Raw genomic sequence first — 54695 nt, forward strand, 5'->3', positions numbered from 1 at the left:
GGCGCACGGCCTCTTCGATGGCGATTTCGTCAAACGGGTTCATGCTCATCTTGACGTTGGCGATGTCTACCCCGCTGCCGTCCGATTTCACACGGACCTTGACGTTGTAGTCCACCACGCGTTTGACCGCGACGATTGCTTTCATGCACTTCTCCAAAAATGGGGGCGCCAAGGCGCAGGGAAGGGCGCCACACGGGCGCCCTGCTTGTTGCTATTCAAAAATTGATCAGGAACGGGGCTTGATGTTCTCGGGGTCGTACAGGGCGCCGTAGCCCACCGCTTCCACCGTGACCGGATAGATATCCTCAAAGTACTGGACTTGCAGCTCACGTCCCACCTGGCAGTATTCATGTGGCAGGTAAGCCAGGGCAATGTTCTTGCCGATGGTCGGGCCAAAGGCGATGCTGGTGGTGTACGAGCGCCGTCCCTGGGAGTCGATCAGCGTGGCGCCGGCTGCGGGGTCCATCACCGCCAGGTTGCCCAGCGGATAGCGCGCAACACCTTGGCTGTCGATGTTGTGCGTCATGGTGAGAGTACAGAGCGTGGCGGGCTGGTGTTCGCGCTCGCGGAAGGCTAGGTGGGCGGCCTTGCCATGGAAGTCGGCGGCCTTGACCTTGGGGCGGGCCAGGTCGGCCTCATACAGGTTGTACTCGGTCAGCAGGTCCCCGTTTTGCAGGCGCAGGCTCTTCTCCATGCGGCGGCTGTTGGCGTAGGTTTCCACGCCCACGGGCGTTACGCCCAGGGCATACAGCGCGTCCCACAGGGCCAGGCCGTCTTCGTACTTGAAGTGCAGCTCCCAGCCTTGCTCGCCCACATAGGAAATGTGGAAAGCCAGCACGGGCACACCGGCCAGCTTCAGATTGCGCAGGGCCGCAAACGGGAAGGCCTCCGAGGTCCAGGCCTCGGGCTCGTCGGCAATCTTCTGGATGGTGGTGCGTGCGTTGGGGCCCCACACACCCAGGCAGCCGTAGGCGGTGGTGGTGTCGGTGACGGTGACGTTGGAGCCGCGGTCCTGCGCCATGCGGCGCACCCAGGTGAAGTCGCGGTGGCCGGCATCGGCGCCGTCCACAATGCGGTAGTGGTCCTGGCCCAGACGCAGCACCGTCAGGTCAGCGCGCACGCCGCCCTTGGCGTCCAGGAAGTGGGTGTACACGCCCTTGCCCACGGCGGTGTCGCCACCCACCTTGGCCACGCAGATGTATTCCAGCAGGTCGGCCGCATCCGGCCCCACCACATCAAACTCGGCGAAGTGCGAGACGTTGATCATGCCCACGTCTTCGGTCATCTTGAGATGCTCGGCGTTCGAGACGCGCCAGAAATGGCGGTTGTCCCACTCGTTGGCACGCACTGGCACCTTGTCGCCATAGACTTCCAGCAGGTGTTCGTTGCTGGCATAGCCATGCGCACGCTCCCAGCCGGAGAGTTCCATGAAGTAGGCGCCCAGCGCTTTTTCGCGCTCGTAGAACGGGCTCTTGAAAATGCCGCGCCCGGCGCTGTAGGGCTCGCGGTTGTGCACCGGCGGGTTGTAGATCTTGAAGGCGCCTTCGTAGCAACGGTCGTGGATGTACTGCTCTTCCTGTTGGTAGGGGTAGAAGCGGGCCACGTCGATGCGGGCATGGTCCAGATGGGTGGTGCCGTCGGTCATCCAGTCGGCCACCAGCTTGCCCACGCCAGGGCCGTCTTTTACCCACACGGCTTCGGCGTACCACAGGCCGCGCACCTTGCTTGATTCTCCAATCGAGGGGTTGCCGTCGGTGGTCACCTGCAGCAGGCCGTTGAAGGAGTATTTGTCGTCGTAGCCCAACTCGCCCAGGATGGGCGTGAGCTCCATGGCGCGCTCCAGCGGCTCCATGATTTGCTCCAGTTCCAGGTCGCGCTGCGAAGGCGACAGGCGCGCCTGCTCTTTTTCGAGCAGATCGCGCGGGTGGCACATGCGCGGGTTCTTCTCTTCGTAGTAGCCCCATTCGATCTGGCCGCCTTCGGGGGTTTTCGGATCCCCGGTGTCGCGCAGATAGGCCGAGTTGCCCTGGTCGCGCAGGAGCGGGTAGCCGATGTCCTTGCCGGTGCCGGCAAATTCCAGATAGGGTTTGAAGAAGGTAAGCGGGTGGTCCACCGGCATGATGGGCAGGTCTTCACCGGCCATGCCGGCAATCAGGCGGCCCCACAGACCGGCGCAAACCACCACATAGTCGGCGGCAATATAGCCGCGTGTGGTTTCCACGCCCTGGATGCGGCCGTTTTCTATGCGCAGGCCGGTGCAGGCCGTGTTGGCAAAGGATTGCAGCTTGCCCGAGGCCACAGCTGCATCGACCAATTCACCGGCCACCATTTGCGAGCGGGGTTTGACCAGGCCCGCATCCGGGTCCCACAGGGCGCCCTGGATCATGCTTTCTTCGAGCAGCGGGAACTTGGCCTTGGCCTCGGCGGGTGTGATCATCTCCACCCGGTTGCCAAAGGCCTTGCCTGAGGCCACGCGGCGCTTGAGCTCGACCATGCGCTCGTCATCGCCCACGCGGGCGACTTCGATGCCGCCAATGCGCTCGTAGCGGCCCATCTTGTCGTAGAAGTCGATGCTGTACTTGGTGGTGAAGATCGTCATCTGGTCATGCATCGTGTTGAAGCAGAAGTCAGATGCGTGGGCGGTGGAGCCCACATCGGTGGGGATGGCCGATTTGTCGATGCCGACAATGTTGTCCCAGCCGCGTTCGATCAGGTGGTGCACCACCGAGGCGCCAACGATACCGCCTTGGCCGATGATGACGACCCGGGCTCGTTCAGGAAAAGTGGCCATGGTTGCGCTTGCTCCTAGGGGGAAATGGGGGTAACAGAAAGATGGGAAGAATAAAAGAAAGTGTATTCACCCTTTGGGGTGTCGGCACCGTAATTGCGACTGCCGTTTGCGCAATAACGGCCAGAAATTTTTAAGGCTGCATGTGCCGCAGCAGGCTGCGCAACTTGGCCGGGCGCACGGGCTTGTGCAAGAGCGGCAAATCGGCCGCTTTGACCTCCTGCAAAAAGTCCTCATGCGTCTCGCCGCTCATCAGGCAGGCGGCGATCTGTACCCCGGCTTGCCCCCGCAGCGCAGTGATGCAGGCGATGCCGGTCTCGGATGCGCCCAGGTGGTAGTCACTCAGGATGACATCGGGCACCCCATGCTGGTGCAACTGCTGCAGCGCCTGCACCTGGTTGGCCGCCTCCTGCACCTGGCAGCCCCAGGACAGCAGCAACTCCCTCACGGCTTCGCGGGCTTGCGTGTTGTCCTCGATCACCAGCACCTGCAGGCCGCTGATGTCGCCCAGGGCGGGTTGCAGGCTTTCGCCAGTGTGTTGCACCAGTGGCGTGCCCGGCTCGCACCGCGCCAGAACGATGGAGAAGCGGGTGCCACAGCCGACCTGGGAGCGCAGCGTAATCCCGTGGCCCAGCAGGGCCGCGCTGCGCTGGACGATATTCAGGCCCAGCCCCAGGCCAAAGTTGCGGTCGCCGGCGCGGTTGGAGAGCTGGTAGAACTCCTTGAAGATGTCCTCATGGTGCTCGGCCGGTATGCCGATGCCGCTGTCGCGCACCTCTATGCATACGCTGCTGCCATCGTCGCAAGGCCTGCAGGCCACCAGCACGCCGCCCTGCTCGGTGTAGCGAATGGCATTGATGACCAGATTGAACAGCATGCGCTGCAGCAGCAGTGCGTCGCTGGTGGCCCATAGCGTGGTGGGGCGCACACGCAGGCGCAGGCCCTTGGTTTCGGCCGAGCTCTCCAGTGCGCTGCGCACCGAACCCAACAGGTCGTTCAGATCCACCGGCCCCATGCGCACCTGCACATTGCCCGAGTCCAGGCGCGACAGGTCCAGCAGGCCGTCGAGCAAATCCTGCATGGCCTGCACCGAGAGCTCCAGGTTGTCTACCAGCTGGCGCATCTGGGGCTGCATAGGCAATTGCCCCAGGCGTGCCACAAACATGCCCAGGGCATGCGAGGGCTGGCGCAAATCGTGGCTGGCCGCCGCCAGAAACCGCGACTTGGCGAGCGTGGCACTTTCAGCCTGCTCTTTTTTGCGACGCAGCTCCAGCGTGACCGACTCCACTTGCCGCTCCAGATCGTCACGTCCCCAGGCCAGCCGCTTGGCCATGAGGTTGAGCGAGACCTGCAACTCGCGCAGGGGGTCATCCGGCAAGATGTCCTGGCTGGTTGCGAAGTTGCCCTGGCCAATGCGTTGCACCATCTGCGACACGCGCAGCATGGGGTTGACCACCCGGTCACCCAGGCGGTAAGCCAGCAAGCCGCCCAGCAGGATGCCGGACAGGCCCACCCAAAGTGCGGTCAACAGGGCCGAGCGCTTTTTGCCATCCAGCGCCTTGCGCGACACCTCGACGACGGCACTGCCCAGGGCCACGGTCGCCTTGAAGGTTGGAGTCTCCTGCGGCGAGAACATGTCTTCCACGGGCACCACCGAAGGCAGTATGGGCTGGGCGAGCACATCGATTTGCAGTGCGCGTTGCCGCTCGACGTACTGCAGGGCTTCCAGGTCGGCAAAGCGGCGCAGGGCAGAGGTGCCGCTGCTGGCAACGGCCCGGCCTTCGGCATCAAACACCTGGACCGAGATGACGCCGGGCTCTCTCTGCATTTCCTGCACCAGGCTTTGCAGGCTGGCGGTATTGCCTGAGAACAGGCCATAGGCGCTGAACACCGCCGCCTGGTGGACCAGCAGGCCCACGCGTTGCTGGTGCGACGCTTCCAGGTCCTGCACCCGGCCCTGCCAGAAGATGCTGACAATAGTGATCACCACCAGCAGCACCGGCAGTATGGAGGCCTGCGCCATGCGCGCGCGTATGGCGCGACCCATCATGGCCGCTTCTCCAGCTTGTGCAGGCGCTCGGACAGGGCTTCCGCATCCAGCGACAGTCCCAGTGAACGCGCCACATAGGCATTCACACTGACGCTGAAATCCGCTGGGTATTGGCTGGCCGGCAGGTTGCCGGTCTGCAGGTAGTGGCTGGCCACAGACGCCACCTTCAGGCTCGCTTGGGCTGCCGTGGTGTGCACCGAGAGCAAGGCGCCGGCCTTCACGTAGGCCGGTGAAAACGCCAGCACCGGTGTCTTGGCGCGGTAGCTGGTCAACAAGATATTGGAAACACTGGAGGCGTTGTAGACATTGCCATCGGCCACGGCCAGCAGCACATCGGCATCGGCCAGGGCCGAGCGCAGCGGGCCTATCAGGGGCTGGCCTTCGGTGATCAGCCCCTCGGAGAGTTCCAGTCCGCGCCCCTGCAGGGCTGCCGTCAACAGGGCCTGCTGCGTGATCGATTCCGGTCCCCACAGCACACCGACACGCCGAACCGCAGGCAGTGCCAGGCGCAGCAGGTCAAGCTGACGGGTAAAGGGTTGGTCCAGGTACAGCGCCGACACATTTGCCTGGTTTTTCCGGTTGGACTCGGAGAGCACGCGCTCATAGCTGATGCGGGGAATCAGGGCCGCAATCAAGGCGGTCTTGCTGTTTTGTGCGGTGACCTGTCGAAACGCGTCCGTGCCCAGGCTGACGATGAGCCTGTGGTCCAGCGCATGCAGGCTGGCCTCGAGAAATTCGGCGGTGGTGAGCAGTTGTATGTCCTGGCGTGCCATGCCGGTGCGCACCAGTTCCTGAACCAGGCTGTCGGAGGCCTCCTGGATCGCGGGGGTCTTGTCGTTGTAGACCACGGTGACCAGATGCGCCAGGACCGGCTCGCCGGCACAGACCAGGCAGGCCCAGAGCCACAAGCGGATGCACAGGCGGTAAAGACGCATGGAGACGGCTGTCAGTGTTCGATCTTGAGGGTCAACATGGCCCGGCGATTGAAGTAGAACTTGTGGTCTCCGTCCTGGTACGGACTCTCCAGGTTCTGCACCGTCAGGCCCAGCTCGGCCTTTTGGCCAGCCAGGCGGAAGTCCTTGGCCAGACGCAGGTCGGTACGCTGCATCCCGTACAGCCATTGGTTGTCGGAGATGGACATCAGTGCCACATCGTCGGCTTGGCTGTGCAGGAGGGACATGTGCCATCCCGTGTCAAAACTGTGCAGGAGGGCCAGGCTTGCGGCATAGCGCGGTGCGCCATGCGCCGTGCGGAACGCCGACTCCACCCCGGTTGCGGTCTCCATCTGTATCGTCGTCCATGTTTGCGAGAACAGCAGCCGGGTCGCGGCTACGGGCTGCCAGTTGATTTGCCACTCCACGCCACTGATCTCGTCCCTGGTGCCATTCAGATTGAACTGGGGCCGGCTGCCCGGCACGATGGCCGTCTCGGTGTGCGAAATGCCATCACGAATCTGCTCGCGGAACACCCGCACATCGCTGTTGACCAGCGCGTCCAGCGGCGCAAAGTAATAGCCCAGCTCCTGCGAAAGCAGTTTCTCCGGCACCAAGGTGCCGTTGTTGTATGTGTAGTAGCCGGTGAGGTTCTGCCCGCTGGTGTCACGGTACTGCACCTGGCCCCATTTTTCGTAGGCACTGGGGGGACGGAAGGCCGTGGACGCACCGGCCCGCAGGGTGTGGCCTGGGGCGATGCGCCAGTTCAGCATCAGCCGCGGCGACAGTGAGTCGCCGTCGGAATCACTGTGCTCTGCCAGGGCACCTGCGTTGAGCAGCAAGGCCTCCGTGATGCGCCATTCGGCACTGCCAAAGAGGCGGTAAAAGTTGGTGCTCACGCTCCCCAGTGTGTCAAACAGCGGTGGTGATACGACCCTCTCGCGGCGGAACTCTGCTCCCCACACCGTGCGCAGTGTGGGGCTCAGGCGCATGGTGTGCTGGGCCGTTATGGTGTCCACATATTCCTTACCGCTGAAGTCCACAGTGGCGCCGTAGAAGTCCACGGGGCCGGTGTGTGTCAAGTAGGCAAATCGGTCGTTGTTGGTGTGTTCGGTATGCGAGGCGCTGATGCTGAGGTCTTGCGTTTCGCCCAGGCTGCGGCGCCAGTCGGCCTGCACAAACTGCGAGCCCAGGGACCAGCGGCGTGCCGGGTTGCCTGCGATGTTGCCCACCTCGCCGCGCCCGGCATAGATGCCCAGGCCGCCCAAGCGGAGGTCCAGCTCCGCACCATGCTCCAGGGCAAAGTGGGAGGTGAAGTTCACCCGTTCGGTATGGTTCTTGCCAAAAGCACCCTGCAAGCCTTCATCGCTCACGCTGTCGGTGCTCAGGCGGAAGTTGGCGTCCAGGGCATTCCAGCCGATGCTGGCAGCTACATCGGCAATGCCGTTCTCGCCACGCGTCACCGAGGCTGCAGCCCCCAGGGTCTCTCGCACATCGCGCGAGACAATATTGACCACGCCCAGAAAGGCCCGGGCGCCATAGCTGGCGGAGTTCGAGCCGCGCAAGATCTCGATGCGCTCAATGTCGTCCAGCGCCAGCGTCTGCCAGCCAATGCCGGCCGAGCCCTGCAGCAGACCGGAGTAGACCGAGCGGCCGTCCACCAGCACCTGGATGCGGTTGGCCCAGTCGTCATTGCGGCCATGGTAGGTGGCCATGGGCGCGTCGGTTTCAAAGGATGTGGTGGTCTGGAAGCCTGGCACAAATCGCAGCACGTCGACCACGTTGCGGGCACCGGTCATGCGGATGAACTGGCGGTCCAGAATGGTGACCGCGCCCGGTGTGTCTTCCAGGGTCTGGGCCAGCCGTGATACCGATATGACAGTGGGTACATCGGCCAGGTAGTCGCTTTCCGAAACGGCTGCGCCGGCTGTCTGGGTCAGCAGGCAGGCAAGGCAGCACAGTAATTTGGAAACCATCGATCACACTCCCTGACAGCTGCCACAAGGGTCCATGGCAGCGGAATTTGTTGAGGCCTATTACAACATCAGGCTGTGTCTGTGTGTTTGGGTGTCAAACGCTGACGGACCTCAATGCCTGCTGGCGAAGGCCTGCATATGAAACGCCGCATGTTCAGGGGTGTAACGCTGCCCTGCACCCACCGGGCAGGCGCGCCGTGCCAGACAGCCGCCTTGCATGCAGGCCTCACCCTGGCCGGAGTGCAAATGGCCGGCGCAGGCCTGCAGCACAAAGGCTTCGCCGGTGTAGGCCTGCACCGGGCAGGCCTGCAGGCAGGGCTGGCCGCTGCAGCTGGCGCACAGGTTGGTGACGCAGGGTGCTGCCGATGCGGATTGGACTGGCGTGATGCTGCCGTTGTTGGCGCTTGCCACAGAGCCCGGCAGGGCCAGTGCAAAACGGTAGGCATGCCACAGGCCGTGCGCAGGGTGGATGCGCAGCATCATGCGGCTGGCCTGGGTGGCCTCGGCGCGGTCGGCCCAACGCTGGAACGGGTGGTAGGGCGGGCCGTCAAACGGGAACAGGGCCACACCGCCCAACCGTGCTGCCAGGTCTTCGCCGATGGCGCGGCTCCAGCGGTCCAGCGGGTCTGGCAGGCCGTCGCTGTAAAAAGCCGAGGCCTTGAAATATGGCCAGAAGGCCGAGCCCACTACGCCCACCATCCAGACCACGCCGGGCTGGCTTCCATCCGGCAGGGCGGGCAGGGTGTCGCCATCTTGCGGCTGCCAGCATCCGCGCAGACGCAGGCCGTGGGCGGCCAGAGCGGTCTCCAGGACCTGCTGGGTGATTGCCTGGATGGCCATGGTGTGGTGCTTCAGTGGGCTCGGATGCAGGGCTTGCCGCTGGCCGTGGCGGTGACGATGGCTTCGAAAAACATATTGCCGTCGATGTCGTTGTTCACCGTGTTGTCGGTCTGGCTGAAGTCCACGCGCACGCCATCGGCACCTGCATCCAAGGCGTTTTGGGTAGCCTCTGCGGCGGCCAGTTCCCGGGCTTGCGCGATGGCCGCGTCCACTCCGGCAAAGTCCTTGGGGCCGCTCTTGGTGAAGACGCGGAAGGTGCCGCGCACCGGCTGGGTAACGGTGATGTGGATGCGCTGCGACACCTCGCCCAGCACCGCGCCCACGGCATTGGCCACTTCGGCAAAGGGCGGCACCTTGAGCGCCATGCCCAGGCTGTGGGCGACTGCGGGGTAATAGCTCGAGGCCGGTGCGCCCACGGCCACCAGTGGCATGTCGGGGGCGAAGCGCAGGGCGAAGACGGAAGACGTCGCGTGCGTTGCAGGGCTTGTGCCAGGGTTCGCCGCCGTGGCAGTAGAGGCACCTCCGTCGCCGTGTCCCGCCGCTTTGCCGTTGCCCCCCTGCAAGGCCATCTGCGTCAGCAGCGCGGCCATATTGCTGGCGCGGTCCTCATTCATCTGCCCGGCGTCGTTCAGGCCGGCCTCAATGAGCTTCTGGCAAATCGTGGACAGCACCAGGTCCACCACCTGGCGTGAGGGCGCCACGGCGTCGCCCAGCGTCCAGGTGCCCAGGCCGTACATGTAGCGCATCTGGCGCGCCCAGACGCGCGCGCCCAGCGTGGCAGCGTCCTGGCTCCAGTGCGTGGCCATGCCCAGCACGTGCGCCGCATCACTGGGCGTGAAGCCGCTGTAAATGGCCAGGCCCTTGCGCTCCAGTCGCGCCAGGGCGCGCGAGAGCGGCCGGTCTTCGATGTTGCTGCGCTCCAGGTCCACCGGGCCTTTTGCCAGGCGTTCCCAGGCGCGCAGCTCGTCGTCGGGCAGGCGGTTAATCAGCGCTTCGTCGCTTTGCAGGCGCAGCGCAAAGCGGATCTGGCTGCCATGCGGTGATTCGTTTTGCTGGCGCTCCAGCACCGGCAAGACCTCGGGGTGCTCATGCGCCAAGAGGCTGATGGGCACCACGCGGCGCGGCCCAATGGCCAGACCCTTGCCCCCCAAGAAACGCACCTCGCTGTCTCCCCCTAAGCCAATCGAATACACCTTCACCGCTTCCACCATGGGCCGCCAGTCGCCAATCAGCGCGCCGTCCACACTCAGCTCGGGTTTGCCATTGCGCACCACCGCAATGTCGGTGGTGGTGCCGCCCATGTCGGCCACGATGGCGTTGGCCACGCCGCTGAGCGCACAGGCGCCGATTACGCTGGCGGCAGGGCCACTCAGCACGGTGCCCACGGGCCGGTCCAGCGCGCTCTGCGCATTGATCAGCGTGCCGTCGCCCTTGACGATCATCAGGGGCGCCTCAATGGCGCGGGTGTGCAGGGTGCGCGTGACCGAATCGATCAGCGCCTTGACATGGCTAATCATTCGCGCATTGAGCGCAACCGTCATGGCCCGGCGCGGCGCGCCCAGGCTGCTGGCCAGTTCATGCCCACAGGTGACCGGCTTGTCTGTGAGCGCCTTGACCCAGGCGCGCAGCTGCAGCTCGTGCGCCGGGTTGCGCACCGCAAAACTGGCCGAGATGGCAAAGGCGCTCACGCGCGGCGCGTGTTTCAGGATGGCCTCTTTGCTGGCCTCCTCGTCGAGCTGCGTGATGGCGTTGCCCCCGGCATCGTGGCCACCGGGCAGCGACACAATGGCCTCAGCCCCCAGCAACTCCACCATGCCACTGGCCTTGATCTGCGCAGCGTCATACCCGGCCAGCAGCACGCACACTGGCGAGCCCTTGCCCTCGACCACCGAGTTGGTGGTGAGCGTGGTGGAGAGTGATACCAGCGCTACGCGCGTGAGTGCTTCCTGCGGCAACTTGTCCAGCGCCCCGCCAATGCCCACGGCCAGATCAAAGCGCGTGGTCAGGCTCTTGGCCGCGGCGATGACCTGCTTGCGGTCATCGAGCAACACCGCATCGGTGAACGTGCCGCCGGTGTCAATGCCGAGGAAATAGTGGGAGGACATGCGTGTGGCGTCTGGTGGTGAAACGAGATGCACAGCTTAGCGCCTGTGACCACTCTCCAAACAACGCGCACGCGACAATTTCAAACCCATTCGCGATGTGCGCGATAGCTGTAGTGCGAAGGGAAGCCCCGCCCCCAGCCACGCGCAGCACGCGGCTATTGGCTATCCCGGCTTGCAGGCCAACAGGCCCGCAAGCCAAAGACAATTCAAAGACCTAAGACCCGGCCTCGCACAGCCACTTGAACAGGTACTCCGCAAAGCTGCGTCGCACCGTGACCTCGTAGCTCTGCTCGGCCTGCAGGCAATACAGAACCACATTGGCCTTGGCGATATGGCTTTGCGCCAACGATCCGGCCGGGAAGCTGCGCGCATGCAAATCGAGCGGGCAACCGCGCGAGAGCAAATCGGCGGCCGCAGGGCCTTGCACGGACAGCGTCGTGCTGCCCGCCCCCATGGACACCACGGAGAAATGCTTGCCCGCCAGTGCCGCACGCAAAGCCGCCTCTACCGCTTCACCCGTGCCGCCCGGCAGCTTCAACAGCCACTCATCCGGCCCCAGCCAAAACAGCTGGCGGCCTTCACCCACACTGGCGGTATTCGCCACCACCGGCAGAGCCAGCCCGGTCGCTGCCAACACGGCCGAAACAAAACCGGCATCCGTGGCATCGCCACGCAGCGTCAGCATGTCCAGCAAGGCAATCTCACCGAGCAGGCAGCTGCGGCCGTCCACCGTCAGTTCGCGTTTGCCAAGTCCTGCAATACCCACCAGGGGGCTCTCAAGGGTCACATTAGTCATGGTGGTGTTTTCCTTCGGGGTCATAGAACACCGGGCTGGTGATGGTGGCGGCTACATGGCGGCCGTCGACCAGCGCGGCATAGACTTTTTGGCCCATTTTTTGTTGGCCGTCGCGTACCACGGCCATGGCAATAGAGCGGCCCAAAGTGGGGCTGAAGTAGCTGGAGGTCACGTGGCCAATCATGGGCACGGGGTTGGCCACCGTGGGCGCATGGATTTGTGCCAAGGCCGTGAGCTGCGCGCCTTCGGGCAACACGGTTTGCGCGTCGTCGGTCAGCAGGCCCACCAGCTGTTTGCGGTTGGCACTGTTGGTGTGGCTGCGGGTCAGCGAGCGGCGGCCCAAAAAGTCCTTGGTCTTGGAGACCATGCCGCCCATGCCCAGGTCATACGGGGTGATCGAGCCGTCGGTGTCCTGGCCCACGATGATGTAGCCCTTCTCGCCGCGCAGCACGTGCATGGATTCTGTGCCGTAGGGCGTGATGTTGAAGGCTTCACCGGCCGTCATCAGTGCCTTCCACACGTGGGCACCGGCGCTGCTGGGTACGTTCACCTCAAACGACAGTTCGCCCGAGAAGCTGATGCGCATGATGCGCGCCTTGACTCCGGCCACCGTGCCTTCGCGGTAGCTCATGAAGGGGAAGGCGGCAGCGGACAGGTCCACGTCCTGGCACACCTTCTCGACCACGGCGCGGCTCTTGGGGCCCACCACAGCAAAGGTGCTCCACTGGTCGGTGACGGTGGTCATGTAGACCTTCATCTCCGGCCACTCGGTCTGCACCCAGCGCTCCATCCAGGTCAGCACGCGGGCCGCGCCACCGGTGGTGGTGGTCATCAGGAAACGGTCTTCGGCCAGACGCACGGTGACACCGTCGTCAAACACCATGCCGTTTTCGTCCAGCATCAGGCCGTAACGGGCCTTGCCTACTTCGAGCTTGAGCCAGGGGTTGGTGTAGAGCCAGTTCAGCAGCTTGGCCGCGTCCGGTCCCTGGATGTCGATCTTGCCCAGGGTCGACGCATCCATGATGCCCACGCTGCTGCGCACAGCCAGCACTTCGCGGTTGACTGCGGCGTGCATGTCTTCACCGGCCTTGGGGAAGAACCAGGGGCGCTTCCACTGGCCCACGTCTTCAAACGGCGAGCCCGCAGCCACATGGTGGGCATGCGCGCTGGTCTTGCGCTCGGGGTCAAACAACTCGCCGCGCTCCAGACCCGCAAACAGGCCGAAGCTGATGGGCACGTAGTTGGGGCGGAAGGTGGTGGTACCCACTTGCGGAATGGTCTTGCCCATGGCCCGTGCAGCCAGCGCCATGCCGTTGATATTGCCCAGCTTGCCCTGGTCGGTGCCAAAGCCCATGGCGGTGTAGCGCTTGATGTGCTCGATGGACTCAAAGCCCTCGCGGATGGCCAGTTCGATGTCGGCCGCGCCCACATCGTTTTGCCAGTCCACAAAGGCCTTGGCGCGGCGTGACACTTTCTCGCCGGTCTCGGCAATCCAGAACGGAACGATGGCCTCGTTGGAGGGCTCCACTACGGTGTAGCGTGCCTCGGCAGCGGCGAAGCCAGCTTGCGTGGCAGCTGCGCTACCGGCGTGGCTGGCTTCCGCCATGGTGTGGTTCAAGGTGCCAGTGGCATTGCAAGCGCCCACGCTGTATTGGTTGGGCATGGAGGCGCCCGGCTTGAAGCATTCCAGCGCGTCGCTCCACAAGGCTTTGCCGCCGCTGTGCGAATACAAATGAATAGCCGGGTTCCAGCCGCCGGACATGCCCACGGCATCCACGCTCAGGGTTTTGCGTTGGCCATTGGCCTTGTCGCCCACCTGCTGGACCACGGTCACGGAAGTCACCATGGCGCCGCCGTCGGCCTGCACCGGCACATAGCCGCGCAGCACTTCTATGCCAGCGTCGTGCGCCTTTTGCGCCAGGCCGCCCACCACCGAATGGCCGGCGCGCACGTCCACCACCGTGACGGAAGCGCCCGCGGCCTTGAGGGTGAGCGCGTCGCCATAGGCGGTATCGTTGTTGGTGAGCAGCGCAATCTTCTTGCCCACCAGCACGCCGTAGAGCTGCGCATAGTCGGCCAGCGCGCTCGACAACATGATGTTGGGCAGGTCGTTGTTGCCAAACACCATGGGGCGCTCGTGCGCACCGGTGGCCAGCACCACCTGCTTGGCGCGCACACGCCACAGGCGCTCGCGGAAACCTTTTCGGTCTGCCAGCGGCAAATGGTCGGTGAGCGATTCGCGGATGGTCAGAAAGTTGTGGTCGTGGTAACCGAAGACCACGCTGCGCTTGAGGATCTTGACGGTGGGCAGGTTGGCCAGTTCGGCCTCGGCCTTCTTCACCCAGTCCACAGCCGGCATGCCATCAATCGTGCCCTGCAGGCGGTGGGCGGTGCCGCCCAGCGTGCATTGCAGCTCGGCCAGAATCACCCGCGCACCGCTGCGGCCCGCAGCCAATGCGGCTGCCAGGCCAGCCACGCCGCCACCGGCCACCAGCACATCGCAATGCGTGTTCTGGTGGATGTAGCGGGCGGTGTCTTCCACCTCGGGCGCCGCACCCAGGCCACCGGCCTTGCGAATGAAGCGCTCGTAAAACATCCAGGCCTTGGCGGGCCACATGAAGGTCTTGTAATAGAAACCGGCCGGGAACAGGAAGGAGAAATTGCGGTTGATGCTCAAGGCGCGGCTGAGCGCATTGGGCCAGGCGTTGACGGCCTCGCTTTGCAGGCCTTCATAGAGCTCCACCTCGGGCATCTTGGCGTTCGGAATCGTGTTCTTGCCACTCTCCAACTGCACCAGGGCCGAGGGCTCCTCGATGCCGCTGGTGATGATGCCGCGCGGGCGGTGGTATTTCCAGGAGTGCGAGAGCACGCTTTCGCCCGCGGCCAGCAGGGCCGAGGCCAGGGTGTCGCCGGCAAAGCCCGCGTAGCTGCGGCCGTTGAAACTGAACGAGACCTTCTTGGTGCGGTCAATGCGCGCACCCAAAGAGTTAATACGGCTGGCGCTCACGCTTGGCCTCCTGTCGTGTTTGCGGGTGCGTCGGGATTTTCACCAACCTTGTAAAACTTGCTGAACACATAGCTCACGGTGTGGCGCTCGGCATTGAACCAGCGGCGGCATCCGGCCACATGGTTCCACTGCTCGCGGTGCACGCCCTTGGGGTTCTTGCGCATGAACAGGTAGTCGCCCCACTGTTCATCGGTGAGGGCATCGGTGTCCAGCGGGCGGGCGATGTGGGCTTCGCCACCGCAGGAGAATTCGCTTTCGGCACGTGGGCCGCAATAGGGGCAGGTAATTTGTAGCATAGTAATTTTCAGTGCGCGACGGCAGCGGCTCCGTGTTCGTCGATGAGGTGGCCGCTGGTGAAGCGGTTCAAGGCAAAGGCGGCGTTGAGCGGGTGCGGGTTGTCCTGCGCAATCGTGTGCGCCATGACCCAGCCCGAGCCGGGTGTGGCCTTGAAGCCGCCGGTGCCCCAGCCGCAGTTGAAGTACAGGCCCTTGATGTGGGTCTTGCTGATGATGGGGCAGGCGTCCGGTGACACGTCCACAATGCCGCCCCACTGGCGGTTCATGCGGATGCGGCGGAAGATGGGGAACATCTCGCAGATGGCCTGCAGGGTGTGCTCTATGACGGGGAAGCTGCCGCGCTGGCCGTAGCCCACATAGGAGTCGATACCGGCGCCAATTACCAGGTCGCCCTTGTCGCTCTGGCTGACATAGGCGTGGATGGCGTTGCTCATCACCACGGTGTGGATGATGGGTTTTACGGGCTCGGAAACGAGGGCCTGCAGCGGGTGGCTTTCCAGCGGCAAGCGGATGCCCGCCATCTCGGCCAGCACGCTGCTGTGGCCAGCGGCCACCACACCGATCTTCTTGCTCTTGATGGTGCCGCGCGTGGTCTCGATGCCCACAATCTGCTCACCCTCGCGCTGGAAGCCCACCACTTCGCAGTTCTGGATGATGTCCACACCCAGGCGGTCCGCGGCGCGGGCAAAGCCCCAGGCAATTGCGTCGTGGCGGGCCACGCCGCCGCGCGGCTGGAAGCTCGCGCCCATCACGGGATAGCGCAGGCTGGTCTGGTTCATGATGGGCACAATGCCCTGCACCTGTGCGGGGGTGAGCACCAGGCCGTCCACGCCGTTCAGGCGGTTGGCGTTCACACGGCGCTCGATGTCGCGCATGTCCTGCAGGGAGTGGCCCACGTTCATCACGCCGCGCTGGCTGAACATGGTGTTGTAGTTCAGGTCCTGCGACAAACCCTCCCACAGCTCCATGGCTTTTTCATACAGGTGGGTGGCTTCGTCCCACAGGTAGTTGGAGCGCACGATGGTGGTGTTGCGTGCCGTGTTGCCGCCACCCAGCCAGCCGCGTTCGACCACCGCGATGTTGCGCATGCCGTGTTCCTTGGCCAGGTAGTAGGCGGTCGCCAGGCCATGCCCGCCACCACCCACGATGATGGCGTCGTACTCGCGTTTGGGGGTGGGGCTGCGCCACTGCTTTTGCCAGTCCTCGTGGTAGGACATGGCGTTGCGGGCCAGGGAAAAAATAGAAAAGTTGCTCATATGATTTTGCTTAGCATTCGATTACGTTGACAGCGAGGCCGCCGCGCGAAGTCTCTTTGTATTTCGTCATCATGTCCCGCCCGGTATCGCGCATGGTTTTGATGACCTGGTCCAGTGATACAAAATGCGTGCCATCGCCGCGCAGGGCCATGCGCGCGGCGTTCAGGGCCTTGACGGAGCCCATGGCGTTGCGCTCGATGCAGGGGATTTGCACCCGTCCGCCCACCGGGTCGCAGGTCAGGCCCAGGTTATGTTCCATGCCGATTTCGGCGGCGTTCTCCACCTGCCGGGGTGTGCCGCCCATCACAGCAGCCAGACCGGCCGCAGCCATGGAGCAGGCCACGCCCACTTCGCCCTGGCAGCCCACTTCGGCGCCGCTGATGGAGGCGTTTTCCTTGTAGAGCTGGCCGACCGCTCCGGCAGTGAGCAGGAAGTCACGCAGGCCTTTTTCATTGGCACCCGAAATGAAGTTCAGGTAGTAGTGCATCACGGCCGGAATGATGCCGGCTGCACCATTGGTGGGCGCGGTGACCACGCGGCCACCGGCGGCGTTTTCCTCGTTCACCGCCATGGCGTAGACGTTCACAAAATCCAGGATGGTCAACTGGTCGCGCAGGGCCTGCTCGGGGTGGTTGCTGAGTTCGCGGTGCAACTCGGGCGCGCGGCGCTTGACCAGCAGGTTGCCGGGCAGGCGCCCTTCGGTGCGGATGCCGCGCTGCACGCAGGCACGCATGGCCTCCCAGATGCGGTCCAAACCTGCGTCCACCTGGGCGTCGCTGCGCCAGGCGTGCTCGTTGGCGCGCATCACCTGGGCAATCGACAGACCGGTGCCGGCGCAAATGCCCAACAGGTCGTCGCCGCTGCTGAAGGGGTACTTGACCTTGGTCGGGTCAGAGACGATGACCGGGCCGTCCATGGGCGAATCGGCCTCTTCCTGCGACACCACAAAGCCGCCACCCACCGAGAAGTAACGGCGCTCGGTGAGCACCGTGCCATCCGAACCAAAGGCGACAAACTTCACGCCATTGGAGTGGTAGGGCAGGGCCTCACGGCGCAAAAAGGTGAGGTCGTTCTTCTCGCTGAAGGGCAGCGGGTGCGAGCCCGCCAGCAGGATCTTGCCCTCATGGCGCATGTGCTTGAGGCGCGGCTCGATGGTGTCCGGGTCAATCGTGTCGGGCATCAGGCCCTCAAGCCCCAGCATCACCGCCTTGTCGGTGCCGTGGCCCTTGCCGGTGGCACCCAGCGAGCCGTACATGCGCACTTCCACCCGCGCAATTTTGTCCAGCCAGCCCTCTGTGCGCAGGCGCTCGGCAAACATGGCCGCGGCCTTCATGGGCCCCACGGTGTGGGAGGACGAAGGCCCAATGCCAATCTTGAACAGGTCAAAAACGCTGAGTGCCATGGTGGATGTGCTCTGGTTGTAAAGCGCTGGAGAAACTTCAGGCGGGTGCGGGGAAGCGGCGGCACAGCGCGGTGATGCGGCCTGCCACATCCTGCTCCACGCTAGACAGATCGCCCTTGGCTGCCATGCAATCCATCACATCGCACATGGCTGTTGCCACGGTCTCGCACTCGGCCACGCCGAAGCCGCGGGTGGTGATGGCCGGTGTGCCAACGCGGATGCCGCTGGTCACAAAAGGCGACTGCGGATCGTTGGGCACCGAGTTCTTGTTCACGGTGATGTGGGCGCGGCCCAGGGCGGCGTCGGCGTCCTTGCCGGTCAGGCCCTTGGCCACCAGGCTCACCAGCATCAGGTGGTTGTCGGTGCCACCGGAGATGACGTCATAGCCACGCGCCATGAAGATGGCGGCCATGGCGCGGGCGTTGGCAATCACCTGCGCCTGGTAGGTCTTGAACGCGGGCTGCAGCGCTTCCAGAAAGGCGACGGCTTTGGCGGCAATCACGTGCATCAGCGGGCCGCCTTGCGTGCCGGGGAAGACCATGGAGTTGAGCTTCTTCTCGATGTCCGGGTTGGCACGGCACAGAATCATGCCGCCGCGTGGGCCGCGCAGGGTTTTGTGGGTGGTGGTGGTGACCACATCGGCAAAGGGAACCGGGTTGGGGTAGAGGCCTGCGGCCACCAGCCCTGCAAAGTGGGCCATGTCCACCCACAGCAGCGCGCCCACCTTGTCGGCAATGGCGCGGAAACGGGCAAAGTCCAGGTGGCGGCTGTAGGCGGAGTAGCCGGCCACGATCATTTTGGGCTTGACGGCAATCGCCTGCGCTTCCAGCGCGTCGTAATCGATCAGGCCGGTGGCGGTGTCAATGCCGTACTGCTCGGCGTGGTAAATCTTGCCGGAAAAACTGACCTTGGCGCCGTGCGTGAGGTGGCCGCCGTGCGCCAGGCTCATGCCCAGGATGGTTTCGCCGGGTTGCATTAGCGCCATGTACACAGCGGAGTTGGCGCTCGAGCCAGAGTGTGGCTGCACATTGGCCCAGTCGGCCCCGAAGAGCTGCTTGGCGCGGTCAATGGCCAGCTGCTCGGCCACGTCCACAAACTCGCAGCCACCGTAGTAGCGCTTGCCGGGATAGCCCTCGGCGTACTTGTTGGTCAGCACGCTGCCCTGGGCTTCCAGCACCAGGGCGCTGGTGTAGTTCTCCGAGGCAATGAGCTCCAGGTGGTCCTGCTGGCGCTGGGCTTCGGCGTCCATGGCGGCTCCGAGTTCGGGGTCAAATGCGTTCAGAGCGGAGTTCGATGCCATGGATTGCCTTCATGTAGGTGGGTAAGGGGTGCGTGGGTGGATTGTGGAGACTGCCCCCGCGGGTGGTGTCGGCATTACGACACGGGGGAATGTGCAGGCGACATGGCGTGGGGCGATCCGCGCATGGCATGCCAGTGCTGATCAGCGGGAGCGTTGCAGAACGGCCTTGGAGAAGTCCAGAAATTCGTCCAGGTGCTGGGTGATGATGCCCACCGTGATGGGCAACAGCAGTGACTGGTAGTCATGCACAGCGATATTGCGAAAGCCCACCATTTTCTGCATGGCTTCTGCGAGCTCCTTGCCGATCCAGCCAGCCCGCTCCAGCAGTTCAAAGACATCGCGGGCGCTTTGCGGAACCCCCAGTTTGTCGCGCCGGATCAGGTGGTGGCCCATGTCCAGCGCCGCTTCGCAGGCGCGTTGGATGTTCAGGATGGCTGCATCCTGGCGCGAAAAGTTGCTGGCAAAAGCATCGCCGGCGGCCAGATATTCTTCCCGCACGCGGGCGACACAGCGCTCTATGGCGGCGGCCTTGTTGAGGAGCACGTCATCGACCATAGACCCGTCCGTCCCTGGCAATGTCGGCCAGCGTGCCCGCACGGGCCGCATCCAGCGCCAGCTTCTCGCCCATCACAAAACACGCGAACAGGTCGGCCTCCAGGCCTTTGGCCCATAGCCGCTGGCCCTGGGTAAGCACCTGGTACTGCATCACCGTGCTGGCCGCACGCAGATCCAGCAGATCGACCGGGCATCCTGCAAGGTCTGCCAACTTGTGGGACAGCTCCCACAATACCAAAGGGTCGGCGTAGCCTGCCACCAGCACCGCCAGATCCAAGTCGCTGTCGGTACGTGCTGTGCCCGCCATCTGGCTACCAAAGGCATAGACCGCCAGGACGCTTGGAAAGGCGTTGCGAAGCGCTTGGACAACAGGGCCATTGCTTTGCAGCAAGCGCTCTACAAGCCCCGCATGGGCGGCGCGTGCAGTGGTTTGCTTTTGGGTTGAAGCCTGAAGGTCCAGCATGGGCGGATTATGCGCGGCAGGCGCGGTATGGAACAGTGTTAGTCCGAATCACGGCCGAATAGCGGAGGCTGGTCCTTGGCCGTGTTCTAGGCAGCCAGCTTCGCGCTGGCCAGCCGGTTCAGACTCACCCCTTGCTCTGCAGCCGTGAGTGCCAGCTGGCGGTGCAGCATGGGAGGGATGCGCACGCGGAACTCACCGCTGTAGCTTTTTTCGGCCAATGCGTCGGGCACGGGTTCGCCGCTGGCCTGCATGTCTGCAACCACATCGACCACTACTTTTTGAATGCCTTTGAGCGCCGCTTCCGGGGTCTTCGCCAACCAACTCAGTGACGGAAATTCTGCGCACAGCGCGACATGCTCCTGGTCTTCGGGCGACCAAGTAACGCGGTAGGTGTAGTGCTGAATACTCATGGTTTCCCCTCCAACTTGTCTATGGCCTGCAATACCTGCCGGACCTGATAGGGCTTGGCTTTGCCCTTGGCGTTTTGTATGTTGACACGCGGGTCGCCCGGCCAAGGCGTCTTGAAGATGGCGTGGCTGCTACCGTCCTGACGCGGCTTGCCAAAGTAGATTTGGCACACCTTTTTCAAATCGCTAAAGCTGACGTTGGCAGGCTGATTGCGCATCTGCGTCAGCAGTTTTTCAACGCTTGTCATGGGCGTCAATGGTGTCATTAGTGGCACCACTTGTCAAATGGTGGAGGGGTGGCGGATTCAGCCCTCTGCCAACTCCGCCTGCCGCCGCGCCGCCTGAATCGTGTTGTGCACCAGCATGGTGATGGTCATGGGCCCCACACCGCCGGGCACGGGCGAAATGTAGGAGGCTTTTTGGCGCACACCCTCAAAGTCCACATCGCCCACCAGGCGGCCGTCGGGCAGGCGGTTGATGCCCACGTCGATCACCACTGCGCCGGTGCGCACCATTTGCGGCAGGATCAGATTGGGCACGCCGGCGGCCACCACCAGAATGTCGGCCAGGATGGTGAACTGCGCCAGGTCGCGTGTCTTGGCGTGGCAGATGCACACCGTGGCGTCGCGCTGCATCAGCATCATGGCCATGGGCTTGCCCACGATGTTGCTGGCGCCCACCACCACCACGTTCTGGCCTTCGATGGGGATGTTCTCGTATTCGAGCATCTTGGACACACCATAGGGCGTACAGGGCGGAAACACGGTCTCGCCCTGGGCCAGCGCGCCCACGTTGTAGAGGTGAAAGCCGTCCACATCCTTGTCTACCGAGATGGCGGCCAGCACGCGCTTGGCATCAAAGTGCTTGGGCAAGGGCAGCTGCACCAGAATGCCGTGCACCAAGGGGTCGGCGTTCAGGGCCAGGATCTTGGCCTCCACCTCGGCGTCTGGCGTGTCGGCCGCAAAGGCGTAGACGGTGGAATGCAGGCCGACCTCGGTGCAGGCCTTGACCTTGTTGGCCACATAGACCTTGGAGGCCGGGTTGTCACCCACGATGATGACGGCCAGGCCGGGGGTGACGCCACGCGCCTTCAGGGCGGCGGTTTCTTCGCGGCACTGCGCACGCACATGCTGGGCCACGGCTTTGCCGTCGATGATTTTTGCGACCATATTTCCGAAATTCTGTAGGGGTTTAGGGACCCGTCAGATGCTAGGGTGCGGCCCTGCCCCAGTGGGTGATCGGGGCGACTGTTGGCGCCGCGTTTGCGACAAAAACCAACCCCTGCCAGACCCTCGGCGTTGGCATGCAAATGCGTGTCGCAAACAGGTCAAAACTATGCGCTGCGGCTGCAATACTATGAGTATTCATACCGCTGGCCATGCGCATTCCTCATGGCGGCACGCATCTGGCACTGGAGACACCGAATGAACGACACCGTTGTACAAGCTGAAACCGCAACACCCGAAGCAGCCGAGGCCCCGCGCGGCCGCCGTGCCGGTGGTGGACGTGAGGCCAAACGCGCCGCCCGCAGTGCGCGCAGTGCCCAGTCTGTGCCCTACATCACACGCAAGATCCCCTACTTTGAGGTGATCGATGAAGAAGGCCTGCAGATTATTGAGCGCAACGCCGACACCATTCTGGAAGAAGTGGGCATCGATTTCCGTGACGACCCGGAAGCGCTGGACCTGTTCCGCAAGGCCGGTTGCGACGTCAAGGGTGAGCGCGTGCGCTTCCCCCGCGGCCTGGCGCGCAAGCTGGTGCAGGACACTGCTCCCCGCGAATTCATGCAGCATGCCCGCAACCCGGCGCACAACGTCGTCATTGGCGGCAAGAACACGGTGTTCGCCCCGGCCTACGGCTCGCCTTTTGTGCGGGATCTGGACAAGGGCCGCCGCTACGCCACCATTGAAGACTTCCAGAATTTTGTGAAGCTCACCTACATGGCCAATGCGCTGCACCACAGCGGCGGCACGATTTGCGAGCCGGTGGACCTGCCGGTGAACAAGCGCCATTTCGACATGGTGTACTCGCACATGAAGTACAGCGACAAGCCCTTCATGGGCTCAGTCACCCACCCCGAGCGCGCCCAGGACACGGTGGAGATGACCAAGATTTTGTTCGGCGACAACTGGATTGACCCCCTCACCGGCAAGCCGCGCACCGCGGTGATCAACCTGATCAACGCCAACTCGCCCATGACCTTTGACGAGACCATGCTGGGCGCTGCCAAGGTTTATGCGCGGGCCAACCAGGCTTGCATCATCACCCCCTTTATCCTGGCCGGTGCCATGTCGCCGGTGACGGTGGCCGGTACGGCTGCGCAGACCCTGGCCGAGGCCCTGGCCGGCATGGCCTTTGTGCAGCTGTGCAGCCCTGGCGCGCCGGTGGTGCTGGGCAGCTTTGCATCGAGCATCTCCATGCAGTCGGGCGCCCCCACCTTTGGCACACCCGAGCCCGCTTTGGTGCTGTACGTGATGGCCGCACTGGCGCGCCGTCTGGGCGTGCCCTTCCGCTCGGGTGGCGGCCTGTGCGGCTCCAAGATCTCGGATGCGCAAGCCGCGTCCGAATCCGCCAACACTCTGCTGCCCACCTGCCTGGGTGGCGTGAACTTTGTGCTGCACACGGCCGGATGGCTGGAGGGCGGCCTGTCCATGGGCTATGAAAAATTCATCATGGACGTGGACCAGGCCGGCATGATGCACACCCTGCTCAATGGTGTAGACCTGACGGAAAACGGCCAGGCCATGGACGCCATCCGCGAGGTCGGCCCGGGCAAGCACTTCCTGGGTTGCGCCCACACCCAGGCCAACTTCGAGAGCGCTTTTTACCGCTCGCCGATCACCGACAACAACAGCTTTGAGCAGTGGGAAGCCGAAGGCTCGCGCGACCTGACCCAACGCGCCAATGCGCTGTGGAAGAAGCAACTGGCCGAGTACGAGGCTCCGGCCATGGATGTGGCCACCGATGAAGGCATTCTGGATTACGTGAACCGCCGCAAGGCATCATTTCCTGATTCCAACATCTGAGTCCCGATTAAGATCGCAAGGCGCACAGCCGAAGGGCTGTGCGCCTTTTTCTTGCGCCACGCGCAGCGGTTTTTATATAGGGATGGTATGGGCGTCAACAAGCTTCTGATTCCGCTGGCCTCGCTGCTCAGTGGCCTGGCCCTGCTGGTGGTGGGAACCGGACTGATGTTTGCTGCCATTGGCGCGCAGGCCGGGTCGGCCAACTTTTCGGGCCTGGTCACCGGTCTGGTGATGTCGGCCTACTTTGCCGGTTTTGTCTACGGCACCTATGCCTGCCCCCTGATGATCCGCCGCGTGGGCCACATACGCGCCTTTGCCGCCATGGCCTCCATCGCCTCGGCCTTGCCCATGTTCCACGCCCTGTGGACCAATGCCTGGGCCTGGGGAGTGTTGCGCTTCATTACCGGCGTGTGCCTGGTGGGCCTGTACATCGTGGTGGAGAGCTGGCTCAACGTGGTGGCCACCACGGCGCAGCGCGGCAAGGTGTTTGCAGCCTATATGGCGGTGAGCGGCATTTCCATGGCCGCCGGGCAGTGGCTGATTCTGGTGGGCGACCGCTTTGGCTTTGTGCCCTTTGCTCTGGCGTCCATCCTGTTCTCCTTTGCCCTGATTCCCATCACGCTCACGCCGGTGCCCGAGCCCGAGGCCATGGAGGTGCCGCGCTTTGTTTTGAAGGAGTTGTTCTATATCTCGCCCATTGGCGTGATTGGTACTCTGGGTTCGGGCCTGCTGGGCGGCGCCTTCTACAGCCTGGGCCATGTGTTTGGCCAGGGCGTGGGCTTTAGCGAGCGCGGCATTGCCACCTTCATGGCCGCCACCATTCTGGGTGGTGCGGCCTTCCAGTGGCCTATTGGCCACCTGTCGGACAAGCATGACCGGCGCTGGGTGCTGTTCTGGGTGTGCGCTCTGTGCGCTTGCGTGGCGGGCCTGGGCTTTTACCTGGCGCGTGAATTTGAGGCCTCGCTGATCGTGCTGGGCATTGTGTACGGTGGCCTGTCCTTTACGGTATATGGTCTGAGCGTGGCCCACGTCAATGACCTGATTGACTCCAAGCGGGTGCTGGAAGTCACCAGCGGCCTCTTGTTGCTGTACGGCATTGGCTCCACCATCGGCCCAACCCTGGCCGGCGGCGTGATGGATGTGTTTGGTCCTGAGGCGCTGATGCTGTACTTCGCCATCGTGCTCGGCTTGCTGGCTGTGAGCGTCTGGGCCTTTGCACCTGCCAAGTACATCCACGCCGAACAAAGCAGCCACAAGACCGACTACGTGGTCATGGGAAGTGGCTCGCAGGCCGTGCTGCAGATGGACCCGCGCAGGCCCGACTTTCAGCACAGCAGGCCGGCGCCGCCTTTTCCCGACCCGGGACACTGATTTGGCTTGAGGTCCGTGGCTGCGCGTACTGTTGCCGGATTTAGGCCGCCCAGTGGAAGCGCACGACGGCCATGCCCAGCGCGAACAAATAGGCATAGGCCAGGCGGTCCATGTCGACGGTCTCCTGCCCGCGGCGCGCACGCCAGCGGCCGATGGCAACGGTGGTAGCCGCCGCTGCCATCGGCGCCAGCAGCAAGGTAGCCAGACGCCCGGCATGGCTGTGCGTCAGTGAGTGCGAAAACACCAGCAGACTCAGGCCCCCGGCGATGCTGCCCAGCAGCGCATAGCCCAGCATCAGCCGCCATTTGCTGCGCGACTCGGGGTGCTCGACTTCGCCGCGTGTCAGGTGGATGCCGGCCTCGGCCAGCGCCTCTGCAACAATCTGCAGCACGGCCTCGGCGAACACTTCAAACAAGGAGCTCAGCATGGTGGCCAGAATCTCAAACAGCCATTGCAACAACACTTCCATGCTCAGTCCCTGGTGGTGGAAACAGGGGCTGCTGGCTGCCAGGCGCCTGGCGCCAGGCCGTCCAGCGTATAGGGACCCATGGCGGCGCGCACCAGGCGCAGGGTAGGGTGGCCCACGGCGGCAGTCATGCGACGCACTTGGCGGTTGCGGCCTTCACGAATCACCAGCTCGATCCAGGCGGTGGGAATGTTCTGGCGCTGGCGTATGGGCGGCTCGCGTTCCCACAGCGCCGGGGCGGTTTCCAGCAAGCGGGCGCGGGCAGGCAAGGTCAGACCATCGTTGAGCTGCACGCCCCGGCACAAGGCCTGCAGCGCGGCGGCGTCTGGAACGCCTTCCACCTGGGCCCAGTAGGTCTTCTCCAGCTTGAAGCGCGGGTCGGCAATGCGGGCCTGCAGTTGGCCGTCATCGGTGAGCAGCAGCAGGCCCTCGCTGTCGGCATCGAGCCGCCCGGCCACATAGACGCCGGGCAGGTCAATGAAGTCCTTGAGCCCGCGCCAGCGCCCTTCCGGAGTGAACTGGCTGAGCACCCCGTAGGGCTTGTTGAAGCGGATCAGCCGGGAGGTTTCGGGCACATGCATGTGCGCTCAGCTTAGCCGAAATCAGGCGGGGCGGGGCGCACCAGGCGCGGCTCAGGCCGCCGCGTTGGGCCGCCCGATGGCCTCGGCCACAAGGGTGGCCTGCAGCAGGCCGGTATCGTCGCGCGCGTTGGGCATGTACTGCTTGGTGACGCTGAGCTTGACCTGCGGGTGCGGCGCGCCCATCTCGATGACGGCATCGCGCGCCAGTTGCTCGGCCAGCGCCTGGGCTGCGGCCAGGGCCTCCGTTGCATCGGTGAACTGGCGCGTGCCGGCGGTGGAGTGCAGTCGGAACAGGCCGCTGCCATCGCCCAGCACTTCCACGGTGGCGCTGTGTGCCACCACGCCGGTGGCCGCGCCCACGGCATTGGCCACTTCGCAGAATTCCGGGAACACCATCTCGCAGCCCAGGCGGCGCTGCACCTCTTCGTAGTACACCTTCACCGGCCCGCCCACGGCCACCACGGGAATGCTGGGGGTCAGGCGCACCGTGGCCAGGCCGAGCTGCCCTGCGCCGCTGCACACGGCCTGCGTCAGGGCGTTGTCGGCCATCTCCACACCAAAGGCGGTTTGCAGAATGGCCAGGCCCGTGAGGCGCACCGTCTCGTTCCAGACGGCGCTGGCAAAGTTGCGGGTGCGCTCGGGGGTGGGCAGCTTCATGTCGCGCAGGCGCGCGGCCAGTTGCGTGGCCATGGTGGCAGCCTCCAGCGACCAGTTGGCCTGCAGGCCCAGCACATGCGACACGTCCGAGGGCGTGAGGCTGCTGACCTGCACCAGGCCCTTGCGCTGCAGGCTGGCAATCGAGCGCTGGGAGCTAAGCGACGTGGCCAACTTGCGCAGGGGCTGCGGTGCATGGGTGATGGTTTGCAGGGCCTCCAACTCGCGCGCGGACAGGCCGTTGTGTTGCTTGTCGGTGCTGGCGGCAAAGGGCAGCAGCACAAACTTGCCGTGCATGGAGCCGCCGCCTTGCACATCGTCCAGGTCGGCGCGCAGCATGGCCAGTACCTGCGGATAGCGCGCCGCAATCAGCGAGACAGGGGCCACGCGCTGCGGCCCGACCTGGATGCGGCCATTCGCATGCAACGTGATTTCGCTGTCGCCCCCGAGTCCAATGGTGCGCACATCGATGGCCCGCACCATGGTGCGCCAGCCGCCCACTTCGGCACCTTCCTCGCGCACCTTGGGGCGGCCGTTGATCAGCAGCCCGAGGTCCGTGGTGGTGCCGCCCATGTCGGACAGAATAAAACTGTCCAGGCCGCTGAGCCACTGCGCGCCCACCAGGCTGGCGGCGGGGCCCGAGAGCACGGTCTCTATCGGCCGTGTGGCCACCGACTCGGCCAGGGCCAGCGAGCCGTCGCCCTTGACGATCATCAGTGGGCAGGCAATTTTCAAATGGGCCATGGCGCGCTGCACGGCGCCAATCAGGCCGGAGATGCGGGGAATCAGACGTGCATTCAGCACGGCTGTCAGGGCCCGGCGCGGTGCGTCCAGTGCCGAAGACAGCTCGGTGGACAGCGTGACCGGTTTGCCGGTCAGGGCCACGATGCGCTCGCGTGCGGCCTGCTCATGTGCGGCATTGCGCACGGCAAAGGCGCCGGCCACGGCATAGGCATCCACCTTGGGTGCCATGGCCAGGATGGCCGCGTCCAGCGCGTCCAGGTCCAGCGGCCTGGCGGCATCGCCGTTGTGGTTGTGGCCGCCATCAATGACGGCCATGGGAATCTCGGGAAAGGCCTTGGCAATGCCGGTGCGCTCCACCATGGCCGCATCAAAACCGATCAGGATGACGCCGGTGGCGCTGCCGTGTCCTTCGACCACGGCGTTGGTGGCCAGCGTGGTGGAGACCGACACCATGGCCACGTCCTGTGGCGGCACATCGTGCGAAAGCTTTGCCAGCGCCTGGGTGATGGCTTCGGTCACGCCCACGGCCAAGTCGCCCTTGGTAGTGATGGCCTTGGCGGTGGCGATGATGCGGTGGCCGCGCGCCTCGATCACGGCCGCATCGGTGTACGTGCCGCCGGTGTCTACGCCAATGAGGTAGGTGGTCTTGCCCGGCCTGTCATCCGACGCAGCCGCCTGGCCCGCGGGGCCCGCCATCAGGAGGCGTCTTTGCCGGTGTCGCTGGAACCTGCCGAGCCGGCACTGCGCCGACCGCGCCCGCGGTTCAGGTTGGCACCCGCTGCCGCACCGCCCGCGCGGCTTTGCTCACCGCCCCACTGCGCACGCGCGCCAGTGGAGATGTCACCCAGGGCGCTGACCACCTCTTCCATGCTGGGCGCTGCGCCCTTGGTGTGGGCGTCGAGCGCGTCCTTCATGGCACGCAGGTGTTTGGGCGATGTGCCGCAGCAGCCGCCAATGATGCGGGCACCCGAGTCCAGCGCCATCTTCGCGTACACGCTCATCAGCTCGGGCGTGCCGTTGTAGACAATGCTGCCGTCCACGTACTGGGGAATGCCGCAGTTGCCCTTGGCCACCAGCACCACGTCCGGGCCCATGGCGGCGGACAGGTTGTGGATACATGCCACCATCTCGGACGCACCCACGCCGCAGTTGCTGCCGCAGGCCGCCAGACGGGGCACGAGGGACTTCTCGATCTCGGAAAAATCGCTGGGCGAAATGCCCATCATGCTGCGGCCATTGGTGTCAAAGCTGAGCGTGCAGACAATCGGCAAATTGGCCGCAGCCGCACCGGCCACCGCTGCTTCCACCTCTTCGCGCGACGACATGGTTTCTATCCACAGCACGTCAGCACCTCCGGCGGCCAGGGCCAGGGCCTGCTCGGCAAAGGCCGCTTGCGCCAGCTCCTTCGTGAGCGGGCCAATCGGCTCCATGATTTCGCCGGTAGGGCCCATGCTGCCAGCCACCACCACGGTGCGGCCGCTCTTGTCGGCCACCTCGCGCGCAATGCGGGCGGCGGCGCTGTTGAGCTCAGCCATGCGGCCCTCGGCCTTGTGCAGTTTCAGGCGATACGTCGTGCCGCCAAAGCTGTTGGTCAGGATGATGTCGGCACCGGCATCCACAAAGCTCTGGTGGAGTTTGGCAATGCGCTCGGGGTGCTCGGTGTTCCACAGCTCGGGCGCGTCGCCCGACATCAGGCCCATGTCAAACAGGTTGCTGCCCGTGGCGCCGTCGGCCAGGAGCCAGGCTCGGGTGGCGAGCAGGTGGGTGAAGCGGTTGGGTGTGGTGGTGGTCATGGCGGGTGGCGCAGCCTGGGGCGCGCAGTCATTGAAGGTCAGTGCACCATTTTGCCTCAGTGGCCCCGGCCAAAAAGGCCTGGGGTTTCTGCGGCAGTGGCGCGGGGCAAGGTGGGCCGCGGCGTGGCAGCTAGCCACGCCGTGTGCTTCAGCGCTGCCGGGTTTCCCACTGCGGGTGCACCCAGGCCGGTGCGGGCGAGGGTGGCAGGGCCTGGCCCTTGATGGCATCGGCAATCTTCTCGGCCATCATGATGGTGGGCACGTTCAGATTGCCGCTGACGATGAGCGGCATGATGGAGGCGTCCACCACGCGCAGGGCCTGCACGCCGTGTACTCGGCCCTGGCCGTCCACCACGGCCATCTCGCCCGTGCCCATGGCGCAGGTGCAGCTGGGGTGATAAGCGGTCTCGGCGCTGGCGCGGATGTGGGCGTCAATCTGCGCGTCGGTCTGCACGTCCTTGCCAGGGGAGATTTCTTCACCGCGGAAGGCGTCAAACGCCTTTTGCGCAAACACCTCGCGCGTGAGGCGGATGGCGGCGCGGAACTCCACTTTGTCCTGCTCGGTGCTCATGTAGTTGAACAGGATGGTGGGCGCGTCCAGCGCGCTGTTGCTGTTGATGCGCACATGGCCACGGCTGGTAGAGCGCATGGGACCCACATGGGCCTGAAAGCCGTGGCCTTCCACGGGCGAGTTGCCGTCATAGCGCACGGCCATGGGCAGGAAGTGGTACTGCAGGTCGGGGTGCTTGACGCCCGCGGCACTGCGGATGAAGCCGCCGGACTCAAAATGGTTCGTAGCCCCCAGGCCGGTGCTAAACAACACCCACTCGGCACCGATGGCGGCCATCTTCAGCGGCTTGGTGGCGGAATACAGGGTGATGGGCTGTTTGCATTCGTACTGCACATAGGTTTCCATGTGGTCCTGCAGGTTCTCGCCCACGCCCTTCAAGGCCTTGACCACCGGAATGCCCAGGGGTTGCAGCAGCTCGGGGTTGCCGATGCCGGAGAGTTGCAGCAGCTGCGGCGAGTTGATGGCGCCGCTGCTCAGGATGACTTCGCGTTTGGCGCGGAATTGAATCCGCTTGCCGTTGTATTCGACCTCGACGCCGACAGCGCGCGGCTGGTCCGTGCCCTCGAATAAAAGACGGTGCGCCAGCGTGAGCGGCAGCAGCTTGACATTGCCTCGCTTCAGGGCCGGGCGCAGATAGGCCATGGCCGTGCTCCAGCGGCGTCCCTTGTAGGTGGTCATGTCCATGGGGCCGAAGCCCTCTTGCTGGTAGCCGTTCATGTCGGCGGTATAGGGGTAACCGGCTTGCTTGCCCGCCTCGATGAAGGCGTTGTAGAGCGGGTTCTCGCAGGCGCCGGTGTGCACATGCAGCGGGCCGTCGGAGCCGCGGTAGTCGTCGCCGCCCACTTCGCGCGTTTCGGCCTTTCTGAAGTAGGGCAGGCAATGGGCGTAGGTCCACTCGGGGAGGTTGTGCTTCTCGGCCCAGCCGTTGTAGTCCTGCGCGTTGCCGCGGATGTAGACCATGCCGTTGATGCTGCTCGATCCGCCAATCGTCTTGCCGCGTGGGCAGTGCACACGGCGGCCGTCCAGCGTGGGTTCGGGCTCGCTCTGGTACTGCCACGTATAGCGCGGGTTGGCCATGGGGTAGGCAAAGCCGCTGGGCATATGGATGAACAGGTTGTGGTCCATGGGGCCGGCCTCGATCACCAGGATGCGGGTGTTGAGGTCTTCGCCCAGGCGGTGGGCCATGACGCTGCCAGCCGAGCCGGCGCCGATGATGATGTAGTCGTAGTCTGTTTGCATGGACTTTATATTGTTGGGTTACTGTGTTCTTGGGGGGCTGTGTGCCAGGGTTTGCGCGGGCCGAGGGCAGTGGAGGCCAGCCTGTGTACGCCGATGGCAGCGGGGTAAATGATTCCGTCCGTGTCCCCCGCAAAGGGCTTTGCCCTCTGCTCCTCCTTTACCTACCGGAATCATCCACCCCACTGCCATCGGCAGCCTGCGCTGTTGGTGCGCGATGACAGGGTGCCCAATGCATTCATGCCGCACTCCTGCCAACAACGCTGGCAGACTCAGGACGGCGTGGCGCTCAGCGCCGGTAGGTAAAGGAGGAGCCCGAAGGCGCAGCCTTTGGGCGGGGGACACGGACGGCGCTGAGTGCCACGTTGGCCTGAGTCCAGACGTGGCTTCGCATCGCACTGCGTCCAAAAACTGCGTGCATCCAGAAGTGACTTTGCACCCCGTTGCGAAGTAAGCAGTCGGTGACACGGTGTCTACAAACTCAGCGGTAACCGGTCGCCACTTCGCCCATTTCCACGTACACGGTTTTGAGCTGCGTGTAGTGGTCCAGGGCGGCCATGCTGTTCTCCGAGCCGATGCCGGACTCGCCCACGCCGCCAAACGGCATCTCGATGGGTGTGATGTTGTAGTTGTTGATCCAGCAGATGCCCGCCTTCAGCGCTGCCGCCACGCGGTGGCCCTTCTGCAGGTTCGTCGTGAAGACACCGGCAGCCAGACCGAAGCGCGAGTGGTTGGCGCGGGCAATCGCTTCGGCTTCGGTGTCGAAGGTGAGCATGGAGAGCACCGGGCCGAAGATTTCTTCACGCACGATGCGCATGGAGTCTGTGCAGTCGGCAAAGATGGTGGGGGCTACGAAGTTCGAGCCCTGGCCTGCGACTGCCACGCGCTCTCCGCCGCAGACCAGGGTGGCGCCTTCGGCCACGCCGCTGGCAATGTAATCCATCACCTTGGTGGCGTGGGCTTCGGAGATCAGCGCGCCAACTTCGGTCTCGGGGTTCATGGGGTCGCCCACGCGCAGCAAGAGCGTGCGCTCCTTGAGGCGCGCCAGAAATCTGTCGGCAATGCCACGCTGCACAAAGACGCGGGTGCAGTTGGTGCAGACCTCGCCCTGCGTATAAAAGTTGCCCATCATGGCGGCGGCCACGGCCTGCTCCAGGTCGGCGTCGTCAAAAATCACCAGGGGTGACTTGCCACCCAGCTCCATGGTCACGCGCTTGAGGGTGCCTGCTGCCGTCTGCATCACCCTCTTGCCGGTAGCCACCGAACCCGTCACCGAGACCTTGGCCACACCCTCGTGCGCGGCCAGCATGGCGCCGGTGGCACCGCGCCCCTGCAGCACATTGAAGACACCGGGCGGCACACCGGCCTCCAGATAGACCTCGGCCAGCTTCACGGCGGTGGCCGGCGTCAGCTCCGAGGGTTTGAAGATCATGGCGTTGCCTGCGGCCAGCGCGGGGGCTGATTTCCAGCAGGCGATCTGGATCGGATAGTTCCACGCGCCTATGCCCACGCACACGCCCAGGGGCTCCTTGCGGGTGTAGGCAAAAGCGTTCTTCAGCGGGTACTGCTGGCCGGTGAGCGTGGCAGCGGCCCCTGCAAAGTATTCGATGCAGTCGGCGCCACTGGCTACGTCCACCACCAGCGCTTCCTGGAGCGGCTTGCCGCAGTCCTGCACTTCCAGTGCGGCGAGTTCGTCGTTGCGGCTGCGCAGAATATCGGCGGCGCGGCGCAGGATGCGGCCCCGCTCGGTAGCACTCATGGCCGACCAGACCAGGAATCCGGCTTGCGCGGCGGCGACGGCCCCATCCACATCGGCCTGTGACGCGTCATGCACGGCGGCATAGGCCAAGCCTGTGGCCGGGTTGAGCGAGTCAAAGCGCTCGCCACTGCCCTGCACGTGCAGGCCGTTGATAAAACTGGAAATCACAACTTCGCTCATGGCAATCCTTGCAGGGCCCGGTGGCAATAGTCCCCAGGCCAAAAAACAACTCCGACCCAGCCAGGCTGTGTCGGAGCGGTGGCGGTGGTCCCTTTGCGAGGGCCGCCGCTCGGAGCGCTGCGGTGCGACGGGCACTGCAGCGCGGTAGTGGCTGGCTTATTTCAATGCGGCCTTGACAGCGTCCAGGCCGGGCTTGCCGTCCAGGGTGGTCACACCGGCCAGCCATTTGTCCAGCACGGCAGGGTTCTTGGCCAGGAAGTCCTTGGCGGCCTTGTTGGGCTTGACCTTTTTGAGGATGGGGCCCATCACCTGGTTTTCGATGTCGGTGGTGAACTGCAGGTTCTTCAGCAGGCCGTAGACATTGGGGCACTTCTTCTCGTACGAGGGAGGAATGGCGGTGTAGACCTTGGCTTCGCCCAGGTTGGGTCCGAAGATGTCGTCGCCGCCCGACAGGTAGCTCATCTTCATCTGCACGTTCATGGGATGCGGCTCCCAGCCCAGGAAGACGATGGCCTTCTGGTCCTTGATGGCGCGTTGGGCTTCAATCAGCATGCCGGCTTCCGACGACTCGACCATCTTGAAGCTCTTGAGGCCAAACTTGTTGTCCTTGATCATGCCGGCGATCAGCGCATTGCCGTCATTGCCGGGCTCGATGCCGTAGATCTTGCCGCCCAGGTCTTTTTCGAACTTGGCGATGTCGGCAAAGGTTTTGAGGCCCTTGTCAAACAGGTAGGTGGGCACAGCCAGGGTGTACTTGGCGCCGACCAGGTTGGGGGTGTCCAGCACCTTGATGCTGCCGTCCTTCACAAAGGGCTCGATCTGCGGTGTCATGGACGGGTTCCAGTAGCCCAGGAATACGTCGATCTGCTTCTTCTTCATGCCAGCAAAAGCGATCGGGATAGAGGCGATGGTCACCGTGGGCTTGTAGCCCAGGCCTTCGAGCACCACCGAGGCCATGCCGGTGGTGGCAGCGATATCGCTCCAGCCCACGTCGGCAAAACGCACGGTCTTGCAGCTGGCGTCATCGGCCAGTGCGGTTTGTGCGGCCAGGGCCGCAATGGCGGCTACGATTCCTGCGACTTTCATCTTCATAGTGACACTCCTGAAAAAAAGGGACTAACGCTCTTGCTGGATGGGGGAAACGGTTATGCCTGCACGGGCTTGGGGTCGCGCCGCGAAGGCCTGCGCCCACGCTGGCCGGCGTCGGTGCTGGACATGGTGCGCTCGGGCAGTGTGACCTCTTTGCGCAGTTCGTCAAACGGTGCCGTGAGGTGGGGGATGGCCATGGCCTCGACAAAGAACTCCTGGAAGCGTGGCTCCACGGCGGTCTCAATCTTCTCTACCCTGCGCACTAGTGCCTCGATGTCTTTGCGCGAGCGCTGGTTCAAGAGCGCGATGCGCGCGCCGGTACCGGCCGCGTTGCCGGCAGAGGACACGCCGCTGAGTTTGCAATCCGGAATCATGCCCAGCACCATGGCGTACTTCACATCGATGTGGCTGCCAAAGGCACCGGCCAGGCGGATGCGGTCCACCGTGGTGATGTTCAGGCGCTCCATCAAGAGGCGCACACCGGCATAGAGCGCGGCCTTGCCGAGCTGGATGGCGCGCACATCGTTCTGCATGATCTTCAGGGGCCGGGCTTCTTCTGTTGCCTTGTACAACTCGTACGAAAACGTGCGGCCGTCTTCCTGGATGCGCGGGCTGCGCGCGGCCAAGGCGCCGTCAATCGTGCCGTCGTGGCGGATGATGCCGGCCAGGTACATCTCGGCCAGGGCTTCGATGATGCCGGAGCCGCATACGCCGGTCACGCCCGAGCCTGCCACCGCTGCATCAAATCCGGGCTCGTCGGACCAGAGGTCGGAGCCAATCACCTTGAAGCGTGGCTCCAGCGTAGTCGGGTCAATGCGCACGCGCTCAATGGCGCCGGGTGCGGCGCGCTGGCCGCAGCTGATTTGCGCGCCCTCAAAGGCCGGGCCGGTGGGGCTGGAGCAGGCCAGGAGGCGCTGGTTGTTGCCCAGCACGATCTCGGCGTTCGTGCCCACATCCACCAAGAGCGTCATCTTGTCGGTCAGGTCCGGGCGCTCGGCCAGCAGCACGCCGGCCGTATCGGCCCCCACGTGGCCGGCAATGCAGGGCAGCACATAGATGCGGGCATTGCGGTGGATGGCAAAGTCGATCTCCACCGCCCACAGGGTGATGGCGCGGTCGGTGGCCAGGGCAAAGGGTGCGCCGCCCAGCTCGGTGGGGTCTATCCCCAAGAGCAGGTGGTGCATGATGGGGTTGCCCACAAAGGTGGCTTCCAGAATGTCCTGCGGCGTGATGCCGGCCTGGGCCGCCACTTCATGGGCCAGGGTGTTGAGGGCCTCGCGCACGGCGGTGGTCATTTCCTTCTCGCCGCCGGGGTTCATCATCACGTAGGACACGCGGCTCATCAAATCTTCGCCAAAGCGGATCTGCGGGTTCATCAGCCCCGCAGATGCCACCACCTCGCCCGAAGCCAGGTCGCACAGATGCGCGGCAATGGTGGTGGAGCCAATGTCCACCGCCAGGCCAAACACTTTTTCCTTGAAGCCCGGCCACACGGCCACGATCTGATGGCCGGCATGCACCGCCACGGTCACCTTCCAGTGGCCGGCGCGCAAGGCCTTTTGCAGCTGCTGCAGCACGATCACATCGCAGGCCAGGTCGGTCAGGCGCCACTCGAACTCGAGCGCGTCTTCCAGGCGGCGCAGGTCGCCGCTGGGGTCGTGCATATCGGGTTGCTGCACCTCCACATAGTGCAGGCGGATCAGCGGGTCCAGCTCCACGTCGTGGGCCTCGGCCTCCTTGCGCACCACCTGCTTGTGCACCTGGCTGCTGGAAGGCACATCGATCACCACATCGCCCAGCACTTGGGCCGAGCAGGAAAGCCGGCGCCCATCCACCAGCGGTTGGGTGACGCAGTAGTCTTCTTCGACCTTGCCAAAGGGCGTGAGGTGGTCGAGCTTGGAGGTCAGGCCGTGCTTGGGGAATTCGCCTTCAGAGACCAGCACCTGGCAGCGCCCGCAAATGCCGCGTCCGCCACACACCGAATCAATGTCCACCCCCAGGGAGCGTGCCGCCTGCAGCACAGGCGTGCCCACGGGAAAGCGGCCGCGCCGGCCGGAAGGGGTAAATACGACCAAGGGGTCTTTTTGACTCACACATCACTCCAAAAAATCAATTGCGCCCTGCGCCAGACCGGTGTTTCGCCGGCCCTGGTTAGCCCACCTCCTGGGATGGATGAAGGCCAGTTTATTCGCGTTTGCGGCGGCTGCCGCCTTCGCGCCGTCCGCGGCCCATTTCGCCGTCGGCGCCCATCACCGGGTCCGCGCGGAACTTGCGGATCCAGCGCATGCAGTCGGGGTCGTGGCCCATCATCACGTCGGCCGACATGATGGCCTTGACCACCTCGGCGTGCAGCGGGTTGGTGATGGCAGAAGTCATGCCCGCGGCAATCGCCATGGTCAGGAAGCCGGCGTTGATGCCGTTGCGCTCGGGCAGGCCGAAGCTGACGTTGGAGGCGCCGCAGGTGGTGTTGACCTTGAGTTCGGTTTTCAGGCGGTGCACCAGTTGCATCACCTGCACACCGGCTTGGTTGATGGCGCCAATGGGCATGACCAGCGGATCGACCACGATGTCGCAGGCGGGGATGCCGTAGTCGGAGGCGCGGTTCACAATCTTGCGGGCCACTTCAAAGCGCACATTGGGGTCTTGCGAGATGCCGGTCTCGTCGTTGGAGATGGCCACCACGGCCGCGCCGTATTTCTTCACCAGCGGCAGCACGGTTTCCAGGCGGTCTTCCTCGCCGGTGACCGAGTTCACCAGGGCCTTGCCCTTGTAGACGGCCAGGCCCGCTTCCAGCGCGGCGACGATGGAGGAGTCGATGCTGAGCGGCACATCGGTCACCGACTGCACCAGCTGAATCGCCTTGGCCAGCATGCCGGGCTCGTCGGCCAGCGGGATGCCGGCGTTGACGTCGAGCATGTGGGCACCGGCTTCGACCTGGGCCAAGGCGTCGGCAATCACGCGGCTGTAGTCGCCGGCCATCATTTCGGCGGCCATGATTTTGCGGCCGGTGGGGTTGATGCGTTCGCCGATGATGACGAAGGGGCGGTCAAAGCCTATGACCACTTCCCGGGTGGCAGAGCTGATGATGGTATCGGTCATGTGGTTTCCTTTTCTGTGTTTGTAGGGATGTCTCGGCCGGGGTACCAGGGCACGCGGCCCTGGAGTACGCCCGACTTCTGGATGATTTCAGCCACCGACTCTTCCTGCCGGTAGGCCATGACGTGTACGCCGGACACGCCCTTGATGTCCTTGATTTCCTGGATCAGATCGATGCAGATCTGGCGGCCTTCCGCGGCGGGCTTTTCGGCTCCGGCCATGCGCTTGACTACGTCATCCGGGATGTGGATGCCGGGCACGTTGGTGCGCATCCAGTCGGCGGCCTTGGCGGTGCGCAAGGGGCCCACGCCGATCAGGAAGAAGGCCTTGTTGGGCCCTTCCAGCAGGCCCAGATCTTCCATCTGCTGCATGAAACTTTTCAGGCGCGGCACGTCGTAGCAGTACTGGGTCTGCAGGAATTGGGCGCCGGCGGCGATCTTCTTGGCAATGCGTTCAGCGCGCCACTCATAGGGCGGCACAAAGGGGTTGGCGGCGGCGCCAAAGAAGACGCGCGGCGCAAAAGTGACCTTGCGTCCGCTTTGGAACTTGTGTTCGTCGCGCAGGGTGCGGCCGATGTTGAGCAGGCTCATGCAGTCCAGGTCAAACACCGGCTTGGCCTGCGGGTGGTCGCCCGACTGCACGCCGTCGCCACTGAGGCACAGCATATTGGCCACACCCATGGCAGCACCGCCCAGGATGTCGCCCTGGATGGCAATGCGGTTCTTGTCGCGGCAGGAAATCTGCATCACCGGCGCGTAGCCAATGCGGGTGAGCAGGGCGCACACCGCGATGCTGGACATATGGCAGTTGGCGCCCGAACCGTCGGTGGCATTGATGGCGTCCACATAGCCGTCAAAAATGCGGGCACGCTTGTATACGTCTTCGGGATCAGCCGAGTCCGGCGGGTCCAGCTCGGCCGTCACCGCAAAGACTCCTGCGCGCAGCACGCGCTCCAGGCGCCCGGGCGAGGTGTGGCCGGGCAGGATGGGCAGCGGATAACCCGGGACCGGTTCGTCGTCGAATTTCATGGTGCTTTGGGTGTGCTGGTGGCGGAAGGGGCAACGGCCGCTGCAGCGGCAGGCGCAGCTACCGGCTTGGGTGGTGGTGGGTTTTTGTCGCGTGCCACCTTGAGCCAGGAGGAGCGGCCTTCCAGGCGGCGGTCCACGGGCAGCTGCACGATGCGAATCGCCTTCTTGCCTTCCACCATGCGCTCGCTGCCGGCAAAGGCCTCGACCCAGACGCAGCGCATCTCGGGTTTGACTTCGCAGTGGCCGTTGGCGCGCACACCGCCGCAGGGGCCGTTGCGGATGTTCTTGGGGCAGTTCATGGAGCAGGACATGCCGGTGGAAGACAGGGCGCACTGGCCGCACATCTTGCAGTCAAACAGCAAACCTTTGGCCACTTTTTCAAAAGCCGCCACCGGCTTTTCGACGCGCTCGTAGCCGATCCAGTTCCATACCGGATGCAGGGCGACGAAGGCCTTTTCGAACGCGGCGTAAAAGATTTCCATGCCACGGGCATGGCGCACGGACCAGCGGCGCACGGCGTACATCTCAGGCCGCTCCTGTGGTGTCAGAGGCGCCGGTGGCGTCTGTGCTTGCATCGGTCGCCGGGGCTGCGGCTTTGGTTTCGTCCACGCCGTGCGCGCGGATCAGGCGCAGCAGGTCTTCGTCTGAGTATTGCGCTTCAATCTTCGCGGCCTCGGCATCCGCCTCGGCCTGCATGTCGTCGCTGCAGGCGCGGGGCTCGCTGCGCTTCCAGTCGGCCAGGTAGTCGGCCGAGCCGGACTTGCCCGCGCGCATGGCGGCCCGGTCCACTGCTTCCTGGAAGCGGTGCGAGAGTTGCACCTTGCCGGTCTCGCGGCCCTTTTTGACCACCACTTGCGCGGGGATGTCGCGCCAGGAAATTACGATTAGTTTTGCCATGTGATGGTGCTCGTGGTTACGCTTGAGGCCGCAGCGGCGCTGGCGTGTTGCAGGCTGGTGGCCAGGCCACCGTAGCCGGTGACGTGGTATTCGAAATCCAGGCCCAGGCGCTCTGCCGCAGCGCGCCCGGCGGCGATCTTGTCAGCCGATTCCACCTGCGCCAAATAGGTCAGCTTTTTGTAGTGGCCAAAGTACATGGGCAGCAGCTCCGGGTGCTTGGCTATGCCCAGCCCGTGGATGATGAGGCGCTCGAAATGCTGCAGCAAAAAGTCGGTCAGGTAGAAGGTGCCCAGCTCGGCCTCGGCCAGTGCCTCGAACTGCGCACTGCCGGCAAAAAATTCATAGCAGTGGGCGCCGGGAATGCGCTCCACGCCTTCTTCCTGCAGAACGGCATCCAACAGCCCGCCTGTGCCGCAATCGGCATAGGCCACAAAGATGGTGGTGAATTTGCCGCGTGCCGCCTGTATCTTGGCGCGCACGGCCTCGGGGATTTTCTCGGGACGGTTGTGCAGGTCGGCGGGCAGGCACTGCACCACCATGTGCGGCCAGTGGTTCAGGGTGCGCAGCGCCACGATCTCGCGCGCCAGCGCACCGCAGGCAATGACCAAGAAGGCTGGCTGTGCACCCATGGCAGCAACGTTGTGCGTGGCGGACTCAGGCGACAGACAGCTTTGGGCTTTTAGGCCGCAGCAGCAGCGCGGCGTGCGGCGATCAGGGTCTTGGCGGTTTCCACGGCGATGCCGGCGTCACGGCAGTAGGCATCAGCACCCACGGCTTTGCCGAATTCTTCGTTGAGCGGCGCGCCACCGACCAGCACGATGTAGTCGTTGCGAATGCCCTTTTCCTTCAGGGTATCGATGACCACCTTCATGTAAGGCATGGTGGTGGTGAGCAGGGCGGACAGGCCCAGGATGTCGGGCTTGTGCAGCTCGATGGCTTCCAGGTATTTCTCTACCGGGTTGTTGATGCCCAGGTCAATCACCTCAAAGCCCGCGCCTTCCATCATCATGCCCACCAGGTTTTTGCCGATGTCATGGATGTCGCCCTTGACGGTGCCGATGACCATTTTGCCGATGGGCTCCACGCCAGTCTCAGCCAGCAGGGGGCGCAGAATTTCCATGCCGCCCTTCATGGCGTTGGCTGCCAGCAGCACTTCGGGCACAAACAGGATGCCGTCGCGGAAATCGACGCCCACAATGCGCATGCCTTCGACCAGTGCGTCATCCAGCACGCGGGCTGCAGTCCAGCCCCGGCCCAGCAGGATGTTGGTGGCTTCCACCACCTCTTCGCGCAGGCCGTTGTACAAATCGTCATGGACCTGTTCCGTCAGTTCCTCGTCGTTCAAGGTGTTCAGATCCAGATCGTCTTCAAATTCATTGGCCACCGCTAACTCCTGATAAAAGATGTGCCCGGATGACCGTGTTGCCACAGCCTGAGCGTGTTGAAAATGGTACGAGTCGCCTCCTGGCAGGGCTGACAAAATAGCGACTTTGGATTGTCGTCACACGACAGCTGGATTGTCACGCAAATGGCTTGGTCGTTCGGGTCGAAATCGCCGTCGCTGCAAGATAATTCGGCTGGCCGCCAGTCCCTAAACTGCCCTCAGTGACAGCACAGGCCTGTCCCCCACAACCGATTGTTAACCCCAGGAGTTCCGTTCCCATGACCGTTCCACTTGAAGGCAAGCCCCATTACATCCTCACGGCTACCTGCGACAGCCGCATGGGAACCGTGGCCCGGGTGTCGGGTTTCCTGGCCTCGCACACCTGCTACATCACCGACATGCAGCAGTTTGATGACGTGATCACCGGGCGTTTTTTCACCCGCATCAGCTTTTACGGAAACCCCGGCAGCACCCCCGAGCTGGAGGCTCTGCGCGAGCAGTTCGAGGCCGTGGCCAAGCTCGAAGTCATGGAGTGGGCGATCGTGGAGGCGGACAAGAAGCCCCGCGTGATGATCATGGTGTCCAAGTTTGACCACTGTCTGGTGGACCTGCTGTACCGCAACCGCACCGGCGAGCTGAAGATGGAAATCAGCTGCGTGGTCTCCAACCACCCCGATTTGCGCAGCCTGGTGGAAGCCCAGGGCATCCCCTATGTGCACATTCCCGTCACAGCCGAGACCAAGGCCGTGCAGGAAGACAAGCTGATGGCGCTGGTGGAAGAAACCCAGAGCGAGTTGGTGGTGCTGGCGCGCTACATGCAGGTGCTCTCCGACGACCTGTGCCGTCGCCTGCGCGGCCAGGCCATCAACATCCACCATTCCTTCCTGCCCGGCTTCAAGGGCGCCAAGCCCTACCACCAGGCCCATGCGCGCGGCGTCAAGCTCACAGGCGCCACGGCCCACTATGTGACGGCGGATCTGGACGAAGGCCCGATCATCGAGCAGGTGGTGCAGCGGGTGGACCACACCTACACGCCGGAGAAGCTGGCGGCGGCAGGGCGTGATTCGGAATGCCGGGCACTGGCGACTGCTGTGCGCTTGCATGTGGAGCGGCGGGTGTTTTTGAATGATTCGAAGACGGTGATATTCGGTTGAATATTGTGTTGGCTGCAGCCTTGGGTTTTTAACTCCCCCATCCCCCCCGCCCCTTACCCCCCGTCGGGGTAAGGGGCGGGGGGGATGGGGGAGTCATAGACCATGCCTCGCAGGAAATAGCCTCACCCAGACAGAAGCTGCAGAGGCCAACAGCCCCAAGCCAGGCTAAATCTCCAACTCAGCCTCCCCCGGTTCCTCCCCCATGGACACCTTGCGGCTGTTGCGCCGCTCCGCACTCGGCGTGTGCCCAAACAAATCGCGGTAGCACTTGGAGAAATGCGGCGGCGACTGGAAGCCGCAGGCCACCGCCACCTCCATGATCGACATAGAGGTTTGCAGCAAAAGTCCGCGGGCCCGGCGCAGGCGCATGTCCAGGTAGTACTTGGTGGGCACCTCGCCCACATAGCGCTTGAACAGGCGCTCGATCTGGCGGCGTGACACGCCCACCAGGTGCGCAATCTCGTCCAGTGACAGCGGCTCTTCCAGATTCGCCTCCATCAGGGCGGCGGCCTCGATCAGGTTCTCGTGGAACAGGCCCACGCGCGCCAACAGGGGCACGTGCTGGCGGTCCTGGTCGCTGCGGATGCGGTCCAGAATGAACTGGTCGGAAATCTGCGGCGCAATGTCGCGGCCCAGGTGGTTCTTGATGATGTTGAGCATCAGGTCAAGAGGCGCCACGCCGCCCGAGCAGGTGTAACGGTCGCGGTCTATGGCGTAGAGCTGCTTGGAGAACTGCACAGCCGGGAACTGCTCTTCCAGCGCCGACATGTTTTCCCAGTGCACCACCGCCTTGTACTTGTCCAGCAGACCGGCCTTGGCCAGCGCATAGCCGCCGGTGCACAGCGAGCCCAGGGGCACCAGGCGTTGGGCCAGGCGGCGCAGTTCGGCAATCAGTTCGGGGGTCACGGCCTGCTCGACGTTGACGCCGCCGCAGACAAACACGATGTTGGCCGGGCCAATGTGGTCAATGGCCACTGTGGGTGACATGGACAGGCCGTTGCTCGCGGCTACCGGCCGGCCGTCCATGCTGGCCAGGGTCCACTCGTACACATCCTGCTCGGCCACGCGGTTGGCCATGCGCAGGGCTTCCACCGCGCTGGACAGCGCTATCAGGGAATAGTTCTGCAGCGTCAGGAAGACAAAGCGGTGCTTGGGCAGCGGGCCGGTGCGGCGGGGGGCGGAGAAATCCATCAGTAGGGTCGGTTTTCAGGAGCCGTTGTCTTTGGGTTTAAGGCCGAGTTTATCCCTCCAGGTTTGACGTTTGCCCTGCGCGCCAAAAGTTTCGGTGATGCGGTCCAGCATGATGGCCAGCAGCACCACGGCCAGGCCCGATTCGAAGCCCAGGCCGATGTCCAGGCGCTGTATGCTGGCCAGCACATCGTTGCCCAAACCACCCGCGCCCACCATGGAGGCGATGATGACCATGGACAGCGCCATCATGATGGTCTGGTTGATGCCGGCCATGATGGAGGGCATGGCGCCGGGGATCTGCACCTTGAACAGCACCTGCGTAGGCGTGCAGCCAAAGGTGATGCCGGCCTCGACCTGCTCCTTGTTGACCTGGCGTATGCCCAGGGACGTCAGACGTACCACCGGGGGCATGGCAAAAATCACCGTGGACAGCACACCGGGCACGCGGCCCAGGCCAAACAGCATGGCTGCCGGAATCAGGTAGACAAAGGCCGGCATGGTCTGCATGAAGTCCAGCGTGGGCCGCACGATGGACGCAACCCGGTCGCTGCGCGCCGCCCAAATCCCCAAGGGCATGCCCAGCACCAGGCTGATGACCGTGGCCGCAATGATCAGCGCCAGGGTGACCATGGTCTGCGGCCAGAAGCCGGTGGCGTCAATCACATAGCAGCAGGCCAGGCAGAACAGGCCAAATTTCCAGCCTATGCGCCAAAAACCAATGGCTACCAGCAGGGCGGTAATCACCGGCATGGGAATGGCCTGCAGGCCCAACTCCAGTCCCTCGGTCAGGGTGCCAATGCCGGAGCCCATGCGTTCCAGCGTGCCGCCGTCGTTATCGATCACGAACTTGACACCGCGGTCCACCCATTCGCCCAAAGGCAGGGAATCACTCATGACTGGCCTCCACTTCTTCCACCATTTTCTTCAACAAAATTGTCTGGGTGACCGCACCCAGATAGCGCATGTCGGCATCCACCACCGGCAGCGGCACCGGGTTGGTGACCAGGCGGGCTATCAGGTTGCGCAGCACCAGCGAATCGGCCACCGGCTGGATGTGCGGCACAAAGGCGCTGGAGATTTCGCTGGTGCCAGACTCCAGGCCGCGGAACATGGAGTCCATGGTCACCGCACCCTGCAGGCGGCCGTCCTGGCCGACCACAAAAGCGTAGTGGCGCTGGGTCTCGCGCAACTGGGCAATGGCTGTGCGCATGTCAGCCTGCGCATCCGCACTGGCGCGTATGACCAGGGTCTCGTTGGCGCTGGCCACATCCTTGGCCACCAGGTATTTGTTGACATCCACGCCCTTGAAGAAGGCGCGTACATAGGCGTCGCTGGGGTTGCGCAGGATCTCGTCGGGGGTGCCGATCTGCACAATGCGCCCGCCCTCCATGATGGCAATGCGGTTGCCAATATGAAAAGCCTCGTCCAGGTCGTGCGACACAAACACAATGGTGCGCTGCTGCTCGGACTGCAGCTTGAGCAGGAGCTCCTGCATCTCGGTGCGCTTGAGCGGATCCAGGGCCGAGAAGGCCTCGTCCATCAGCATCAGCGAGGGGTCCACCGCCAGGGCGCGGGCCAGGCCCACGCGCTGCTGCATGCCGCCCGAGAGTTCGGCGGGCATGCGGTTGGCAAAGGCCTTGAGGCCAACCTGATCCAGCACCTCCATGGCGCGCATTTCGCGGGCCTTACGGTCCACACCTGCCACTTCCAGGCCAAAGGCGGTGTTGCGCAACACCGAAAGATGGGGCAGCAGCGCAAAGGACTGGAACACCATGGCCAGGTCCTTGCGGCGCAGCTCGATCAGGGCCTTCTTGGTCATGGTGGCCACGTCATTGCCGCCCACCAGGATCTGGCCATGGGTGGGCTCGACCAGGCGGTTGAGCAGGCGAATCAGCGTGGACTTGCCGGAGCCCGAGAGCCCCATCAGGACGAAAATTTCGCCTTCGTTGACGTGGAAGTTGGCGTCCTTGACGCCCACCACCATGCCGGTCTGCTGGAAGATTTCATCCTTGCTCTGGCCGCGCTGGAGCATTTGCATGGCCAGTTGCGGGTCTGGCCCGAAGACTTTGTAGAGATTTTTGACGACGACTTTTTCGGCCACAGGTGTTGTCCTTGGGTTCACTAAGCTTTGTGTTGGGCTGCTGGCTGCGCCGTAGCGCTGCACTCCCTTTGCCATGCAGGAAGCGGGCCATGCTAACGGGCCAAAGCGCAGTTTGATCCCAAAATGCGCCGCCCGATTGTCAATCTGCGACAGGCGTGCAGCCGACTAGGGAATCCACCTAGCCAATGCAGTGCATTTGACGGGGTTCAGTGTGCACTGCGTGACAAATAGCGCTTGCGCCAGAACACCAGACCGAGTGCGGCTGCGATGGTCAGCATGCTGCCCATGGCCCACCAGAAGCCGGTGTGCAGATGCAACAAGGGAATGAATTCAAAATTCATGCCGAAGATGCCTGCAATCAGGTTCAGGGGCAGAAAGATGGCGGTCAGCGCGGTGAGTGTGCGCATGATGTCGTTGGTGCGGTGGCTTTGCGCGCTGAAGTGCATTTGCACAGCGGCCTCCACACTTTGCTCCAGACGTCGTACATGGTGGACCACGCGTTCGATGTGTTCCAGCACGTCGCGGCTGCGCACCTGCAGCAGCTCGCGTTCACGCGCCTCGGTGGCCTCAGCCACCAGGGGCCATGTTTTGACAGCTTCAATCCAGTCCTGAACACAGGAGCGCTGGTCTTCGCAAACCTCATCCAGTTGGTGCAACGCCTGGCGCGCATCGAGCAGCGCGGCCCAGTTGGCGAAACGGGTTTTGGGATCCAGCAACTCGGTCTGCCAGTGGTCCAGCTGGTGGGTAAGCTCGCGGCGCAGGGCCAGATAGCCATCCACCATCAGGTTGACGATGCGCAGCATCAGGTCGGCCGGGCTGGTGGGGTAGCGTGTTCCAGCGGTGCGGACGTCCGCGCGCGCATCGATAGCGCTGGTCTGCATCAGTTTGGATGCATAGGTATCGCGCACTGCGCAATCACTGGGGTGTACGGTCAGTAGCACGCGGTCGAAAATGGCAAAGCCCACCGGGTTGGTGTCAATGCGCCGCAGTATCGGTGGCCCGCCCCGCTTGGTGCCGTTGATGGGGGGCTTTTTGTCTGTTGTGGCCGCAACAGCAGTTGCCAGGCGCCGGAACACCACCACATCGTATTGCGAGGTGTAGTCGTAATGCGATGGCAACTGGGTGTTGAGCAAATCCGAGACATGCAGGTCCAGCAGGGCCTGCCCGCACAGTTGCTGCAACACGGCCTGGATGGTGCCCAGTTGAGCTTCGAGCACACTGTGCGTGCAACTGATCCAGACAAATCCGGTGGCGGGCAGCCCGTTCTGCAGCAAACCCTCCAAAGACAGGCCCTCACTGACGGCGGTGTTCTGGATGTGGAAGATGCGCATGGTCGGGCCGCGTGCGTAAGGGGCTCTGGCCTAGCGGTTCTGCAGCAGCGTCGCAGCTTCTATGGCGAAGTAGGTCAGTACGCCATCGGCTCCGGCACGCTTGAAGGCCAGCAGACTCTCCAGCATGACAGCGTCATGGTCCAGCCAACCATTGGCGGCCGCGGCCTTGAGCATGGCGTATTCACCCGACACCTGGTAGGCGAAGGTGGGAATGCGGAATGCGTCCTTGACGCGGCGCACCACATCCAGATAGGGCATGCCGGGCTTGACCATCACCATGTCGGCGCCCTCGGCAATGTCCATGGCGACTTCGCGCAGGGCCTCGTCGCTGTTGCCGGGGTCCATCTGGTAGCTTTTCTTGTTGCTCTTGCCCAGGTTGGCGGCAGACCCCACGGCGTCCCGGAACGGGCCGTAGAAGGCGCTGGCGTACTTGGCGCTGTAGGCCATGATGCGGGTGTGCACCAGCTTCTCGGCTTCGAGTGCGGCCCGGATGGCGGCAATGCGGCCGTCCATCATGTCGCTGGGGGCCACGATGTCCACGCCGGCGCGGGCCTGGGTCAGCGCCTGCTGTACCAGCGCGGCGGTGGTTTCGTCATTCAGGATATAACCCTCGGTTTCGGGTCGGGTGTCGGGCAGGCCGTCCTGGCCGTGGCTGGTGAAGGGGTCCAGCGCCACGTCGGTCATCACACCGAGGTCGGGAAACTCTTTTTTGAGGGCACGCACCACGCGCGGCACCAGACCGTCCGGGTTCAGGGCTTCGCTGCCGCGGTAGTCCTTGAGCGACTGGTCCACCACGGGGAACAAGGCCATCACCGGGATCTGCAGCTTGACGCACTGCTCGGCCACCGGCAGCAACAGGTCCAGGCTCAGGCGCTCCACGCCGGGCATGGAGGAAACCGCCACGCGCTGCTTTTGTCCATCCACTACAAAAACCGGGTAAATGAGGTCATGGGCCGTCAGATTGTTCTCGCGAACCAGGTTGCGGGTGAAGGTGTCGCGGCGCAGGCGGCGGGGGCGTCCGGCGGGGAAAGGTGCATAAGGTGTCATGGGGAAAATTGTGCCTGAAAGAACACGCCAGGGCGGATGGATACTGTGGAAAATATCAGACTTGTGGGCGTGGATATTGGTGAAAAGCGCTTGTGCTGGGACCAAATGCTTGTTACATTTCGCTCGGGTAGCTTGCTACCTCCCGCTTTTCCTCCCTGAGCGGGGCCTTGATGTGTGACAGCAAATAGGCTTACCACCCCAGCCCACGTGCTGGGGTTTTTTTTGCCATCTCACAATTTGCCATAGGGCCGTCCCAAGGCAAATGCGCCCCTGAGGGGGCAGCGCACTACGCGCAGCGTGGGGGCTACACTAGCTCCATGCTCTGGATCAAGTCCTTCCACATCGTTTTTGTTGCCAGCTGGTTCGCCGGGCTGTTCTATTTGCCGCGCATTTTTGTCAACCTGGCGATGGTGGCGCCTGGCTCGGTGGCGGAGCGGGATCGCCTGCTGCTGATGGCGCGCAAGCTCATGCGCTTCAGTCACATGCTGGTGGTGCTGGCCCTGGGCTTTGGCATCTGGCTCTGGTCACTGTATGGCTTCGGGTTCGGCATGGGCGACGGCCAAGGCGTGGGCTGGATGCACGTCAAGCTCTTGCTGGTCGTGTTTGCGGTCATCTACCACGGGGTGTGCGCCCGCATGCTGGGCCAGTTTGAAGCGGGCATTGAACACCATAGCCACGTCTGGTTTCGCTGGTTCAACGAAATCCCGGTGCTGCTGCTGATAGGCACTGTCATTTTGGTGGTCGTCAAACCTTTCTGAGGCAACACACCATGCACAAGACCGCCGCCACGCCACTGGCGTTGATTTGTGCGGCGTTGATTGTGTATGCCAGCCTGTACCCCTTTGCAGATTGGCGCGACCAGGGAATGGAGGCCTGGTCTTTTCTTCTGGCATCCCCGCCACGTTACTGGACCGGATTCGATGTGGCCATCAACCTGGCGGGTTATGTACCCTTTGGCGGCTTGCTTGCACTGAGTGCCATGCGCGCCGGACGTTCTTCTCACCCCGTACTATTTGCCCTGTTGGTGGCGTCTTTGCTGTCGCTTTGCTTGGAGACCTTACAGAGTTTCCTGCCGGTCCGGGTGGCTTCGCGAGAAGACTGGCTGCTCAATGCAGCGGGGGCCTGGCTGGGCGCCTTTGCAACCCTGGCGCTGGAGCGTCTGGGTGCCATTGACCGCTGGAGTCACTTTCGCATGCGCTGGTTTGTAAGGCATTCCAGGGGCGGGCTGGTTTTGTTGGCAACCTGGCCGCTGGCGCTGCTGTTTCCGCCCGCTGTTCCTTTTGGCCTGGGTCAGGTTTTCGAGCGTATCGAGGCAGAAGTGGCGGACCAACTGGCCGACACGCCATTTCTGGTTTGGCTGCCGGTGCGCGACATCGAGCTGCAGCCGCTGCTGCCCAGCACTGAGTTGCTGTGCGTGATGCTGGGTCTGCTGATTCCCTGCCTGCTAGGTTTTTGCGTCATTCGACCCGGCCTGCGCCGTTTGCTGTTTGTGCCACTTTATATAGGGTTGGGCACGCTGGTCACCGCCCTGTCTGCCATCTTGAGTTGGGGGCCGGGGCATGCCTGGGCCTGGCTGGATCTACCCTCGCAAGTGGCTTTGGTACTTGCACTGCTGCTGGCGGTTGTGCTGTCGTGGGCGCCCAGCCGCGTTTTTCCGGCGCTGGTCCTGTTGGGGTTGGGGGTGTACCTGAGCATCCTGAATCAGGCACCCGAAAATCCGTATTTCGCCCAGACCCTGCAAGCCTGGGAGCAGGGCCGCTTTATCCGTTTCAATGGGTTGGCCCAGTGGCTGGGCTGGCTTTGGCCTTACGCGGTTTTGGGTTACGCCCTGTCGCTGATCTGGCAGCACGACGCAAAAAACTAAAATCACACCATGTCTGAAACCAATCCAACAGCACGCCCCTACTTTGAGCGGCACATATTTTTCTGCTTGAATCAGCGCAAGAACGGCGAAGCCTGCTGCGCCAACTTCCATGCCCAAGAGGCGTTCGACCATTGCAAGGCGCAAGTCAAGCAAGCGGGCATCAGTGGCCCGTGCCAGGTGCGTGTGAACAAGGCGGGCTGTCTGGACCGCTGCGCGGCCGGGCCGGTGGCAGTGGTCTATCCCGAAGGCGTCTGGTACAGCTATCTGGACAACGCCGACATCGATGAAATCGTGGAATCCCATCTCAAAAACGGCCAGGTAGTGGAGCGCCTGCTGACACCAGCGCACCTGGGTCGCTAGGTCATGAAGGCATCGACACTGCGAACCAGCATCTCCGGACCTGCCGGGCTGATCGAGGTGGCCGTCGACGAAGCGGCGCCAGGAATGGCCCCATGCGGAGTCGCGGTAATTGCCCACCCCCATCCGCTGTTTGGCGGCACCTTGGACAACAAGGTGGTGCAGACCCTGGCGCGCGCCTTTGTGCAGTGCGGCTGGCGCGCAGTACGCTTCAATTTCCGTGGTGTGGGTGGCAGCGCGGGTACTTATGACGAGGGCAATGGCGAGCTGCAGGATTTTCTGGCCGTGGTGCAAGACCAGGCACCCGCAGGCGCGCTGGCATTGGCCGGGTTTTCTTTCGGCGCCTTTGTCACCAGCCATGCGATTGCCCAATTGGCAGGCCAGCGCCCACTGGACAAACTCGTGTTGGTCGGTACCGCGGCCAGTCGCTTTGCGGTAGCGCCCTTGGCGCCGGAACTGCATGAGCGCACGCTGGTGGTCCATGGCGAGGTCGATGACACGGTGCCCCTGTCCGACGTGCTGGACTGGGCTCGACCCCAGAAACTTCCTGTTACCGTGATCCCCGGGGTAGAGCATTTCTTCCATGGACAATTGCCGCTGTTGCGCTCGCTGGTGGCCCGCCACCTGATGAGCAATCTGAAGCCCGTCTAATTCTTATGGCTCTTTGGTTCCCTTGCGAACCTTTTATTGCCTTCTCCCATGAAATCATTTCTCGCCATTGTTCTGGCTGCTCTGTGTTTCTCCGTGGCAGCGCAAATGCCCCAGCCGCCCGAAGTGGCTGCACGTGCTTACATGTTGCTGGACGTGACTGCCAACCAGATCCTGGCGGCCAAGGACATCGACTCCCAGGTGGAGCCCGCATCGCTGACCAAGCTGATGACGGCCTATTTGGTGTTCGATGCACTGAAGTCCAAAAAAATCGACATGAAGCAGGCCTTCCCGGTCAGCACCCGCGCCTGGAAGATGCCGGGTTCGCGCATGCTCATAGACCCCAAGATGCAGGTGCCAGTGGAAGACCTGATCCAGGGAATGATCGTGCAAAGCGGCAACGACGCCACCATGGCCCTTGCCGAGGGCGTGGGCGGCACGGCTGAAAAGTTCGTCCAGATGATGAACGCGCAGGCCCGGGCGCTGGGCATGAAAAGTACCAGTTACAAGAATCCAGAAGGCCTGACCGAAGCCGGGCACACGACCACGGCACGCGATCTGGCCATTCTGGCCACCCGACTGATGGCTGATTTCCCTCAGTACGTTGGCTTTTATGCCGTCAAGCACTATCACTATCCCGGCACGCCCGCTGCCAATGACAGTAACCGCAACTTGCTGTTGTTCCGGGATCCGACCGTGGACGGACTCAATACCGGCTACACCGTTGCCGCCGGTTTTTGTATGGTTGCCACGGCCAGGCGCGATTTCACCAACCTGGTGGTTGCGGGTGCAGCTACAGGAACACCGGCCGCCACCGGCCGCCGGCGCCTGCTGTCCGTCGTGCTGGGCGCAGAAAGTGAAATCGCCCGCGCCAATGAATCGCAGAAGCTGCTGAACTGGGGCTACACCGCCTTTGAAGCGGTCAAGTTGTTCGATGCCAACCAGCCGGTGGTGGCGCCCCCGATATGGAAGGGAGCCTCGGCCACAGTCAAACTGGGGCGCATGCAGTCCGTCGTGGTGACGGTGCCCAATGGCATGGCAGCCAAAATCAGGACGCAGGTCTTGCGCAATGACCCATTGGTGGCGCCGGTGGCGCAAGGTCAGCAACTGGCAACTTTGCGTGTGACGGCCGGTGATCAGCCGGTGGTGGATGTGCCACTGCTGGCGCTGGATGCTGTCGAACAGGCCGGGGTCATTGGCCGCGCATGGGATGCCATGCGCCTCTGGATACGCTGACCACTCCTTACGTGGCGGCTAAACGGTCTTGCGGGAAACCCCCAGACCTGATACATTCGAAGGCTTTTCGGAAATTCCGAAGGGATTCACGTTTTCGAAAAGTTATTTTGTAAGAACCAAACGTTTAGGGACGTTTATTTTCAGGAGGCATAAGTGCCAACCATCAACCAACTAGTGCGCCAGGGGCGCGAAGTCGAGATTATCAAGTCCAAGAGTCCTGCGATGCAGAACTCTCCCCAGCGTCGTGGCGTATGCACCCGTGTGTACACCACCACGCCTAAAAAGCCTAACTCCGCTCTGCGTAAAGTTGCCAAAGTGCGCTTGACCAACGGTTTTGAGGTGATCTCCTACATCGGCGGCGAAGGCCACAACCTGCAGGAACACAGCGTGGTGCTGGTTCGTGGCGGTCGTGTCAAGGACTTGCCCGGTGTGCGTTACCACATTGTGCGTGGTTCGCTCGACTTGCAAGGCGTGAAAGACCGCAAGCAGTCGCGCTCCAAGTACGGTGCGAAAAAGCCCAAGGCTAAATAATTAGCCTGAGCCATGGGCCCACAGCCCTGGATTCAAAAAAGTTAAAAGGTGTTTGTTTGCTGCGTGGCGCGGTGAATGAACGTAGTGACCCGCTGTTTGGGTCGAGTAAGTGAGAGTCTTATTGAATAACTCTCGAGGTGTCCGCAAGGATGCCAACTGAAGCAAAGAGGTGAAAAAATGCCACGTCGTCGCGAAGTCCCTAAACGTGAAATCCTGCCGGATCCCAAGTTCGGCAATGTAGAGCTGTCCAAATTCATGAACGTGATCATGGAAGGCGGCAAGAAAGCTGTTGCAGAGCGCATCATTTACGGTGCCCTGGAACTGATAGGCAAGAAGCACCCCGATAAAGACCCGGTGGAAGCCTTCAGCGTTGCCATCAACAACGTCAAGCCCATGGTGGAAGTGAAATCCCGCCGCGTGGGTGGTGCCAACTACCAGGTGCCGGTGGAAGTGCGCCCTGTGCGCCGTCTGGCTCTGTCGATGCGCTGGATCAAGGAAGCCGCACGCAAGCGCGGTGAAAAGTCCATGGCTCAGCGTCTGGCCAACGAGTTGCTCGAAGCAACCGAAGGCCGTGGCGGCGCCATGAAGAAGCGTGACGAAGTCCACCGTATGGCTGAAGCCAACAAGGCCTTCTCGCACTTCCGCTTCTAAAGCGAAAGCGGCGGCGTCCATTTGGATGCTGTCGCACTTTGGCGGTGCCTGCGCACTGTCATAAAAGGGGCTCAGAATGCTGAGTCCCTACTCACGCTGCCGGGTGCGGCGTGACAGTTTTCCGATACAGACAAACCAAGGATCCATCATGGCTCGCACTACCCCCATTGAGCGTTACCGCAATATCGGTATTTCTGCGCACATTGACGCCGGCAAGACCACTACCACCGAGCGCATTCTTTTTTATACCGGCGTGAACCACAAGATTGGTGAAGTGCACGACGGCGCGGCCACCATGGACTGGATGGAGCAAGAGCAAGAGCGCGGCATCACGATTACTTCCGCTGCCACCACCTGCTTCTGGAAGGGCATGGACGCGTCTTTCGCAGAGCACCGTATCAACATCATCGACACCCCCGGACACGTGGACTTCACGATTGAAGTCGAGCGCTCCATGCGCGTGCTCGATGGCGCTTGCATGGTCTATTGCGCAGTGGGTGGCGTGCAGCCCCAGTCTGAAACTGTGTGGCGTCAAGCCAACAAGTACAAGGTGCCGCGTCTGGCGTTTGTGAACAAGATGGACCGTACCGGTGCCAACTTCTTCAAGGTCGTCGAGCAGATGAAGCTGCGCCTGAAGGCGAGCCCCGTGCCCATCGTGATCCCCATTGGCGCTGAAGAAAACTTCACCGGCGTGGTCGATCTGCGCAAGATGAAGGCCATTATCTGGGACGAAGCGTCCCAGGGCATGAAGTTCACCTTCGAAGAAATTCCTGCGGACCTGGTTGCCAGTGCCAAGGAATGGCGCGAAAAGATGGTGGAAGCCGCGGCCGAAGCCTCTGAAGAGCTGATGAACAAATACCTGGAAGAGGGTGATTTGACCGAAGAGGAAATCACCCACGGTCTGCGCGTGCGCACCTGCGCTGGCGAAATCCAGCCCATGCTGTGCGGCACCGCGTTCAAGAACAAGGGCGTGCAGCGCATGCTCGACGCCGTCATTGAACTGATGCCTTCCCCTCTGGACGTGAAGGCCATCAAGGGCTTTGACGAAGACGAAGTGGAAACCACCCGCAAGGCCGACGACAACGAAAAGTTTGCTGCCTTGGCATTCAAGCTGATGACCGACCCGTTTGTGGGCCAGTTGACCTTTGTGCGCGTCTACTCCGGCGTGCTGAAGAAGGGCGACACCGTTTACAACGCCGTGCGCGGCAAGAAAGAGCGTATTGGTCGTATCGTGCAAATGCACGCCAACAACCGCGAAGAAGTCGATGAAATCCGCGCTGGCGACATCGCTGCCTGCGTGGGTCTGAAGGATGTGACCACGGGTGAAACCCTGTGCGATCCTTCGGCTGTTATCACGCTCGAACGCATGGTGTTCCCGGACTCCGTGATCCGCCAGGCTGTGGAACCCAAGACCAAGGCTGACCAGGAAAAAATGGGTATCGCTCTGAGCCGTCTGGCTGCAGAAGATCCTTCTTTCCGTGTGCAGACCGACGAAGAGTCGGGCCAGACCATCATCGGTGGTCAGGGCGAGTTGCACCTGGAAATTATTGTGGACCGCATGAAGCGCGAATTCGGCGTGGAAGCCAACGTGGGCAAGCCCCAGGTTGCCTACCGCGAAACCATTCGCAAGCAAGTCACCGAAGTGGAAGGCAAGTTCGTGCGCCAGTCCGGTGGTAAGGGCCAGTACGGTCACGTGGTGTTCACCGTCGAACCCAACGAAGCCGGCAAGGGCTTCCAGTTCGTCGACGCCATCAAGGGCGGTGTGGTTCCTCGCGAGTTCATCCCCGCTGTGGAAAAGGGCGTTATCGAAGCCCTGAACCAGGGCGTGTTGGCTGGCTACCCGGTGGTGGACGTCAAGGTGACGCTGACCTTCGGTTCGTACCACGACGTGGACTCGAACGAAAACGCGTTCAAGATGGCCGCTATCTTCGGTTTCAAGGAAGGTTGCCGCAAGGCCAGCCCCGTGATTCTGGAGCCCATGATGGCTGTGGAAGTGGAAACGCCTGAAGACTACGCCGGCAACGTGATGGGCGATCTGTCCTCACGCCGCGGCATGGTGCAGGGTATGGACGACATGGTTGGCGGCGGCAAGGCCATCAAGGCTGAAGTTCCCCTGTCCGAAATGTTCGGCTACTCCACCACTCTGCGCTCCATGTCGCAAGGTCGTGCAACGTACACGATGGAATTCAAGCACTACGCGGAAGCCCCGCGCAATGTGTCCGAAGCCATCATGGCAGCGCGCGCCAAGTAAATTTGAAGTTGTCTGCGACGGTGTGCCGCCCTGTTCCCGTGCGGGGCGAATCAGCAACATCGTGCAAACATTAAACCAATACACGGGAAAAGCTCTTTGGAGAACGATATATGGGTAAAGAAAAATTCACACGTACCAAGCCTCACGTCAATGTGGGCACCATTGGCCACGTTGACCACGGCAAGACCACGCTGACTGCAGCCATCACCACGGTGCTGGCAGCCAAGTTTGGCGGCTCTGCCAAGGCTTACGATCAGATCGATGCAGCTCCGGAAGAAAAAGCCC

At 63.2% G+C, this 54695-nt stretch carries 48 protein-coding genes and 1 pseudogene; 12 read left to right on the top strand and 37 right to left on the bottom strand.

The window, feature by feature from the left end; genetic code table 11:
* The 18 genes and pseudogenes from DIC66_RS19440 to folD form a co-directional block, all read right to left on the bottom strand.
* Positions 1-145, bottom strand: a pseudogene (locus DIC66_RS19440) (electron transfer flavoprotein subunit beta/FixA family protein); the annotation flags it as partial.
* Between the two features lie 81 nt (positions 146-226).
* Complete coding sequence (locus tag DIC66_RS19445) at positions 227-2791, bottom strand: FAD-dependent oxidoreductase (protein ID WP_117179844.1); 2565 nt, start codon at positions 2789-2791, stop codon at positions 227-229.
* 130 nt (positions 2792-2921) lie between these two features.
* Entirely contained in the window at positions 2922-4838 is a 1917-nt protein-coding gene (locus tag DIC66_RS19450) for an ATP-binding response regulator (RefSeq protein ID WP_117179845.1), read from the bottom strand.
* Positions 4835-5773: an ABC transporter substrate-binding protein gene (locus DIC66_RS19455; RefSeq protein ID WP_158558957.1), complete on the bottom strand. Its 939-nt coding sequence runs from the start codon at positions 5771-5773 to the stop codon at positions 4835-4837. The genes DIC66_RS19450 and DIC66_RS19455 overlap by 4 nt, the downstream gene beginning before the upstream one ends.
* 11 nt (positions 5774-5784) lie before the next feature.
* Positions 5785-7746, bottom strand: coding sequence for a TonB-dependent receptor plug domain-containing protein (locus DIC66_RS19460; protein WP_117179847.1), 1962 nt, complete (start codon positions 7744-7746; stop codon positions 5785-5787).
* Positions 7747-7857: 111 nt separating this feature from the next.
* A complete protein-coding gene (locus DIC66_RS19465) occupies positions 7858-8586 on the bottom strand; it encodes a hypothetical protein (protein ID WP_117179848.1) in 729 nt (242 codons plus the stop codon).
* A gap of 11 nt (positions 8587-8597) precedes the next feature.
* Positions 8598-10691 (bottom strand): hydantoinase/oxoprolinase N-terminal domain-containing protein, encoded by a 2094-nt coding sequence (locus DIC66_RS19470; RefSeq protein ID WP_117179849.1) that lies wholly within the window; start codon positions 10689-10691, stop codon positions 8598-8600.
* Positions 10692-10905: 214 nt separating this feature from the next.
* Complete coding sequence (locus DIC66_RS19475) at positions 10906-11487, bottom strand: sarcosine oxidase subunit gamma (protein WP_158558958.1); 582 nt, start codon at positions 11485-11487, stop codon at positions 10906-10908.
* On the bottom strand, positions 11480-14494 hold the full coding sequence (locus DIC66_RS19480) for a sarcosine oxidase subunit alpha family protein (RefSeq protein WP_117179851.1): 3015 nt from the start codon (positions 14492-14494) through the stop codon (positions 11480-11482). The genes DIC66_RS19475 and DIC66_RS19480 overlap by 8 nt, the downstream gene beginning before the upstream one ends.
* Positions 14491-14790 carry a sarcosine oxidase subunit delta gene (locus DIC66_RS19485; protein WP_117179852.1) on the bottom strand — a complete coding sequence of 100 codons (300 nt, stop codon included), beginning with the start codon at positions 14788-14790 and terminating at the stop codon, positions 14491-14493. The genes DIC66_RS19480 and DIC66_RS19485 overlap by 4 nt, the downstream gene beginning before the upstream one ends.
* Positions 14791-14798: 8 nt before the next feature.
* A complete protein-coding gene (locus DIC66_RS19490) occupies positions 14799-16046 on the bottom strand; it encodes a sarcosine oxidase subunit beta family protein (protein WP_117179853.1) in 1248 nt (415 codons plus the stop codon).
* Positions 16047-16056: 10 nt separating this feature from the next.
* A complete protein-coding gene (locus DIC66_RS19495) occupies positions 16057-17448 on the bottom strand; it encodes an L-serine ammonia-lyase (protein WP_117179854.1) in 1392 nt (463 codons plus the stop codon).
* A gap of 37 nt (positions 17449-17485) precedes the next feature.
* Positions 17486-18748: a serine hydroxymethyltransferase gene (gene glyA, locus DIC66_RS19500; protein ID WP_117179855.1), complete on the bottom strand. Its 1263-nt coding sequence runs from the start codon at positions 18746-18748 to the stop codon at positions 17486-17488.
* Between the two features lie 141 nt (positions 18749-18889).
* Complete coding sequence (gene hepT / locus DIC66_RS19505; RefSeq protein WP_117179856.1) at positions 18890-19303, bottom strand: type VII toxin-antitoxin system HepT family RNase toxin; 414 nt, start codon at positions 19301-19303, stop codon at positions 18890-18892.
* A complete protein-coding gene (gene mntA, locus DIC66_RS19510; protein ID WP_117179857.1) occupies positions 19293-19766 on the bottom strand; it encodes a type VII toxin-antitoxin system MntA family adenylyltransferase antitoxin in 474 nt (157 codons plus the stop codon). The genes hepT and mntA overlap by 11 nt, the downstream gene beginning before the upstream one ends.
* An 86-nt stretch (positions 19767-19852) precedes the next feature.
* On the bottom strand, positions 19853-20176 hold the full coding sequence (locus DIC66_RS19515; protein ID WP_117179858.1) for a type II toxin-antitoxin system HicB family antitoxin: 324 nt from the start codon (positions 20174-20176) through the stop codon (positions 19853-19855).
* A complete protein-coding gene (locus tag DIC66_RS19520) occupies positions 20173-20421 on the bottom strand; it encodes a toxin HicA (RefSeq protein WP_117179859.1) in 249 nt (82 codons plus the stop codon). The genes DIC66_RS19515 and DIC66_RS19520 overlap by 4 nt, the downstream gene beginning before the upstream one ends.
* Before the next feature lie 57 nt (positions 20422-20478).
* A complete protein-coding gene (folD, locus tag DIC66_RS19525) occupies positions 20479-21342 on the bottom strand; it encodes a bifunctional methylenetetrahydrofolate dehydrogenase/methenyltetrahydrofolate cyclohydrolase FolD (protein ID WP_117179860.1) in 864 nt (287 codons plus the stop codon).
* 255 nt (positions 21343-21597) lie between these two features.
* On the opposite strand from folD, the gene DIC66_RS19530 reads away from it, so the two are divergent.
* Both DIC66_RS19530 and DIC66_RS19535 read left to right on the top strand, forming a co-directional pair.
* A complete protein-coding gene (locus DIC66_RS19530) occupies positions 21598-23199 on the top strand; it encodes a trimethylamine methyltransferase family protein (RefSeq protein ID WP_117179861.1) in 1602 nt (533 codons plus the stop codon).
* An 87-nt stretch (positions 23200-23286) separates the two neighbouring features.
* Positions 23287-24570, top strand: a complete 1284-nt coding sequence (locus tag DIC66_RS19535; RefSeq protein WP_117179862.1) for an MFS transporter — start codon at positions 23287-23289, stop codon at positions 24568-24570.
* 40 nt (positions 24571-24610) lie between these two features.
* On the opposite strand, the gene DIC66_RS19540 is transcribed toward DIC66_RS19535, so the two are convergent.
* From DIC66_RS19540 to DIC66_RS19605, 14 genes are all read right to left on the bottom strand, one after another.
* The gene (locus DIC66_RS19540) at positions 24611-25039 is read right to left on the bottom strand and encodes a hypothetical protein (protein ID WP_117179863.1); all 429 of its coding nucleotides are present in this window, start codon (positions 25037-25039) and stop codon (positions 24611-24613) included.
* A 2-nt stretch (positions 25040-25041) separates the two neighbouring features.
* Positions 25042-25617 carry a pseudouridine synthase gene (locus tag DIC66_RS19545; protein WP_117179864.1) on the bottom strand — a complete coding sequence of 192 codons (576 nt, stop codon included), beginning with the start codon at positions 25615-25617 and terminating at the stop codon, positions 25042-25044.
* Positions 25618-25668: 51 nt separating this feature from the next.
* Positions 25669-27711, bottom strand: a complete 2043-nt coding sequence (locus DIC66_RS19550; RefSeq protein ID WP_117179865.1) for a hydantoinase/oxoprolinase family protein — start codon at positions 27709-27711, stop codon at positions 25669-25671.
* Positions 27711-28808, bottom strand: a complete 1098-nt coding sequence (gene bmt, locus DIC66_RS19555; protein WP_117179866.1) for a betaine--homocysteine S-methyltransferase — start codon at positions 28806-28808, stop codon at positions 27711-27713. Before bmt ends, DIC66_RS19550 begins: the two co-directional genes overlap by 1 nt.
* 148 nt (positions 28809-28956) lie before the next feature.
* Positions 28957-30618: a choline dehydrogenase gene (betA, locus tag DIC66_RS19560; RefSeq protein ID WP_117179867.1), complete on the bottom strand. Its 1662-nt coding sequence runs from the start codon at positions 30616-30618 to the stop codon at positions 28957-28959.
* Between the two features lie 478 nt (positions 30619-31096).
* A complete protein-coding gene (gene betB, locus DIC66_RS19565; RefSeq protein ID WP_117179868.1) occupies positions 31097-32554 on the bottom strand; it encodes a betaine-aldehyde dehydrogenase in 1458 nt (485 codons plus the stop codon).
* A gap of 156 nt (positions 32555-32710) precedes the next feature.
* Positions 32711-33646, bottom strand: coding sequence for a choline ABC transporter substrate-binding protein (locus DIC66_RS19570; RefSeq protein ID WP_117179869.1), 936 nt, complete (start codon positions 33644-33646; stop codon positions 32711-32713).
* Between the two features lie 53 nt (positions 33647-33699).
* Positions 33700-35736, bottom strand: a complete 2037-nt coding sequence (locus DIC66_RS19575) for an ASKHA domain-containing protein (protein ID WP_117179870.1) — start codon at positions 35734-35736, stop codon at positions 33700-33702.
* A gap of 91 nt (positions 35737-35827) precedes the next feature.
* Complete coding sequence (locus DIC66_RS19580; protein WP_117179871.1) at positions 35828-36742, bottom strand: dihydropteroate synthase; 915 nt, start codon at positions 36740-36742, stop codon at positions 35828-35830.
* Positions 36739-37767, bottom strand: coding sequence for a methylenetetrahydrofolate reductase (locus DIC66_RS19585; RefSeq protein ID WP_117179872.1), 1029 nt, complete (start codon positions 37765-37767; stop codon positions 36739-36741). Before DIC66_RS19585 ends, DIC66_RS19580 begins: the two co-directional genes overlap by 4 nt.
* On the bottom strand, positions 37764-38291 hold the full coding sequence (locus tag DIC66_RS19590) for a methylenetetrahydrofolate reductase C-terminal domain-containing protein (RefSeq protein ID WP_117179873.1): 528 nt from the start codon (positions 38289-38291) through the stop codon (positions 37764-37766). The genes DIC66_RS19585 and DIC66_RS19590 overlap by 4 nt, the downstream gene beginning before the upstream one ends.
* A gap of 1 nt (position 38292) precedes the next feature.
* Positions 38293-38664, bottom strand: coding sequence for a virulence factor (locus DIC66_RS19595; protein ID WP_117179874.1), 372 nt, complete (start codon positions 38662-38664; stop codon positions 38293-38295).
* Positions 38652-39293: a DUF1638 domain-containing protein gene (locus DIC66_RS19600; RefSeq protein ID WP_117179875.1), complete on the bottom strand. Its 642-nt coding sequence runs from the start codon at positions 39291-39293 to the stop codon at positions 38652-38654. The genes DIC66_RS19595 and DIC66_RS19600 overlap by 13 nt, the downstream gene beginning before the upstream one ends.
* Before the next feature lie 50 nt (positions 39294-39343).
* Positions 39344-40048, bottom strand: a complete 705-nt coding sequence (locus tag DIC66_RS19605; protein ID WP_117179876.1) for a corrinoid protein — start codon at positions 40046-40048, stop codon at positions 39344-39346.
* A gap of 278 nt (positions 40049-40326) precedes the next feature.
* On the opposite strand from DIC66_RS19605, the gene purU reads away from it, so the two are divergent.
* A complete protein-coding gene (purU, locus tag DIC66_RS19610; protein WP_117179877.1) occupies positions 40327-41202 on the top strand; it encodes a formyltetrahydrofolate deformylase in 876 nt (291 codons plus the stop codon).
* 165 nt (positions 41203-41367) lie between these two features.
* On the opposite strand, the gene DIC66_RS19615 is transcribed toward purU, so the two are convergent.
* From DIC66_RS19615 to hemB, 5 genes are all read right to left on the bottom strand, one after another.
* A complete protein-coding gene (locus DIC66_RS19615) occupies positions 41368-42393 on the bottom strand; it encodes a GlxA family transcriptional regulator (RefSeq protein WP_117179878.1) in 1026 nt (341 codons plus the stop codon).
* Positions 42394-42408: 15 nt separating this feature from the next.
* The gene (locus DIC66_RS19620) at positions 42409-43287 is read right to left on the bottom strand and encodes an ABC transporter permease (protein WP_117179879.1); all 879 of its coding nucleotides are present in this window, start codon (positions 43285-43287) and stop codon (positions 42409-42411) included.
* Entirely contained in the window at positions 43280-44431 is a 1152-nt protein-coding gene (locus DIC66_RS19625) for a quaternary amine ABC transporter ATP-binding protein (RefSeq protein ID WP_233506016.1), read from the bottom strand. The genes DIC66_RS19620 and DIC66_RS19625 overlap by 8 nt, the downstream gene beginning before the upstream one ends.
* Before the next feature lie 269 nt (positions 44432-44700).
* Complete coding sequence (locus DIC66_RS19630; RefSeq protein WP_117179881.1) at positions 44701-45825, bottom strand: magnesium transporter CorA family protein; 1125 nt, start codon at positions 45823-45825, stop codon at positions 44701-44703.
* A gap of 30 nt (positions 45826-45855) precedes the next feature.
* The gene (gene hemB / locus DIC66_RS19635) at positions 45856-46872 is read right to left on the bottom strand and encodes a porphobilinogen synthase (RefSeq protein WP_117179882.1); all 1017 of its coding nucleotides are present in this window, start codon (positions 46870-46872) and stop codon (positions 45856-45858) included.
* A gap of 317 nt (positions 46873-47189) precedes the next feature.
* Here hemB and DIC66_RS19640 point away from each other — a divergent pair, with 317 nt between their 5' ends.
* The 9 genes from DIC66_RS19640 to DIC66_RS19680 all read left to right on the top strand — a co-directional run.
* Entirely contained in the window at positions 47190-47630 is a 441-nt protein-coding gene (locus DIC66_RS19640; RefSeq protein ID WP_117179883.1) for a CopD family protein, read from the top strand.
* Positions 47631-47641: 11 nt separating this feature from the next.
* Positions 47642-48736, top strand: coding sequence for a VanZ family protein (locus tag DIC66_RS19645; protein ID WP_117179884.1), 1095 nt, complete (start codon positions 47642-47644; stop codon positions 48734-48736).
* Positions 48737-48745: 9 nt separating this feature from the next.
* Positions 48746-49096, top strand: a complete 351-nt coding sequence (locus tag DIC66_RS19650) for a (2Fe-2S) ferredoxin domain-containing protein (RefSeq protein WP_117179885.1) — start codon at positions 48746-48748, stop codon at positions 49094-49096.
* A 3-nt stretch (positions 49097-49099) separates the two neighbouring features.
* Positions 49100-49744, top strand: a complete 645-nt coding sequence (locus DIC66_RS19655) for an alpha/beta hydrolase (RefSeq protein ID WP_117179886.1) — start codon at positions 49100-49102, stop codon at positions 49742-49744.
* Between the two features lie 48 nt (positions 49745-49792).
* Positions 49793-50977, top strand: a complete 1185-nt coding sequence (locus tag DIC66_RS19660) for a D-alanyl-D-alanine carboxypeptidase family protein (protein ID WP_117179887.1) — start codon at positions 49793-49795, stop codon at positions 50975-50977.
* Positions 50978-51130: 153 nt separating this feature from the next.
* On the top strand, positions 51131-51508 hold the full coding sequence (gene rpsL, locus DIC66_RS19665) for a 30S ribosomal protein S12 (RefSeq protein ID WP_117179888.1): 378 nt from the start codon (positions 51131-51133) through the stop codon (positions 51506-51508).
* A gap of 177 nt (positions 51509-51685) precedes the next feature.
* Positions 51686-52159: a 30S ribosomal protein S7 gene (rpsG, locus tag DIC66_RS19670; RefSeq protein ID WP_117179889.1), complete on the top strand. Its 474-nt coding sequence runs from the start codon at positions 51686-51688 to the stop codon at positions 52157-52159.
* 148 nt (positions 52160-52307) lie between these two features.
* Entirely contained in the window at positions 52308-54410 is a 2103-nt protein-coding gene (gene fusA / locus DIC66_RS19675) for an elongation factor G (protein ID WP_117179890.1), read from the top strand.
* Positions 54411-54520: 110 nt separating this feature from the next.
* Positions 54521-54695, top strand: a 175-nt coding sequence (locus tag DIC66_RS19680) for a GTP-binding protein (RefSeq protein ID WP_233505953.1), incomplete at its 3' end; no start/stop codon positions are given.

It is taken from the genome of Rhodoferax lacus (genome assembly GCF_003415675.1).
Classification (GTDB): Bacteria; Pseudomonadota; Gammaproteobacteria; order Burkholderiales; family Burkholderiaceae_C; genus Allorhodoferax; species Allorhodoferax lacus.

Excerpts from the sequence above, each read along its gene's own strand:
- DIC66_RS19445 (WP_117179844.1), bottom strand. The coding sequence starts at position 2,791 with ATGGCCACTTTTCCTGAACGAGCCCGGGTCGTCATCATCGGCCAAGGC.
- DIC66_RS19450 (WP_117179845.1), bottom strand. The coding sequence starts at position 4,838 with ATGATGGGTCGCGCCATACGCGCGCGCATGGCGCAGGCCTCCATACTG.
- DIC66_RS19455 (WP_158558957.1), bottom strand. The coding sequence starts at position 5,773 with ATGCGTCTTTACCGCCTGTGCATCCGCTTGTGGCTCTGGGCCTGCCTG.
- DIC66_RS19460 (WP_117179847.1), bottom strand. The coding sequence starts at position 7,746 with ATGGTTTCCAAATTACTGTGCTGCCTTGCCTGCCTGCTGACCCAGACA.
- DIC66_RS19465 (WP_117179848.1), bottom strand. The coding sequence starts at position 8,586 with ATGGCCATCCAGGCAATCACCCAGCAGGTCCTGGAGACCGCTCTGGCC.
- DIC66_RS19470 (WP_117179849.1), bottom strand. The coding sequence starts at position 10,691 with ATGTCCTCCCACTATTTCCTCGGCATTGACACCGGCGGCACGTTCACC.
- DIC66_RS19475 (WP_158558958.1), bottom strand. The coding sequence starts at position 11,487 with ATGACTAATGTGACCCTTGAGAGCCCCCTGGTGGGTATTGCAGGACTT.
- DIC66_RS19485 (WP_117179852.1), bottom strand. The coding sequence starts at position 14,790 with ATGCTACAAATTACCTGCCCCTATTGCGGCCCACGTGCCGAAAGCGAA.
- DIC66_RS19490 (WP_117179853.1), bottom strand. The coding sequence starts at position 16,046 with ATGAGCAACTTTTCTATTTTTTCCCTGGCCCGCAACGCCATGTCCTAC.
- DIC66_RS19495 (WP_117179854.1), bottom strand. The coding sequence starts at position 17,448 with ATGGCACTCAGCGTTTTTGACCTGTTCAAGATTGGCATTGGGCCTTCG.
- glyA (WP_117179855.1), bottom strand. The coding sequence starts at position 18,748 with ATGGCATCGAACTCCGCTCTGAACGCATTTGACCCCGAACTCGGAGCC.
- hepT (WP_117179856.1), bottom strand. The coding sequence starts at position 19,303 with ATGGTCGATGACGTGCTCCTCAACAAGGCCGCCGCCATAGAGCGCTGT.
- mntA (WP_117179857.1), bottom strand. The coding sequence starts at position 19,766 with ATGCTGGACCTTCAGGCTTCAACCCAAAAGCAAACCACTGCACGCGCC.
- DIC66_RS19515 (WP_117179858.1), bottom strand. The coding sequence starts at position 20,176 with ATGAGTATTCAGCACTACACCTACCGCGTTACTTGGTCGCCCGAAGAC.
- DIC66_RS19520 (WP_117179859.1), bottom strand. The coding sequence starts at position 20,421 with ATGACAAGCGTTGAAAAACTGCTGACGCAGATGCGCAATCAGCCTGCC.
- folD (WP_117179860.1), bottom strand. The coding sequence starts at position 21,342 with ATGGTCGCAAAAATCATCGACGGCAAAGCCGTGGCCCAGCATGTGCGT.
- DIC66_RS19530 (WP_117179861.1), top strand. The coding sequence starts at position 21,598 with ATGAACGACACCGTTGTACAAGCTGAAACCGCAACACCCGAAGCAGCC.
- DIC66_RS19535 (WP_117179862.1), top strand. The coding sequence starts at position 23,287 with ATGGGCGTCAACAAGCTTCTGATTCCGCTGGCCTCGCTGCTCAGTGGC.
- DIC66_RS19540 (WP_117179863.1), bottom strand. The coding sequence starts at position 25,039 with ATGGAAGTGTTGTTGCAATGGCTGTTTGAGATTCTGGCCACCATGCTG.
- DIC66_RS19545 (WP_117179864.1), bottom strand. The coding sequence starts at position 25,617 with ATGCATGTGCCCGAAACCTCCCGGCTGATCCGCTTCAACAAGCCCTAC.
- DIC66_RS19550 (WP_117179865.1), bottom strand. The coding sequence starts at position 27,711 with ATGGCGGGCCCCGCGGGCCAGGCGGCTGCGTCGGATGACAGGCCGGGC.
- bmt (WP_117179866.1), bottom strand. The coding sequence starts at position 28,808 with ATGACCACCACCACACCCAACCGCTTCACCCACCTGCTCGCCACCCGA.
- betA (WP_117179867.1), bottom strand. The coding sequence starts at position 30,618 with ATGCAAACAGACTACGACTACATCATCATCGGCGCCGGCTCGGCTGGC.
- betB (WP_117179868.1), bottom strand. The coding sequence starts at position 32,554 with ATGAGCGAAGTTGTGATTTCCAGTTTTATCAACGGCCTGCACGTGCAG.
- DIC66_RS19570 (WP_117179869.1), bottom strand. The coding sequence starts at position 33,646 with ATGAAGATGAAAGTCGCAGGAATCGTAGCCGCCATTGCGGCCCTGGCC.
- DIC66_RS19580 (WP_117179871.1), bottom strand. The coding sequence starts at position 36,742 with ATGACCGATACCATCATCAGCTCTGCCACCCGGGAAGTGGTCATAGGC.
- DIC66_RS19585 (WP_117179872.1), bottom strand. The coding sequence starts at position 37,767 with ATGAAATTCGACGACGAACCGGTCCCGGGTTATCCGCTGCCCATCCTG.
- DIC66_RS19590 (WP_117179873.1), bottom strand. The coding sequence starts at position 38,291 with ATGTACGCCGTGCGCCGCTGGTCCGTGCGCCATGCCCGTGGCATGGAA.
- DIC66_RS19595 (WP_117179874.1), bottom strand. The coding sequence starts at position 38,664 with ATGGCAAAACTAATCGTAATTTCCTGGCGCGACATCCCCGCGCAAGTG.
- DIC66_RS19600 (WP_117179875.1), bottom strand. The coding sequence starts at position 39,293 with ATGGGTGCACAGCCAGCCTTCTTGGTCATTGCCTGCGGTGCGCTGGCG.
- purU (WP_117179877.1), top strand. The coding sequence starts at position 40,327 with ATGACCGTTCCACTTGAAGGCAAGCCCCATTACATCCTCACGGCTACC.
- DIC66_RS19615 (WP_117179878.1), bottom strand. The coding sequence starts at position 42,393 with ATGGATTTCTCCGCCCCCCGCCGCACCGGCCCGCTGCCCAAGCACCGC.
- DIC66_RS19620 (WP_117179879.1), bottom strand. The coding sequence starts at position 43,287 with ATGAGTGATTCCCTGCCTTTGGGCGAATGGGTGGACCGCGGTGTCAAG.
- DIC66_RS19625 (WP_233506016.1), bottom strand. The coding sequence starts at position 44,431 with ATGCAAATGCTCCAGCGCGGCCAGAGCAAGGATGAAATCTTCCAGCAG.
- DIC66_RS19630 (WP_117179881.1), bottom strand. The coding sequence starts at position 45,825 with ATGCGCATCTTCCACATCCAGAACACCGCCGTCAGTGAGGGCCTGTCT.
- hemB (WP_117179882.1), bottom strand. The coding sequence starts at position 46,872 with ATGACACCTTATGCACCTTTCCCCGCCGGACGCCCCCGCCGCCTGCGC.
- DIC66_RS19640 (WP_117179883.1), top strand. The coding sequence starts at position 47,190 with ATGCTCTGGATCAAGTCCTTCCACATCGTTTTTGTTGCCAGCTGGTTC.
- DIC66_RS19645 (WP_117179884.1), top strand. The coding sequence starts at position 47,642 with ATGCACAAGACCGCCGCCACGCCACTGGCGTTGATTTGTGCGGCGTTG.
- DIC66_RS19650 (WP_117179885.1), top strand. The coding sequence starts at position 48,746 with ATGTCTGAAACCAATCCAACAGCACGCCCCTACTTTGAGCGGCACATA.
- DIC66_RS19655 (WP_117179886.1), top strand. The coding sequence starts at position 49,100 with ATGAAGGCATCGACACTGCGAACCAGCATCTCCGGACCTGCCGGGCTG.
- DIC66_RS19660 (WP_117179887.1), top strand. The coding sequence starts at position 49,793 with ATGAAATCATTTCTCGCCATTGTTCTGGCTGCTCTGTGTTTCTCCGTG.
- rpsG (WP_117179889.1), top strand. The coding sequence starts at position 51,686 with ATGCCACGTCGTCGCGAAGTCCCTAAACGTGAAATCCTGCCGGATCCC.
- fusA (WP_117179890.1), top strand. The coding sequence starts at position 52,308 with ATGGCTCGCACTACCCCCATTGAGCGTTACCGCAATATCGGTATTTCT.